The 55,316-nt window shown below is 58.7% G+C and carries 64 protein-coding genes, 9 tRNA genes, 1 rRNA gene and 1 riboswitch (1 of these 75 running past the window's edge); of the genes, 64 read left to right on the forward strand and 10 right to left on the reverse strand.

Features of this window, described 5'->3' with window-relative positions; all coding sequences use genetic code 11:
* From rrf to rpoC, 14 genes are all read left to right on the forward strand, one after another.
* Positions 1-88, forward strand: a 5S ribosomal RNA gene (gene rrf, locus HII33_RS10555); the annotation flags it as partial.
* Positions 89-96: 8 nt separating this feature from the next.
* A tRNA-Val gene (locus HII33_RS10560) sits at positions 97-169 on the forward strand.
* Between the two features lie 2 nt (positions 170-171).
* Positions 172-244 (forward strand) — tRNA-Lys (locus tag HII33_RS10565).
* 26 nt (positions 245-270) lie between these two features.
* Positions 271-352 (forward strand) — tRNA-Leu (locus HII33_RS10570).
* 4 nt (positions 353-356) lie between these two features.
* A tRNA-Thr gene (locus HII33_RS10575) sits at positions 357-429 on the forward strand.
* A gap of 16 nt (positions 430-445) precedes the next feature.
* Positions 446-517: transfer RNA gene (locus HII33_RS10580), tRNA-Gly, on the forward strand.
* 11 nt (positions 518-528) lie between these two features.
* Positions 529-614 (forward strand) — tRNA-Leu (locus HII33_RS10585).
* An 18-nt stretch (positions 615-632) separates the two neighbouring features.
* A tRNA-Arg gene (locus tag HII33_RS10590) sits at positions 633-706 on the forward strand.
* A gap of 35 nt (positions 707-741) precedes the next feature.
* A tRNA-Gly gene (locus HII33_RS10595) sits at positions 742-813 on the forward strand.
* Positions 814-818: 5 nt separating this feature from the next.
* Positions 819-892: transfer RNA gene (locus tag HII33_RS10600), tRNA-Pro, on the forward strand.
* A gap of 142 nt (positions 893-1,034) precedes the next feature.
* Positions 1,035-1,502 carry a CtsR family transcriptional regulator gene (locus HII33_RS10605; protein ID WP_179395791.1) on the forward strand — a complete coding sequence of 156 codons (468 nt, stop codon included), beginning with the start codon at positions 1,035-1,037 and terminating at the stop codon, positions 1,500-1,502.
* Positions 1,503-1,529: 27 nt separating this feature from the next.
* Positions 1,530-4,016 (forward strand): ATP-dependent Clp protease ATP-binding subunit, encoded by a 2,487-nt coding sequence (locus tag HII33_RS10610; RefSeq protein ID WP_179395792.1) that lies wholly within the window; start codon positions 1,530-1,532, stop codon positions 4,014-4,016.
* Positions 4,017-4,380: 364 nt separating this feature from the next.
* The gene (gene rpoB / locus HII33_RS10615) at positions 4,381-7,968 is read left to right on the forward strand and encodes a DNA-directed RNA polymerase subunit beta (protein ID WP_179395793.1); all 3,588 of its coding nucleotides are present in this window, start codon (positions 4,381-4,383) and stop codon (positions 7,966-7,968) included.
* Between the two features lie 12 nt (positions 7,969-7,980).
* Positions 7,981-11,634, forward strand: a complete 3,654-nt coding sequence (rpoC, locus tag HII33_RS10620) for a DNA-directed RNA polymerase subunit beta' (protein WP_179395794.1) — start codon at positions 7,981-7,983, stop codon at positions 11,632-11,634.
* A 59-nt stretch (positions 11,635-11,693) separates the two neighbouring features.
* On the opposite strand, the gene HII33_RS10625 is transcribed toward rpoC, so the two are convergent.
* Positions 11,694-12,158 carry a peptidase gene (locus HII33_RS10625; protein ID WP_179395795.1) on the reverse strand — a complete coding sequence of 155 codons (465 nt, stop codon included), beginning with the start codon at positions 12,156-12,158 and terminating at the stop codon, positions 11,694-11,696.
* Between the two features lie 235 nt (positions 12,159-12,393).
* Between HII33_RS10625 and rpsL the strand changes: the two genes are divergently transcribed.
* The 3 genes from rpsL (at position 12,394) to fusA (ending at position 15,511) form a co-directional block, all read left to right on the forward strand.
* A complete protein-coding gene (gene rpsL / locus HII33_RS10630) occupies positions 12,394-12,813 on the forward strand; it encodes a 30S ribosomal protein S12 (RefSeq protein WP_179395796.1) in 420 nt (139 codons plus the stop codon).
* Between the two features lie 50 nt (positions 12,814-12,863).
* On the forward strand, positions 12,864-13,334 hold the full coding sequence (gene rpsG, locus HII33_RS10635) for a 30S ribosomal protein S7 (protein WP_179395797.1): 471 nt from the start codon (positions 12,864-12,866) through the stop codon (positions 13,332-13,334).
* Between the two features lie 89 nt (positions 13,335-13,423).
* A complete protein-coding gene (fusA, locus tag HII33_RS10640) occupies positions 13,424-15,511 on the forward strand; it encodes an elongation factor G (protein WP_179395798.1) in 2,088 nt (695 codons plus the stop codon).
* 166 nt (positions 15,512-15,677) lie between these two features.
* Here fusA and HII33_RS10645 read toward each other — a convergent pair whose 3' ends face one another.
* A complete protein-coding gene (locus HII33_RS10645; protein ID WP_179395799.1) occupies positions 15,678-16,226 on the reverse strand; it encodes a cysteine hydrolase family protein in 549 nt (182 codons plus the stop codon).
* Between the two features lie 368 nt (positions 16,227-16,594).
* Here HII33_RS10645 and rpsJ point away from each other — a divergent pair, with 368 nt between their 5' ends.
* From rpsJ to HII33_RS10840, 39 genes are all read left to right on the forward strand, one after another.
* Positions 16,595-16,903, forward strand: coding sequence for a 30S ribosomal protein S10 (rpsJ, locus tag HII33_RS10650; RefSeq protein ID WP_125706076.1), 309 nt, complete (start codon positions 16,595-16,597; stop codon positions 16,901-16,903).
* A 23-nt stretch (positions 16,904-16,926) separates the two neighbouring features.
* On the forward strand, positions 16,927-17,562 hold the full coding sequence (gene rplC, locus HII33_RS10655) for a 50S ribosomal protein L3 (protein WP_179395800.1): 636 nt from the start codon (positions 16,927-16,929) through the stop codon (positions 17,560-17,562).
* A gap of 22 nt (positions 17,563-17,584) precedes the next feature.
* Complete coding sequence (gene rplD, locus HII33_RS10660; protein WP_179395801.1) at positions 17,585-18,208, forward strand: 50S ribosomal protein L4; 624 nt, start codon at positions 17,585-17,587, stop codon at positions 18,206-18,208.
* Positions 18,208-18,492, forward strand: a complete 285-nt coding sequence (gene rplW / locus HII33_RS10665) for a 50S ribosomal protein L23 (RefSeq protein WP_179395802.1) — start codon at positions 18,208-18,210, stop codon at positions 18,490-18,492. Before rplD ends, rplW begins: the two co-directional genes overlap by 1 nt.
* A 30-nt stretch (positions 18,493-18,522) precedes the next feature.
* The gene (gene rplB, locus HII33_RS10670) at positions 18,523-19,362 is read left to right on the forward strand and encodes a 50S ribosomal protein L2 (protein ID WP_179395803.1); all 840 of its coding nucleotides are present in this window, start codon (positions 18,523-18,525) and stop codon (positions 19,360-19,362) included.
* Positions 19,363-19,401: 39 nt separating this feature from the next.
* Positions 19,402-19,683 (forward strand): 30S ribosomal protein S19, encoded by a 282-nt coding sequence (gene rpsS, locus HII33_RS10675; protein WP_125706066.1) that lies wholly within the window; start codon positions 19,402-19,404, stop codon positions 19,681-19,683.
* Positions 19,684-19,700: 17 nt separating this feature from the next.
* Positions 19,701-20,054 (forward strand): 50S ribosomal protein L22, encoded by a 354-nt coding sequence (gene rplV, locus HII33_RS10680; RefSeq protein WP_125706064.1) that lies wholly within the window; start codon positions 19,701-19,703, stop codon positions 20,052-20,054.
* A gap of 13 nt (positions 20,055-20,067) precedes the next feature.
* Positions 20,068-20,730: a 30S ribosomal protein S3 gene (gene rpsC / locus HII33_RS10685; RefSeq protein WP_179395804.1), complete on the forward strand. Its 663-nt coding sequence runs from the start codon at positions 20,068-20,070 to the stop codon at positions 20,728-20,730.
* Between the two features lie 3 nt (positions 20,731-20,733).
* Positions 20,734-21,168 (forward strand): 50S ribosomal protein L16, encoded by a 435-nt coding sequence (gene rplP, locus HII33_RS10690; RefSeq protein ID WP_179395805.1) that lies wholly within the window; start codon positions 20,734-20,736, stop codon positions 21,166-21,168.
* Positions 21,158-21,352 (forward strand): 50S ribosomal protein L29, encoded by a 195-nt coding sequence (gene rpmC, locus HII33_RS10695; RefSeq protein WP_005686721.1) that lies wholly within the window; start codon positions 21,158-21,160, stop codon positions 21,350-21,352. Before rplP ends, rpmC begins: the two co-directional genes overlap by 11 nt.
* A gap of 20 nt (positions 21,353-21,372) precedes the next feature.
* A complete protein-coding gene (gene rpsQ / locus HII33_RS10700) occupies positions 21,373-21,636 on the forward strand; it encodes a 30S ribosomal protein S17 (protein WP_179395806.1) in 264 nt (87 codons plus the stop codon).
* A gap of 32 nt (positions 21,637-21,668) precedes the next feature.
* Positions 21,669-22,037, forward strand: a complete 369-nt coding sequence (gene rplN / locus HII33_RS10705; protein WP_125706056.1) for a 50S ribosomal protein L14 — start codon at positions 21,669-21,671, stop codon at positions 22,035-22,037.
* A 24-nt stretch (positions 22,038-22,061) separates the two neighbouring features.
* Positions 22,062-22,373, forward strand: coding sequence for a 50S ribosomal protein L24 (gene rplX, locus HII33_RS10710; RefSeq protein WP_179395807.1), 312 nt, complete (start codon positions 22,062-22,064; stop codon positions 22,371-22,373).
* 23 nt (positions 22,374-22,396) lie between these two features.
* Complete coding sequence (gene rplE / locus HII33_RS10715; RefSeq protein ID WP_179395808.1) at positions 22,397-22,939, forward strand: 50S ribosomal protein L5; 543 nt, start codon at positions 22,397-22,399, stop codon at positions 22,937-22,939.
* Positions 22,940-22,952: 13 nt separating this feature from the next.
* Positions 22,953-23,138 carry a type Z 30S ribosomal protein S14 gene (locus tag HII33_RS10720; RefSeq protein ID WP_054717680.1) on the forward strand — a complete coding sequence of 62 codons (186 nt, stop codon included), beginning with the start codon at positions 22,953-22,955 and terminating at the stop codon, positions 23,136-23,138.
* 30 nt (positions 23,139-23,168) lie between these two features.
* Positions 23,169-23,567, forward strand: coding sequence for a 30S ribosomal protein S8 (gene rpsH, locus HII33_RS10725; protein ID WP_179395809.1), 399 nt, complete (start codon positions 23,169-23,171; stop codon positions 23,565-23,567).
* A gap of 30 nt (positions 23,568-23,597) precedes the next feature.
* Positions 23,598-24,128 carry a 50S ribosomal protein L6 gene (gene rplF, locus HII33_RS10730; protein WP_179395810.1) on the forward strand — a complete coding sequence of 177 codons (531 nt, stop codon included), beginning with the start codon at positions 23,598-23,600 and terminating at the stop codon, positions 24,126-24,128.
* 42 nt (positions 24,129-24,170) lie between these two features.
* Positions 24,171-24,530 carry a 50S ribosomal protein L18 gene (gene rplR / locus HII33_RS10735; RefSeq protein ID WP_179396019.1) on the forward strand — a complete coding sequence of 120 codons (360 nt, stop codon included), beginning with the start codon at positions 24,171-24,173 and terminating at the stop codon, positions 24,528-24,530.
* Positions 24,531-24,551: 21 nt separating this feature from the next.
* Entirely contained in the window at positions 24,552-25,055 is a 504-nt protein-coding gene (rpsE, locus tag HII33_RS10740) for a 30S ribosomal protein S5 (protein ID WP_179395811.1), read from the forward strand.
* Between the two features lie 11 nt (positions 25,056-25,066).
* Positions 25,067-25,252, forward strand: a complete 186-nt coding sequence (rpmD, locus tag HII33_RS10745; protein ID WP_125706045.1) for a 50S ribosomal protein L30 — start codon at positions 25,067-25,069, stop codon at positions 25,250-25,252.
* Positions 25,253-25,284: 32 nt separating this feature from the next.
* Entirely contained in the window at positions 25,285-25,725 is a 441-nt protein-coding gene (rplO, locus tag HII33_RS10750) for a 50S ribosomal protein L15 (protein WP_179395812.1), read from the forward strand.
* The gene (secY, locus tag HII33_RS10755; RefSeq protein ID WP_179395813.1) at positions 25,725-27,038 is read left to right on the forward strand and encodes a preprotein translocase subunit SecY; all 1,314 of its coding nucleotides are present in this window, start codon (positions 25,725-25,727) and stop codon (positions 27,036-27,038) included. Before rplO ends, secY begins: the two co-directional genes overlap by 1 nt.
* A 21-nt stretch (positions 27,039-27,059) precedes the next feature.
* Positions 27,060-27,716, forward strand: coding sequence for an adenylate kinase (locus HII33_RS10760; protein WP_179395814.1), 657 nt, complete (start codon positions 27,060-27,062; stop codon positions 27,714-27,716).
* A 138-nt stretch (positions 27,717-27,854) separates the two neighbouring features.
* On the forward strand, positions 27,855-28,073 hold the full coding sequence (gene infA, locus HII33_RS10765) for a translation initiation factor IF-1 (RefSeq protein WP_054717703.1): 219 nt from the start codon (positions 27,855-27,857) through the stop codon (positions 28,071-28,073).
* A gap of 140 nt (positions 28,074-28,213) precedes the next feature.
* The gene (rpmJ, locus tag HII33_RS10770) at positions 28,214-28,330 is read left to right on the forward strand and encodes a 50S ribosomal protein L36 (RefSeq protein ID WP_125706037.1); all 117 of its coding nucleotides are present in this window, start codon (positions 28,214-28,216) and stop codon (positions 28,328-28,330) included.
* Positions 28,331-28,360: 30 nt separating this feature from the next.
* Entirely contained in the window at positions 28,361-28,726 is a 366-nt protein-coding gene (rpsM, locus tag HII33_RS10775; protein WP_179395815.1) for a 30S ribosomal protein S13, read from the forward strand.
* A gap of 21 nt (positions 28,727-28,747) precedes the next feature.
* Positions 28,748-29,137, forward strand: coding sequence for a 30S ribosomal protein S11 (gene rpsK / locus HII33_RS10780; protein ID WP_125706033.1), 390 nt, complete (start codon positions 28,748-28,750; stop codon positions 29,135-29,137).
* A gap of 66 nt (positions 29,138-29,203) precedes the next feature.
* The gene (locus HII33_RS10785) at positions 29,204-30,142 is read left to right on the forward strand and encodes a DNA-directed RNA polymerase subunit alpha (protein WP_179395816.1); all 939 of its coding nucleotides are present in this window, start codon (positions 29,204-29,206) and stop codon (positions 30,140-30,142) included.
* Positions 30,143-30,163: 21 nt separating this feature from the next.
* Complete coding sequence (gene rplQ, locus HII33_RS10790) at positions 30,164-30,544, forward strand: 50S ribosomal protein L17 (protein ID WP_179395817.1); 381 nt, start codon at positions 30,164-30,166, stop codon at positions 30,542-30,544.
* Positions 30,545-30,910: 366 nt separating this feature from the next.
* Positions 30,911-31,201, forward strand: a complete 291-nt coding sequence (locus tag HII33_RS10795) for a hypothetical protein (protein WP_179395818.1) — start codon at positions 30,911-30,913, stop codon at positions 31,199-31,201.
* 200 nt (positions 31,202-31,401) lie between these two features.
* Positions 31,402-32,238 (forward strand): energy-coupling factor ABC transporter ATP-binding protein, encoded by an 837-nt coding sequence (locus tag HII33_RS10800; protein ID WP_179395819.1) that lies wholly within the window; start codon positions 31,402-31,404, stop codon positions 32,236-32,238.
* Positions 32,214-33,080 carry an energy-coupling factor ABC transporter ATP-binding protein gene (locus tag HII33_RS10805; RefSeq protein WP_179395820.1) on the forward strand — a complete coding sequence of 289 codons (867 nt, stop codon included), beginning with the start codon at positions 32,214-32,216 and terminating at the stop codon, positions 33,078-33,080. Before HII33_RS10800 ends, HII33_RS10805 begins: the two co-directional genes overlap by 25 nt.
* The gene (locus HII33_RS10810; RefSeq protein ID WP_179395821.1) at positions 33,073-33,867 is read left to right on the forward strand and encodes an energy-coupling factor transporter transmembrane component T family protein; all 795 of its coding nucleotides are present in this window, start codon (positions 33,073-33,075) and stop codon (positions 33,865-33,867) included. Before HII33_RS10805 ends, HII33_RS10810 begins: the two co-directional genes overlap by 8 nt.
* Positions 33,868-33,970: 103 nt before the next feature.
* Complete coding sequence (truA, locus tag HII33_RS10815) at positions 33,971-34,726, forward strand: tRNA pseudouridine(38-40) synthase TruA (protein ID WP_179395822.1); 756 nt, start codon at positions 33,971-33,973, stop codon at positions 34,724-34,726.
* Between the two features lie 28 nt (positions 34,727-34,754).
* Positions 34,755-35,924: an MFS transporter gene (locus HII33_RS10820; protein WP_179395823.1), complete on the forward strand. Its 1,170-nt coding sequence runs from the start codon at positions 34,755-34,757 to the stop codon at positions 35,922-35,924.
* A gap of 141 nt (positions 35,925-36,065) precedes the next feature.
* Positions 36,066-36,512 (forward strand): 50S ribosomal protein L13, encoded by a 447-nt coding sequence (gene rplM, locus HII33_RS10825; protein WP_179395824.1) that lies wholly within the window; start codon positions 36,066-36,068, stop codon positions 36,510-36,512.
* A 13-nt stretch (positions 36,513-36,525) separates the two neighbouring features.
* A complete protein-coding gene (gene rpsI, locus HII33_RS10830; protein WP_179395825.1) occupies positions 36,526-36,918 on the forward strand; it encodes a 30S ribosomal protein S9 in 393 nt (130 codons plus the stop codon).
* A gap of 178 nt (positions 36,919-37,096) precedes the next feature.
* Entirely contained in the window at positions 37,097-38,293 is a 1,197-nt protein-coding gene (locus HII33_RS10835; RefSeq protein ID WP_179395826.1) for a hypothetical protein, read from the forward strand.
* Between the two features lie 168 nt (positions 38,294-38,461).
* Entirely contained in the window at positions 38,462-40,300 is a 1,839-nt protein-coding gene (locus tag HII33_RS10840) for a muramidase family protein (RefSeq protein ID WP_179395827.1), read from the forward strand.
* A gap of 61 nt (positions 40,301-40,361) precedes the next feature.
* Here the strand turns inward: HII33_RS10840 and thiE are convergent, their stop codons facing one another.
* From thiE to HII33_RS10865, 5 genes are all read right to left on the reverse strand, one after another.
* Positions 40,362-40,991 (reverse strand): thiamine phosphate synthase, encoded by a 630-nt coding sequence (gene thiE / locus HII33_RS10845; protein ID WP_179395828.1) that lies wholly within the window; start codon positions 40,989-40,991, stop codon positions 40,362-40,364.
* Positions 40,975-42,144, reverse strand: a complete 1,170-nt coding sequence (gene cytX, locus HII33_RS10850; RefSeq protein WP_179395829.1) for a putative hydroxymethylpyrimidine transporter CytX — start codon at positions 42,142-42,144, stop codon at positions 40,975-40,977. The genes thiE and cytX overlap by 17 nt, the downstream gene beginning before the upstream one ends.
* Positions 42,125-42,958, reverse strand: coding sequence for a bifunctional hydroxymethylpyrimidine kinase/phosphomethylpyrimidine kinase (gene thiD / locus HII33_RS10855; RefSeq protein ID WP_179395830.1), 834 nt, complete (start codon positions 42,956-42,958; stop codon positions 42,125-42,127). Before thiD ends, cytX begins: the two co-directional genes overlap by 20 nt.
* Positions 42,951-43,754, reverse strand: coding sequence for a hydroxyethylthiazole kinase (gene thiM / locus HII33_RS10860; protein ID WP_179395831.1), 804 nt, complete (start codon positions 43,752-43,754; stop codon positions 42,951-42,953). The genes thiD and thiM overlap by 8 nt, the downstream gene beginning before the upstream one ends.
* Before the next feature lie 64 nt (positions 43,755-43,818).
* Positions 43,819-43,925: riboswitch (TPP riboswitch) on the reverse strand.
* Positions 43,926-43,991: 66 nt separating this feature from the next.
* On the reverse strand, positions 43,992-47,084 hold the full coding sequence (locus HII33_RS10865; protein ID WP_179395832.1) for an alpha-mannosidase: 3,093 nt from the start codon (positions 47,082-47,084) through the stop codon (positions 43,992-43,994).
* 303 nt (positions 47,085-47,387) lie between these two features.
* On the opposite strand from HII33_RS10865, the gene proB reads away from it, so the two are divergent.
* The 5 genes from proB to HII33_RS10890 all read left to right on the forward strand — a co-directional run bounded on the left by proB (position 47,388) and on the right by HII33_RS10890 (position 50,633).
* Positions 47,388-48,203, forward strand: coding sequence for a glutamate 5-kinase (proB, locus tag HII33_RS10870; protein WP_179395833.1), 816 nt, complete (start codon positions 47,388-47,390; stop codon positions 48,201-48,203).
* A 2-nt stretch (positions 48,204-48,205) separates the two neighbouring features.
* Positions 48,206-49,450: a glutamate-5-semialdehyde dehydrogenase gene (locus tag HII33_RS10875; protein WP_179395834.1), complete on the forward strand. Its 1,245-nt coding sequence runs from the start codon at positions 48,206-48,208 to the stop codon at positions 49,448-49,450.
* A gap of 243 nt (positions 49,451-49,693) precedes the next feature.
* Entirely contained in the window at positions 49,694-49,939 is a 246-nt protein-coding gene (locus tag HII33_RS10880) for a hypothetical protein (RefSeq protein ID WP_179395835.1), read from the forward strand.
* A 76-nt stretch (positions 49,940-50,015) separates the two neighbouring features.
* The gene (locus HII33_RS10885) at positions 50,016-50,258 is read left to right on the forward strand and encodes a hypothetical protein (protein WP_179395836.1); all 243 of its coding nucleotides are present in this window, start codon (positions 50,016-50,018) and stop codon (positions 50,256-50,258) included.
* A 135-nt stretch (positions 50,259-50,393) separates the two neighbouring features.
* Positions 50,394-50,633 (forward strand): CsbD family protein, encoded by a 240-nt coding sequence (locus HII33_RS10890; RefSeq protein ID WP_179395837.1) that lies wholly within the window; start codon positions 50,394-50,396, stop codon positions 50,631-50,633.
* Positions 50,634-50,678: 45 nt separating this feature from the next.
* On the opposite strand, the gene HII33_RS10895 is transcribed toward HII33_RS10890, so the two are convergent.
* The gene (locus HII33_RS10895) at positions 50,679-51,470 is read right to left on the reverse strand and encodes a homoserine kinase (RefSeq protein ID WP_179395838.1); all 792 of its coding nucleotides are present in this window, start codon (positions 51,468-51,470) and stop codon (positions 50,679-50,681) included.
* A 108-nt stretch (positions 51,471-51,578) separates the two neighbouring features.
* Between HII33_RS10895 and HII33_RS10900 the strand changes: the two genes are divergently transcribed.
* On the forward strand, positions 51,579-52,265 hold the full coding sequence (locus HII33_RS10900; RefSeq protein ID WP_179395839.1) for a 2,3-bisphosphoglycerate-dependent phosphoglycerate mutase: 687 nt from the start codon (positions 51,579-51,581) through the stop codon (positions 52,263-52,265).
* Positions 52,266-52,342: 77 nt separating this feature from the next.
* Here HII33_RS10900 and HII33_RS10905 read toward each other — a convergent pair whose 3' ends face one another.
* Both HII33_RS10905 and HII33_RS10910 read right to left on the reverse strand, forming a co-directional pair.
* Positions 52,343-53,683, reverse strand: a complete 1,341-nt coding sequence (locus HII33_RS10905; RefSeq protein WP_179395840.1) for a C1 family peptidase — start codon at positions 53,681-53,683, stop codon at positions 52,343-52,345.
* A 175-nt stretch (positions 53,684-53,858) separates the two neighbouring features.
* Entirely contained in the window at positions 53,859-54,146 is a 288-nt protein-coding gene (locus HII33_RS10910; protein ID WP_179395841.1) for a GNAT family N-acetyltransferase, read from the reverse strand.
* A gap of 123 nt (positions 54,147-54,269) precedes the next feature.
* On the opposite strand from HII33_RS10910, the gene HII33_RS10915 reads away from it, so the two are divergent.
* Complete coding sequence (locus tag HII33_RS10915) at positions 54,270-54,809, forward strand: dCTP deaminase/dUTPase family protein (protein WP_179395842.1); 540 nt, start codon at positions 54,270-54,272, stop codon at positions 54,807-54,809.
* Between the two features lie 18 nt (positions 54,810-54,827).
* Positions 54,828-55,316, forward strand: the 5' portion of a protein-coding gene (gene radA, locus HII33_RS10920; RefSeq protein ID WP_179395843.1) for a DNA repair protein RadA. Its footprint extends 879 nt past the window's final position; the window shows 489 of its 1,368 coding nt (coding positions 1-489); it begins with the start codon at positions 54,828-54,830; the stop codon falls past the right edge of the window.

Below are 55,316 nucleotides of genomic sequence, written 5' to 3' on the forward strand. Positions count from 1 at the left end.
TGTTCCCATGCCGAACACAGAAGTTAAGCTTCTCTACGCCGAGAGTAGTTGGTGGGTGACTGCCTGCGAGGGTAGGAAGCTGCCGCGCTTCATCATGGAGGATTAGCTCAGTTGGGAGAGCGTCTGCCTTACAAGCAGAGGGTCACAGGTTCGAGCCCTGTATCCTCCATTGAGCCGTTAGCTCAGTCGGTAGAGCATCTGACTTTTAATCAGAGGGTCGACAGTTCGAGCCTGTCACGGCTCATTTCATTAGGATCATAAATTTTTTCTGCGGGTGTGGCGGAACTGGCAGACGCGCTAGATTTAGGTTCTAGTGGTTATCACCGTGGGGGTTCGAGTCCCTTCACCCGCATCTTGCCGACTTAGCTCAGCTGGCAGAGCATCTGTCTTGTAAACAGAGGGTCGGAGGTTCGAATCCTCTAGTCGGCAGTAGTTGAATATTCATGCGGAAGTAGTTCAGTGGTAGAACATCACCTTGCCATGGTGGGGGTCGCGGGTTCGAATCCCGTCTTCCGCTTGTCACTTTCCGCCGGGATGGCGAAACTGGTAGACGCACAGGACTTAAAATCCTGCGGTAAGTGATTACCGTGTCGGTTCGAACCCGACTCTCGGCAGTACCAACTTAATATTATGCACCCATAGCGCAACTGGATAGAGTGTCTGACTACGAATCAGAAGGTTGTAGGTTCGACTCCTACTGGGTGCATCACCGGCTTGCCGGTCTAATTGAACAGGATTGTTGCGGAAGTAGTTCAGTGGTAGAACATCACCTTGCCATGGTGGGGGTCGCGGGTTCGAATCCCGTCTTCCGCTTCAATCGGGAAATAGCTCAGCTTGGTAGAGCGCTACGTTCGGGACGTAGAGGTCGTGGGTTCGAATCCCGTTTTCCCGATCACCAAAACTGACGTGTAGACGTCAGTTTTTTTGTGTTCTGTCTTTTTTTCGGTATAATAGAGAAAAGTCAAAATTAGTCAGACTCACCTGGGCGTGCACGCCCGAGGGTCGACCGAGCATAATGGAAGGGAGGCGACCGTATGCAGGCACGGAACATGTCAGATGTGATCGAACACTACCTCAAGGCGATGCTTGAGGCGCAGCGGCAAGTCGAGATCAGCCGAGCGGACGTGGCGGAGCAGTTCAACTGCGTCCCGTCGCAGATCAACTATGTGATCAAGACACGCTTCACCCCAGAGCGCGGGTACGTCGTCGAAAGCAAGCGCGGCGGCGGTGGGTATATTCGGATCCTAAAGGTGAACCTGCGCGATGATCAAGATTTGGTCAGTGCGATGGGCGCGAACTTGCCGACGCAGCTGTCGGCGCGAGATGCGCAGGCACTGATCCAGCAGCTCTACCAAGAAGGCGCGGTGACGCGCCAGACGGGCAACGTGATGCTCAACGTCCTCAGCCATCAGGCCTTGCAGCAGCCGACGCGCGATGCGGAAGAGCAGTTGCGGGCGCGATTGATGCTTGCTTTTCTTGACAGTTTGCGGTATGAAAGATAGAATCCACCAATACTAAGGAGCGTGCTTATGGACAACCTGTTTACCCCAAGTGCTAAGAATGTACTGATGATCGCACAGGAACAAGCCAAGTATTTTCACCACCATGCTGTGGGGACGGAACACTTGTTGATCGCGCTCGTGATCGAGCAAGAGGGGATCGCCGGCAAGACCCTGCGGCAGCTGGCTGTCACCGAGGCGGACGTGCACGATGAGATCGAGCGGTTCACCGGGTATGGCTCGGCCACGCCGGGTACACAGTCCAAGGAGACTTATCTCCCGTACTCGCCGAAGGGCAAGGAGATCCTGAGCTTCGCCGGCGATGAGGCCAAGCGACTCGGCGCCTTGAAGATCGGCACGGAGCATATTCTGCTCGGGTTGCTGCGGGAAGACGACATCCTGGCGGCGCGGATCCTACAGAACCTCGATCTGAGTCTGGCCAAGACCCGCCAATTGGTGCTCAAGAAGATGGGGATCACGGAGTCGGCGGCTAAGCATCGCGGTCCAGCGGCGCGTAACGCGCGACCGGCAAGTGCAGGGACCCCGACGCTGGACGGACTGGCGCGTGACCTGACGCAACTGGCGCGTGAGAACAAGATGGACCCGGTCGTCGGTCGTGACAAAGAAGTCCGCCGTCTGGTCCAGATCCTGGCCCGGCGCACGAAGAACAACCCGGTCTTGATCGGGGAGCCGGGGGTCGGTAAAACTGCGATCGCCGAGGGCTTCGCGGAGAAGATCGTTGCCGGTCAGGTGCCCGAAGAGATGCGCGACAAACGGCTGATGATGCTTGACATGGGCTCACTGGTCGCCGGCACCAAGTACCGGGGTGAGTTCGAGGACCGCCTCAAGAAGGTGATCGATGAGATCTACCAAGATGGACATGTGATCCTCTTCATCGATGAGCTGCACACGCTGATCGGTGCCGGTGGTGCGGAAGGGGCGATCGACGCCTCGAACATCCTGAAGCCGGCGTTGGCCCGCGGGGAATTGCAACTGATCGGGGCCACCACGTTAGATGAGTACCAGAAGTACATCGAAAAAGACGCAGCGCTCGAGCGACGGTTCGCCACCGTGCAGGTCGACGAACCGAGCCCGGCTGAGGCCGAAGCGATCTTGCGCGGGCTACGCGGACGCTATGAGGCCCACCACGGGGTGACGATCACCGACGACGCGTTACAGGCAGCGGTCACGCTGTCTTCGCGCTACATCTCCAGTCGGTTCCTGCCGGATAAGGCGATCGATCTGATCGACGAAAGCGCGGCGAAGGTCCGCCTGGATGAGGCCGACAAACCGACTAAGGTGGACAAGCTGCAGACCCAGCTGCGGGAGAGCGTTCGGGCCAAAGACGAGGCGATCATGCACCAGGACTTCGAGCTGGCCGCCTCGATCCGTGAAAAAGAACAAAAGTTACGGGCCAAGCTGGCTGCCTCACCGGAGCCGGTGAACGAAAGCGGCGTGCGCACGGACGTTCAGGTCACCGCCGAGGATGTCGCCGAAGTCGTCTCGCAGTGGACCGGTGTCCCAGTCACCCAGATGCAAAAGAAAGAAAGCGAGCGACTCGTCAACCTGGAGAAGGTCCTGCACGAGCGAGTGGTCGGCCAGGACGAAGCGGTGTCCGCAGTGGCCCGGGCGATCCGGCGCGCACGGAGCGGGCTGAAAGACCCGACCCGGCCGATCGGCTCCTTCATGTTCCTCGGCCCGACCGGCGTGGGGAAGACCGAGCTGGCTAAGGCGCTGGCCGAGGCGATGTTCGGCACTGAAGACGCGATGATCCGCGTCGACATGTCTGAGTATATGGAGAAGTACAGCACCAGCCGCTTGATCGGCGCAGCACCAGGTTATGTCGGCTATGATGAAGGTGGGCAGTTGACCGAGAAGGTGCGCAATAAGCCGTACTCGGTGGTGCTGCTGGATGAGGTGGAAAAAGCACACCCGGATGTCTTCAATATTCTGTTGCAAGTGCTGGACGACGGATACCTGACCGATTCGAAGGGCCGACGGGTCGATTTTCGTAACACGATCCTGATCATGACCTCTAACATCGGGGCCACGGCGCTACGTGACGACAAATCCGTCGGTTTCGGTGCCAAGGACGCCAGCACAGACTTCAAGGCGATGCAGTCGCGGATGCTGGAGGAGCTGAAGCGTGCCTTCCGGCCAGAGTTCCTGAACCGGATCGATGAGACGGTCGTGTTCCACAGTCTCAATAAGGAAGAATTGCACCAGATCGTTAAGATCATGGCCAAGACAGTCCTGCACCGGCTGAGCGATCAAGACATTACCGTCAAGATCACTCCGGCTGGGATCAACGCTGTTGCCAAGGCCGGCTTCGATCCTGAGTATGGCGCACGGCCGATCCGCCGCGCACTGCAACGTGACGTCGAAGATGAGCTCAGTGAGCTGTTGCTGACCGGGCAGGCGAAGACTGGCGATACGATCACGATCGGGGCCAAGAAGGGCAAGCTGACCTTTACAGTCAAGGCGGCCGAGACCCCGGGTGAGCCGCTGCACGTGTAAGCGGCACTGGCGCACTGAACGCTAGGTCATCCTGAACGACGCGTGTCACGTTAGGGTCCCGGTGGTTGCGGCGTTGCCGCGCCGCGGGGGCCTTTTGTAGCCTTGACTTGAGCGATCACGCCGCAACGGTGGCTGGCCGCTTGACACCGAGATGACCGATGGTGTATCATTAGTGCAATTGCATTTCGGCTAGGATAGGCCGCGGCGATCTATTGTCCGCCGCGGCGCATAAAGAACGCAAAAGTAGCAGCAATTTCGCCTTCTACTTTTCGTTTTTTTTTGCTCAAAACGTCCGCTAGCCAGTAATTGTAACACAATTGTAATAGTTACTGCAGGCCGGAAAATCTTATGAGGGGTGAACAACTTGGTAGGACACTTAGTGAATTACGGTAAACATCGCACACGCCGCTCCTATTCCCGCATCAAAGAAGTACTGGATCTCCCCAATCTGATCGAGATCCAGACTAACTCGTACCAATGGTTCCTTGACGAAGGGTTGAAGGAAATGTTCGACGACATTATGCCGATCGAAGACTTCCAGGGCAACCTGTCGCTTGAATTCGTTGATTACTCGCTGCAAGAACCGAAGTACACGGTCGAAGAGGCGCGCCAGCACGACGCGAACTTCTCTGCACCGCTGCATGTCACCCTGCGCTTGACCAACCACGAGACCGGTGAGATCAAGTCACAGGATGTCTTCTTTGGCGACTTCCCGCTGATGACGAAGCAAGGAACGTTCATTATCAACGGCGCAGAACGAGTTATCGTGTCACAGCTGGTCCGCTCCCCAGGGGTCTATTACAACTCTGAAACGGACAAGAATTCCCGTGTCACGTACGGCACCACCGTGATCCCGAACCGTGGGGCTTGGTTGGAGTACGAGACCGACGCCAAGGACCTCGCGTATGTGCGCATCGACCGCACACGTAAGATCCCGATGACCGAGCTCGTGCGCGCGCTTGGGTTCGGTGCCGACCAAGACATTATCAACATCTTCGGCGATAACGACTCTCTGATGCTGACGCTGGAAAAAGACGTTCACAAGAACACCGACGATTCCCGTACCGACGAAGCGCTGAAGGACATCTACGAACGGCTACGCCCAGGCGAACCGAAGACCGCGGACTCCTCTCGCTCCCTGCTGTACGCACGGTTCTTCGATCCGAAGCGCTATGATTTGGCGAACGTCGGCCGCTACAAGGTCAACAAGAAGCTGAGCCTCAAGACTCGTCTGCTCGGCCAGACGCTGGCGGAAACGCTGGCCGATCCGGACACCGGTGAAGTGCTGGTTCAAAAAGGCGAGAAGATCGACCGTCACGTGATGGATTCTCTCGGTGAGTACCTCGACCGGGATGACTTCAAGACCGTTACCTACCAACCATCCGATCAAGGGGTCGTTACCGAACCGATGACGATCCAGGTGATCAAGGTCTACTCTCAGGTCAACCCGGAGAAGGAGATCAACCTGATCGGCAACGGCCACATCGACAAGAAGGCCAAGCACCTCACCCCGGCTGACATCATCGCGTCCATGAACTACTTCTTGAACCTGCAGGAGGGCCTGGGCTCGACGGATGATATCGACCACTTGGGCAACCGGCGCATCCGCAGTGTCGGCGAACTGCTGCAGAACCAGTTCCGCATTGGGTTGTCGCGCATGGAGCGTGTCGTTCGCGAACGTATGTCCATCCAAGACACCGCCACGGTCACCCCCCAGCAGCTGATCAACATCCGGCCAGTGGTCGCCTCGATCAAGGAATTCTTCGGGTCCTCCCAGCTGTCCCAGTTCATGGACCAGACCAACCCGCTCGGTGAGCTGACGCACAAACGCCGCCTCTCCGCCCTTGGCCCTGGTGGGTTGACGCGTGACCGTGCGGGTTACGAAGTGCGAGACGTGCACTATACCCACTACGGGCGCATGTGTCCGATCGAAACCCCTGAAGGGCCTAACATCGGGCTGATCAACAGTCTGGCGTCTTACGCGGTCGTGAATCCGTACGGGTTCATCGAGACCCCGTACCGCCGTGTGTCTTGGACGGATCACAAGGTCACGGACAAGATCGACTACCTGACCGCCGACGAAGAAGATAACTACGTCGTCGCGCAGGCGAACGCCCCGCTGAACGATGACGGCTCCTTTGCCGAAGAGAGCATCCTGGCGCGTAAGAAGGATGAGAACATCGAAACGACTGCCGAGCACATCGACTACATGGACGTTTCGCCTAAGCAGGTAGTCGCGGTGGCGACGGCCTGCATCCCATTCCTTGAAAACGATGACTCCAACCGCGCCCTGATGGGGGCGAACATGCAGCGCCAGGCGGTGCCGCTGATCGACCCACACGCACCGCTGGTTGGGACCGGGATGGAATATAAGGCTGCCCACGACTCCGGGATTGCCGTGCTCGCAGAACACGCCGGGACCGTTGAGTACGTCGACGCCAAGGAGATCCGGGTCCGCCGTGATGACGGTGCGCAGGACAAGTATAAGTTGATGAAGTTCCGCCGCTCTAACGCGGGGAAGAACTACAACCAGCGGCCGATCGTGCGCCTTGGTGACAAGGTCGACGCCGACGAGATCATCGCCGACGGGCCAGCGATGGAGAACGGGGAACTGGCCCTGGGCCAAAACCCGATCATCGCCTTCATGACCTGGAACATGTACAACTACGAAGACGCGATCGTGCTGTCCGAAAAGCTGGTCAAGGAAGACGCGTACACCTCGATCCATATCGAAGAGTACGAATCTGAAGCCCGCGACACCAAGCTTGGCCCTGAAGAGATCACGCGCGAGATCCCGAACGTCGGTGACGACGCGCTGAAGGACCTCGATGAATTCGGGATCATTCGCATCGGGGCCGAAGTCCGCGATGGCGACATCTTGGTCGGCAAGGTGACGCCGAAGGGTGTGACCGAACTGTCCGCAGAAGAGCGCTTGCTGCACGCGATTTTTGGTGAAAAAGCGCGTGAAGTCCGCGACACCTCCCTCCGTGTGCCTCACGGCGGTGGCGGGATCATTCAAGACGTGCGGATCTTCACCCGTGAAGCTGGCGACGAGCTGGCCCCTGGGGTGAACATGATGGTCCGTGTCTACATCACGCAGAAGCGGAAGATCCAAGTCGGCGACAAGATGGCGGGTCGTCACGGGAACAAGGGGACCGTCTCGGTCGTTGTGCCTGAAGAAGACATGCCATTCCTGCCGGACGGCACGCCGGTTGATATCCTGCTGTCGCCAATGGGTGTGCCATCCCGTATGAACATCGGGCAAGTGCTCGACCTTCACTTAGGGATGGCCGCGAAGAAGCTCGGGATCCACGTGGCCACGCCTGTCTTTGACGGGGCGAACGACGAGGACCTCTGGGCGACGGTCAAGGAAGCCGGTATGGCCAGCGACGGCAAGTCCGTCTTGTATGATGGCCGCACGGGGGAACCGTTCGAAAACCGGGTCAGTGTCGGCGTCATGTACTACATGAAGCTTGCACACATGGTCGACGACAAACTCCACGCGCGTTCCATCGGTCCTTACTCCCTTGTCACGCAGCAGCCGCTGGGTGGTAAGGCACAGTTCGGGGGTCAGCGATTCGGGGAAATGGAAGTGTGGGCCCTTGAAGCTTACGGGGCTGCTTACACCCTGCAGGAGATCCTGACCTACAAGTCCGATGACGTCGTCGGGCGGGTGAAGACTTACGAGGCGATCGTCAAGGGTGAACCGATCCCGAAGCCGGGCGTACCGGAATCTTTCCGCGTGCTGGTCAAGGAACTGCAGTCGCTGGGTCTGGATATGAAGGTCTTAGACACCGACAAGAACGAGATCGAACTGCGCGACATGGACGACGAAGACGACGATGTGGTCAACGTTGACGCCTTAGCCAAGTTCGCCGCTCAGCAAGAAGAGAAGAAGGCCCAAGAAGCGGCTGCGGCGGCTTCTACGGCGAACACCGACGATAACGACTAGGAGGTCAGCTCTGTGATTGATGTCAACAAGTTTGAAAGTATGCAGATCGGCCTAGCCTCGCCAGACAAGATCCGCAGCTGGTCCTATGGGGAAGTCAAGAAACCCGAGACCATCAACTATCGGACCTTGAAGCCTGAGCGAGACGGGCTGTTCGATGAGCGCATCTTCGGGCCAACCAAAGACTGGGAGTGTGCTTGCGGGAAGTACAAGCGCATCCGGTACAAGGGGATCGTCTGTGACCGCTGCGGCGTCGAAGTGACGCGCGCAAAGGTCCGCCGTGAGCGGATGGGCCACATTGAGTTGGCCGCGCCGGTCTCCCACATCTGGTACTTCAAGGGGATCCCGAGCCGCATGGGGCTTGTCCTCGATATGTCCCCACGCGCCTTGGAAGAAGTGATCTACTTTGCGTCCTACGTCGTGATCGACGCGGGGGATACCGCCTTAGAGAAGAAGCAGCTGCTGACGGAGCGTGAGTACCGTGAAAAGCGCGACGAGTACGGCGACGGGTTCAATGCTAAGATGGGGGCCGAAGCGATCAAGGAACTCTTGGCGCAAGTCGACCTGGCTAAGGAAGTCGCTGAGCTGAAGGAAGACCTGAAGTCTGCTCAAGGCCAGAAGCGGACCCGTGCGATCCGGCGTCTGGATATCCTTGACGCGTTCCTTGAATCCGGCAACGATCCGGCTTGGATGGTCATGGACACGATCCCGGTCATCCCGCCAGATCTGCGCCCGATGGTCCAGCTCGAAGGTGGGCGCTTTGCCACCTCCGACCTGAACGACCTATACCGCCGGGTGATCAACCGAAACAACCGCTTGAAGCGGCTGCTCGATTTGAACGCCCCGAACATCATTGTTCAAAACGAAAAGCGCATGCTCCAAGAAGCCGTCGACGCCTTGATCGATAACGGGCGCCGGGGCCGGCCAGTCACCGGTCCTGGGAACCGGCCGCTGAAGTCTTTGAGCCACATGCTCAAAGGGAAGCAGGGGCGGTTCCGTCAGAACCTGCTGGGTAAGCGTGTCGACTACTCCGGCCGTTCGGTCATCGACGTCGGCCCGACGCTGAAGTTCTATCAGTGTGGGCTGCCGCGTTCCATGGCGCTTGAACTGTTCAAGCCGTTCGTCATGCGCGAGTTGGTCGCGCGTGATATGGCCAGCAACATCAAGAATGCCAAGCGTAAGATCGACCGCGAAGATGACGATATCTGGGATGTGCTCGAAGAAGTGATCAAGGAGCGGCCAGTTCTGCTGAACCGCGCGCCAACGCTTCACCGTCTGGGGATCCAGGCCTTTGAACCCGTCCTGGTTGATGGGAAGGCGATGCGTCTGCACCCGCTGGTCTGCGAAGCGTACAACGCGGACTTTGACGGGGACCAGATGGCGGTCCACGTCCCACTGTCCGATGAAGCCCAAGCCGAAGCACGCCTGCTGATGCTGGCGGCGCACCACATTCTGGCTCCGAAGGACGGCAAGCCAATCGTGACCCCGTCTCAGGATATCGTGCTGGGGAACTACTACCTGACGATGGAACAAAAAGCGCGTGAAGGCGAAGGGATGATCTTTAAGGACACCAACGAAGTCCTGATGGCCCTTCAAAACGGCTACGTGCACCTGCACAGCCGCATCGGGCTGGCGGTTGCCTCTCTGCCGCAGAAGCCATTCACGGATGAGCAGCGGCGCAAGATCATGGTGACCTCTGTCGGTAAGGTGATCTTCAACGAGATCATGCCGGACGACTTCCCGTACCTGAACGAGCCGACGGGCGACAATATCGTCAACGGCGTGCCGGACAAGTACTTCCTGACTGCCGGTGAAGACATCAACGCGTATCTGACTGATGCGCCGCTGATCCTGCCGTTCAAGAAGGGCTTCCTGTCCGACATCATCGCTGAGGTCTTCAAGACCTACAAGGTGCAGCGGACCTCCGACTTGCTGGATGATATGAAGACCTTGGGTTATACCCAAGCGACGCACTCCGGGCTGACCGTTGGGGTCGCCGACGTGCCGAACCTGGCCGAAAAGCCAGCGATCGTCGCCGAGGCCCACAAGAAGGTTGCGACCGTCTCCAAGCAGTTCCGTCGTGGGCTGATCACCGACCAGGAACGCCATGACCGCGTGATCTCCATCTGGAACGACGCGAAGGACGACATTCAGCAGAAGCTGATCGATTCCTTCGACCCGAACAACCCGATCTCGATGATGAGTGACTCCGGGGCGCGTGGGAACATCTCGAACTTCACTCAGCTCGCCGGGATGCGTGGCCTGATGGCTGCGCCTAACGGGGGGATGATGGAAGTGCCTGTTCTGTCGAACTTCCGTGAAGGCCTGTCCGTTATGGAAATGTTCATGTCCACTCACGGGGCGCGTAAAGGGATGACCGATACCGCGCTGAAGACCGCTGACTCGGGTTACCTGACGCGGCGTCTGGTCGACGTCGCGCAGGATGTCATTGTCCGCGAAGAGGATTGTGGCACCGACCGTGGGCTGCTGGTCACGGCGATCCGCGAAGGCAACGAAATGATCGAACCGCTTTATGACCGTCTGGTTGGGCGTTTCACCCAAAAGACTGTCTACGACCCGCAGACCGGGGCCATCATCGTGCCGCGTGACACGTTGATGGACGAAGACTTGGCGCAAAAAGTCGTGGATGCCGGTGTTGAAGCCGTCACGATTCGCTCCGTCTTCACCTGCGACACCAAGCACGGTGTTTGCCAGAAGTGCTACGGCCGCAACATGGCGACCGGCGAACAGGTCGAAGTCGGCGAAGCCGTCGGGACCGTCGCCGCGCAGTCGATCGGTGAACCTGGGACGCAGCTGACCATGCGTAACTTCCATACGGGTGGGGTTGCTGGTGGTGAAGATATCACCCAAGGGCTGCCACGTATCCAGGAAATCTTCGAAGCCCGCAACCCGAAGGGGCTTGCGGTCATCACAGAAGTGACCGGTGAAGTGACTGCGATCGACGAGAACCCGGCGGAACACACCCGTGAGATCACCGTTCAAGGTGAGACCGATACCCGGACGTACAGCGTGCCTTACGCGTCCTCCGTGGCCGTTGCAGAAGGCGACCATGTCGATCGTGGGGCGCGTCTGACCGGTGGATCGGTCGATCCGAAGCAGTTGATCAAGATCCAAAATGTGATCAACACCGAAAACTACCTGATCTCCGAAGTGCAGAAGGTTTACCGGATGCAAGGGGTTGAGATCGGCGATAAGCACGTCGAGGTCATGGTCCGTCAGATGCTGCGCAAGATCCGCGTTATGGATCCAGGCGACACCGATATCCTGCCAGGGACGCTGTTGGATATTGCCGAGTTCACCGAGCGTAACAAGAAGACGCTGATCGAAGGGGGCATCCCAGCCACCGGCCGTGCCGTCTTGCTCGGGATCACCAAGGCCTCGCTTGAGACCAACTCCTTCCTGTCGGCGGCCTCCTTCCAGGAGACCACGCGCGTCCTCACCGACGCATCGATCCGCGGCAAGAACGATCCGCTGGTCGGCTTGAAGGAAAACGTGATTATCGGGAAGATCATTCCGGCTGGGACCGGGATGGCGACATACCGCCACATGGAACCCAAGACCGTGGGCGCTGTCTCCGACAATGTTTACTCCATCGCTGATATCGAAAAGCAGATGAAGGCCTCTGAAGCGGCCCCAACTGAAGACTGATCCAGCGCTAACAGGCGTCACCGCAACCGCGGTGACGCCTGTTTTTGACTAACACCGATCTAGCCCCACCAACGCATCAGGCCATACGCGATCGCGAGGTGGGCCAGTAGCGGTAGGGTCTGCGGACGCCGCACGAAGTGGTGGATGCCGGCGCTGCCGCAGGCGAGTAGCACCCACCAGAGGCTCCAGTCGAGCGGATGAAGGGCCGCGATCACTGTGATCGCGAGCCAGTCGGCGCTGCCTAATCCATGGGTCACCCCCGCGAGCAAACCGAGCGTGAGGCACCAGAAGCCGGCGCTCGGCCAGTACAGCGGGGTGGTGCGCAAGGCCAACACCACCAGGCACCAAGCATCGAATCGCGCGGCTGGGACGGTCCGGGTGCGCCAATCGCGCACGCCGAAACCGCATAGGCCGACTGCGATGACTGCAGCGTGTAGGCTGGTCGGCGCCAGGACGACGATCCCGACCAGTCGCGTCAAGTCAAACGGTGACTGTTCGGCGGGTTCAGGTAGACGTGGGGACATGAGATCACCTCCAGGCTAGATTTCGCTTTTTGCCAGTCCGCCCCTTGACACGTCGAAGCAGAAGATAGTACACTATCAAAGGTGCTTTTTTCCAGTGTGTTCGGGTGTGCCCCGGGCGCGGACTGGTGAACTGCCACTCCGCGCCCCGGTTGGCCATTTTTTTATTTTTAAAAATGAACCGCCTGGATGTGTGGACTTGAAAAGATACCCATAATCAGGAAGGAGGAACCTTAGAATGCCTACCATTAACCAATTGGTGCGTCAAGGTCGTAAATCTCAGGTAACGAAGTCGGACTCTCCAGCCCTGAACTTCGGTTACAATAGCAAGAAGAAATCTCTTACCAATAACCCTGCTCCTCAAAAGCGTGGGGTTGCCACTCGTGTGGGGACGATGACACCGAAGAAGCCTAACTCTGCGCTTCGTAAGTATGCGCGTGTGCGTCTGTCCAACCTGATCGAAGTGACGGCTTACATCCCAGGTGTCGGCCACAACTTGCAGGAACATAGTGTCGTCTTGATCCGTGGCGGCCGTGTAAAGGACTTGCCAGGGGTACGTTACCACATCATCCGTGGTGCGCTTGATACTGCCGGTGTTGACGGCCGGATGCAGAGCCGTTCCAAGTACGGTGCAAAGCGCCCTAAGGCCAAGAAGTAATCGCTCTAAGCCGCTGAAGCGGTAATTATCCCTATAAGGAGGCAATCAGCATGCCACGTAAAGGCAATGTTTCAAAACGCGACGTTTTACCTGATCCAGTCTACAATTCCAAGCTGGTGACGCGTCTGATCAACCACTTGATGATCGACGGGAAGCTCGGCAAGGCGCAAACCATTCTTTACGATTCTTTCGATATCATCAAGAAGGAAACCGGTAACGAACCGCTTGACGTGTTCGAACAGGCGATGAAGAACGTGATGCCTGTCCTCGAAGTCAAGGCACGCCGTATCGGTGGGTCTAACTACCAGGTGCCGATCGAAGTTCGGCCTGACCGTCGCACGACGTTGGGTCTGCGCTGGATCGTTCAATATTCCCGTGCCCGCGGCGAACACACCATGGACGAGCGTCTTGCACGCGAGATCATGGACGCTGCTAACAACACCGGGGCTGCAGTCAAGAAGCGTGAAGACACGCACAAGATGGCTGACGCTAACCGCGCGTTCGCACACTATCGTTGGTAAGAATCTTGGCTATTATATCCGAATGCTGGCATATAGTAGCCAATTCTTTTACCCATTACAGATCAAATTGAGAGGAGCAATACATTCACATGGCCAACAAGCGTGAATTTCCGTTAGACCGGACCCGCAACATCGGGATCATGGCCCACATCGATGCTGGTAAGACCACGACGACTGAACGGATCCTGTACTATACCGGTAAGATCCACAAGATCGGCGAGACCCACGAAGGGGCCTCCCAGATGGACTGGATGGAGCAGGAACAAGAACGTGGGATCACCATCACCAGTGCGGCGACGACCGCGTTCTGGAAGGACCACCGGATCAACATCATCGACACCCCAGGGCACGTGGACTTCACCATCGAAGTTGAGCGTTCCCTGCGTGTCCTTGATGGCGCTGTAACGGTGCTTGACGCCCAAGCCGGCGTTGAGCCGCAGACCGAAAACGTTTGGCGCCAGGCGACGACGTACTCCGTTCCCCGGCTCGTGTTCGTCAACAAGATGGACAAGATCGGCGCGGACTTCAAGTACTCCGTGCAGACCTTGCATGATCGTCTGGGCGCGAACGCCCACGCCGTTCAGCTGCCGATCGGGGCAGAAGACAACTTCGAAGGGGTCATCGACCTGATCGAAATGAAGGCGGACCTGTACGACGAAGACGAACTGGGTTCCGAATGGGACGTTGTTGACATCCCGGCCGATTACAAGGAAGAAGCCGAAGCGGCACACAACGCGCTGATCGAAGCCGTTGCGGACGTTGATGATGGCATCATGGACAAGTACCTTGAAGGCGAAGAGATCTCTACGGACGAGCTCAAAGCAGCGATCCGTAAGGCGACCTTGGCCCTCGAGTTCTTCCCTGTATTTGCGGGCTCTGCCTTCAAGAACAAAGGGGTCCAGATGATGCTTGATGGGGTCGTGGACTACCTGCCATCCCCACTCGACGTGAAGCCATACAACGCGACCGATCCTGAGACCGGCGAATCCGTTGCGCTGACCGCCGGTGATGACAAGGACTTCGCTGCCTTGGCCTTCAAGATCGCCACCGACCCATTCGTTGGTCGTCTGACCTTCATCCGCGTTTACAGCGGCACGCTGCAGGCGGGTTCTTACGTCCTCAATGCGACCAAGGACACCCGTGAACGTGTCGGCCGTCTGCTCCAGATGCACAGTAACACGCGTCAGGAGATCCCAGAAGTATTCTCCGGGGATATCGCTGCGGCGATCGGCCTGAAGAACACCACGACCGGTGACTCCCTGACGTCCGTCGATCACCCGTTGATCCTCGAATCTCTGGAAGTGCCAGAACCTGTTATCCAGGTCTCCATCGAGCCTAACTCCAAGGAAGACCGGGACAAGCTGGATGTTGCGCTTCAGAAGCTTTCTGAAGAAGACCCAACGTTCCGTGCCGAGACGAACCCTGAGACCGGCGAAACACTGATCGCCGGGATGGGCGAATTGCACTTGGACATCATGGTCGACCGGATGAAGCGTGAGTTCAAGGTCGAAGCCAAGGTCGGCGAACCTCAGGTTGCTTACCGTGAGACCTTCACTAAGACCGCAAGCGCCCAAGGTAAGTTCGTGCGCCAGTCTGGTGGTAAAGGGCAGTATGGTGATGTTTGGGTCGAATTCACACCGAACGAAGAAGGCAAGGGCTTCGAATTCGAAGATGCCATCGTCGGTGGTGTGGTTCCGCGTGAATACATCCCGTCTGTTGAACAAGGCCTGAAGGAATCCATGGAAAATGGGGTCCTAGCTGGCTACCCACTGATCGACGTCAAGGCCAAGCTGTATGATGGGTCTTACCACGAAGTCGATTCCTCCGAAGCGGCCTTCAAGGTTGCGGCTTCTATGGCGTTGAAGAACGCTGCGAAGTCGGCCGGTGCTGTGATCCTGGAACCGATCATGCACGTTGAAGTGGTTGCACCTGAAGCCTACCTCGGCGATATCATGGGTCAAGTGACTGCCCGTCGCGGTCGCGTTGAAGCCATGGAAGCCCGTGGGAACGCGCAGGTCGTCAACGCGATGGTGCCGCTGGCCGAGATGTTCGGTTACGCGACCACCCTGCGTTCTGCGACCCAGGGTCGTGGGACCTTCACGATGACCTTCGATCACTACGAAGCGACGCCAAAGTCGATTCAAGAAGAGATCATCAAGAAGAACGGCGGCCAATAAGCCCTCGTTCGCCACGAAAAAGCCTCCCGCATGCGGGAGGCTTTTTTGGCGTGTCCGTGTCATCGACTGCGAGGCCCCCGGCCGCCGGACTGGGGCGGTCGGGGGGGCTCCCTGGTGCCACACAACGTGTGACGTGAGTGGCGGCAACCGGGCCGGATGTCGTCGATCAGGCCAGGCTAGCGTTGAGAACGGTCTTGAAGTGATCCAGCGCCCAGGCCTGACCGCCAGGTTTGAAGGTCGCCACGGCGTCTTGATGGATGGTCAGCGGGTAACTCAGGTTGTAAGCGTCCACCGCGGTGTGCAGAACGCAGATATCGGTGCACACGCCGACTAAGTGTAAGTCGTCAACGGCGCGCTCGCGCAGCCACAGGTCCAGTGGGGTGCCGGCGAAGCTGGAGTAGCGGGTCTTGTCGAACACGGTGACGGTGCGCGCATCAGCGTGAGCCGCGACCCATGGTGACAGAGGGCCGTAGAACTCGCGCCCCCAGGTCCCACGCACGTTATGCGGCGGGAATAACTTGGTCTCAGGGTGGTAGGGATCCCCGGGCACGTGCACATCCGTAGGCAGAAAGACGAAGTCTCCAGCCGCGCGAAACTGTTCCGCCAGCTCGACGATACGCGACGCGATCGCCTGGGCGGGCGCACCGGCGGACAGTGCCCCCGTCGGCGCGACAAAATCGTTGGTGTAATCGATGATCAACAGGGCTTTAGACATAAGGCCACCTCCTAAGGGGTACTTTAGCGGGTCTGTCAGCAGGTGTCAAGACAACGTGTTGAGCAGGATGTAAACGTGTGGGGCAGCGCGTCGTGAAACGGCGAACAAAAGCCGATGTGACGGCGTTCGGGTGCCTGAAAAACTTTCGGTGATTTGCCGAAAAGCCTTGCCTTTTGCGGCGTGGTTTTATATACTATCAAGAGTGCTGTGTAATCTGAGTGGGTTACTATGCACTTCTGGCTCGTGTTGGGCCACGGTAGCGTGGATGTGAGAGGTTGCGACACGCCCGGCCGCTTTGCCACGGCGGCGTGGCGGAAATTTTCACGGAGCTAGTCTACTAAATGATAATAGACGAAGGAGGTCACACAATGGCAAAACAAAAGATTCGGATCCGGTTGAAGGCTTACGAACACCGCATCCTAGATCAATCCGCAGACAAGATCGTCGAGACTGCTAAGCGCACAGGTGCTGCAATCTCTGGCCCGATCCCTCTGCCAACGGAACGTACACTTTACACGGTGCTTCGTTCCCCGCATAAGTACAAGGATTCTCGGGAACAGTTCGAAATGCGGACGCACAAGCGTCTCATCGACATCGTCAACCCGACGCCTAAAACCGTTGACGCGCTGATGAAGCTCGATCTGCCAAGCGGCGTTGACATCGAAATCAAACTATAATTCATCGTATTGGAGGTGTACCCATGACACGTAAAGGAATCTTAGGTAAGAAAATTGGCATGACGCAAGTCTTCACCGAGAACGGCGAACTCGTTCCCGTGACCGTGATCGACGTAACGCCTAACGTTGTCCTGCAAGTTAAGACCGTTGAATCTGACGGCTACGAAGCAGTTCAGCTGGGCTACGGCGACAAGCGTGAAGTTCTTAGCAACAAGCCAAGCGTCGGTCACGCCAAGAAGGCGGACACGACCCCTAAGCGCTTCATTAAGGAAATCCGTGATGTAGCGCTTAGCGAATACGAAGTAGGCAAGACCATCGCCGCTGATGAGTTTGCTGCTGGCGACATCGTGGATGTCACCGGTACTTCCAAAGGCCACGGTTACCAAGGTAACATCAAGAAGGATGGCCAGTCCCGCGGCCCTATGGCCCACGGTTCTCGTTACCACCGTCGCCCAGGTTCTCTTGGCGCCATCATCAACAAGGTGTTCAAGGGTAAGAAACTGCCTGGCCGGATGGGTAACAACACCCGCACCATGCAAAACCTGACCGTTATCTCGACCGACCTGGACCACAACGTTATCCTGATCAAGGGGAACGTTCCAGGCGCGAACAAGTCGTTCGTAACGATCCGCTCTGCTGTTAAAGCAGCCAACAAGTAATCAGAAGGGAGGACATTAACTAATGGCAAACGTTACTTTATACAAGCAAGATGGTTCAGAAAACGGCACCGTTGAACTGAACGACGCCATCTGGGCGATCGAACCAAACGAAAATGTGATCTTTGACGCAGTTCTGATGCAACGCGCTTCCCTTCGTCAAGGTACATCCAAGGTCAAGAACCGCCACGAAGTTTCCGGTGGTGGCCGCAAGCCATGGCGCCAAAAAGGGACCGGCCGTGCACGTCAGGGTTCCATCCGTAGCCCACAGTGGCGTGGCGGTGGGATCGTCTTCGGCCCTCACCCACGTTCCTACGCTTATCGCATCAACAAGAAGGCATACCGCCTGGCGATCAAGTCCGTTCTGTCCCAGAAGGTCACGGACGAAGGCCTCGTCGTTGTCGACGGCCTGAGCTTCGATGCGCCAAAGACCAAGGACTTCGCCGCAGCCCTTTCCGCCTTGAAGGTGAACGAAAAGGCTCTGGTCGTCCTTGAAGCCGGTAATGACAACGCCGCCCTGGCAGCGCGTAACTTACCGAACGTCAAGGTCATCCCAGCAGACGGTGTCAACGTATTGGATGTTGTCAACTACAACAAGCTGATCGTGACCCAATCTGCGCTCCAAAAGATTGAGGAGGTGCTTGCATAATGGAAGCACGCGACATCATTTTACGCCCGATCGTTACCGAGCAATCCATGGCTGCCATGGACGACAAGAAGTACACCTTCGAAGTTGCCCTGCACGCCGAAAAGACTGCTGTGCGCCGCGCCGTTGAACAGATCTTCGACGTCAAGGTCGCCAGTGTCAACATTGCGAACGTTCGCGGCAAAAAGAAGCGTCAAGGTCGTTTCGAGGGTTACACCCGTCGTCGTCGGAAGGCGATCGTGACCTTGACCGCTGATTCCAAAGAAATCAAGATCTTCGAAGACTAGATCCACTAATAAGCATAGGAGGGAACAAGCGTGGGGATTATTAAGTACAAACCAACCACCAACGGTCGGCGTAACATGTCTGGCTCTGATTTCGCAGAGATCACCAAGACGCGTCCTGAAAAGACGCTGCTTGAAAGCCAGAGCCACACCGCAGGCCGTAACGCGCATGGCCACATCACGGTTCGTCACCGTGGCGGCGGTCACAAGCAATTCTACCGGACCATCGACTTCAAGCGTCAAAAAGACGGCGTCGTTGCGACGGTCAAGGCAATCGAATACGATCCGAACCGGACCGCGAACATCGCATTGCTGCACTATGAAGACGGGGTCAAGACCTACATTCTGGCACCTAAAGGCCTGAACGTCGGCGATAAGATCGTGTCTGGCGAACAAGTCGACATCAAGGTCGGCAACGCGATGCCGCTGAAGAACATCCCAGATGGGACCACCATCCACAACATCGAGCTGAAGCCTGGTAAGGGCGGTCAGATCGCCCGCTCCGCTGGTGCTTCCGCCCAGCTTCTGGGTAAGAACGATGACGGCAAGTACGTCACGGTTCGTCTGGCTTCCGGTGAAGTGCGCATGATCCTGGCTGTGAACCGTGCGACCATCGGCGCTGTCGGTAACGAACAGCACGAACTGATCAGCATCGGTAAGGCCGGCCGCAAGCGCTGGTTGGGCTTCCGTCCGACCGTCCGTGGGTCTGTCATGAACCCTAACGATCACCCTCATGGTGGTGGTGAAGGTAAGGCACCTATCGGCCGTCCATCTCCACTTTCTCCATGGGGCAAGAAGACCCTCGGCAAGAAGACCCGGAGCCACAAGGCCAAGTCCGAGAAGTTCATCGTTCGTCACCGGAAGAACAAGTAATCCATTTTCTGAATTACATCGAATAAAGGAGGTCACACCATGGGTCGCAGTCTTAAAAAAGGACCTTTCGCCGACGCTCATCTGATGAAGAAGATCGAAGCGCAGGCAGATAGCGATAAGAAGACGGTCATCAAGACCTGGTCTCGTCGCTCTACTATTTTCCCAAGTTTCATCGGCTACACCATCGCCGTATACGATGGTCGTAAGCACGTCCCAGTTTACGTTTCCGAAGACATGGTAGGTCACAAGCTGGGCGAATTCGTCCCAACCCGCACCTTCCGTGGTCACATCAAGGACGACAAGAAGACCAAAGGACGCTAGAAAGGAGCACATGATTCATGGCTGAACAAATTACGTCTGCAACCGCTACGGCGAAGACAGTTCGGATTGCTGCTCGCAAAGCGCGCTTGGTAATCGACCTGATCCGTGACCGCGACGTTGCCGAAGCACTGGCAATCTTGGATTTCACGCCTCGCGCGGGTTCTCCAATTATCGCTAAAGTTCTGAAGTCCGCGATCGCGAACGCAGAACATAACTTTGACCTAGATGCTCAGAACTTGTACGTCAAGGAAGCCTACGTGAACGAAGGCCCGACCTTGAAGCGGTTCCGTCCGCGCGCCAAGGGTTCTGCATCACCGATCAACAAGCGCACCAGCCACATCACCGTGGTTGTGGCCGAAAAAGAAGCATAAGGAGGGATAACGCGTGGGTCAGAAAATCAATCCAAAAGGTTTCCGTGTCGGCGTCATTCGTGACTGGGAATCCAAGTGGTACGCAGACAAAGACTTTGCGAACTACCTTCACGAAGATATCAAAATCCGGAAATTCATCAGCGAAAAGCTGGCAGAAGCGTCCGTTTCTACTATTGAAATCGAACGTGCTGCAAACCGTGTGAACATCACTATCCACACCGCCAAGCCTGGTATGGTGATCGGTAAGGGTGGCGCACAGGTCGAAGCACTCCGTAAGGAACTCAACGACCTGACGAACCGCAAAGTTCACATCAACATCGTCGAGATCAAGAAGCCTGATCTTGACGCCAAGCTCGTCGGCGAAAACATCGCAGCGCAGCTCGAACAGCGTGTTGCCTTCCGTCGTGCGATGAAGCAAGCAATGCAGCGCACCATGCGTGCCGGTGCTAAGGGGATCAAGACCCAAGCCGCTGGCCGTCTGAACGGTGCCGATATTGCGCGTCGTGAGCACTACACCGAAGGGACCGTTCCGCTGCACACCCTGCGTGCCGATATCGACTACGCCTGGGAAGAAGCAACGACCACTTACGGTCAGATCGGGATCAAGACTTGGATCAACCGGGGCGAAATCCTCCCGGACAAGCCAAATCGTCCTCAGACGAAAGGAGGGAAATAATTCATGTTAGTACCTAAGCGTGTTAAGCACCGCCGCGAATTCCGTGGCAAGATGCGTGGTGCCGCTAAGGGTGGCAAAGAAGTGAACTTCGGCGAATTCGGCCTGCAGGCTCTGGAATCTCACTGGATCTCCAACCGTCAGATCGAAGCTGCCCGTATCGCGATGACCCGTTACATGAAGCGTGGCGGGAAAGTCTGGATCCGCATTTTCCCTCAAAAGTCCTACACCTCCAAGGGTGTCGGCGTACGTATGGGTAATGGTAAAGGTGCACCATCCGGCTGGGTCGCAGTTGTTAAGCGCGAAAAGATCATGTTCGAAATCGCGGGCGTTCCTGAAGAAGTTGCGCGCGAAGCCCTTCGCTTGGCATCGAACAAACTCCCTGTTCGCACAAAGATCGTGAAACGCGAGGAAGTAGGTGGCGAATCTAATGAAGGCTAAAGAAATCACTGCATTGACCACTGCTGAGATGCTCGACAAGGAAAAGCAGTACAAGGAAGAGCTCTTCAACCTGCGCTTCCAACAGGCAACTGGTCAGCTTGAAAACACCGCTCGCTTGAAGCAGGTTCGGAAGAACATTGCACGGATCAAGACGGTCCTTCGGCAGCAAGAACTCAATAAATAATCGGAAAGGAGACAATCACCTTGGCAGAACGTAATTCTCGTAAGGTTTATCAAGGCCGCGTCGTTTCAGACAAAATGGACAAGACCATTACCGTCGAAGTCAACACGTACAAGACTCACCCGGTATACGGCAAGCGCGTGAAGTACTCCAAGAAGTACTACGCACACGATGAGGAAAACACCGCAAACACCGGCGATCTTGTTCGCATCATGGAAACTCGTCCGATGTCTCGCAACAAGCGTTTCCGTTTATTGAACGTTGTCGAAAAGGCAGTTCGTATCTAATCTCGATATCGTGACGAAAGGAGGACCCATCCGTGATTCAACAAGAAAGTCGTCTTAAAGTGGCGGACAACTCTGGCGCCCGCGAATTACTGGTGATCAAAGTGCTTGGCGGTTCCTACCGCAAGACTGGTAACATCGGTGATATCGTCGTGGCAACTGTAAAACAAGCTACACCAGGTGGCGTTGTCAAGAAGGCTGATGTTGTGAAGGCCGTTATCGTTCGTACCAAGTCTGGTGCGCACCGTGCAGACGGTTCCTACATCAAGTTCGATGAGAACGCGGCTGTCATCATCAACGCCGACAAGAGCCCAAAGGGGACTCGTATCTTTGGACCAGTCGCACGTGAACTGCGTGACGGCGATTTCATGAAGATCGTTTCCTTAGCGCCCGAAGTTCTGTAATCTGACCTATAGGAGGTGCGAAACATGAAAATCAAAACTGGTGATAAAGTGCGTGTCATGCGCGGTAAAGACGCCGGCAAAGAGGGCACAGTGACCAAAGTGTTGCTCAAGGCTGACAAAGTCGTCGTCGAAGGCGTCAACATGATCAAGAAGCACCAAAAGCCAAACAACGCCAACCCACAGGGCGGCATTGTCGATCAGGAAGCGGCGATCCACGTGTCCAACGTGATGCTGCTCGATCCAGAAACCAACAAGCCAAGCCGGATCGCTACGACGATCAAAGACGGCAAGAAAGTGCGGATCGCCAAGAAGTCTGGTTCCGCGCTCGAAAAATAATCAGAAAGGAGGACTAATCTCGTATGACTAACCGTTTACAAGACCGTTTTACCAAAGAAATCGCACCTGCTCTGGTTGAGAAGTTCAGCTACAAGAGCACGATGCAGACCCCGAAGATCGAAAAGATCGTGCTGAACATGGGTGTTGGTGACGCGACCCAGAACGCGAAGAACCTCGACGAAGCCGTTGAGGAGCTGAAGCAGATCTCTGGCCAGCAACCGCTCATCACCAAGGCGAAGAAGTCCATCGCGAACTTCCGCCTGCGTGAAGGCATGCCGATCGGTGCCAAGGTCACGCTGCGTGGCGAACGCATGTATGACTTCCTGGACAAGCTGATCAACGTGTCCCTGCCACGTGTCCGTGACTTCCACGGGATCTCCGCCAAGTCCTTCGACGGGCGTGGGAACTACACCCTGGGTGTCAAGGAACAACTGATCTTCCCTGAAGTGGATTACGACAAAGTGAACCGCGTTCGTGGGTTGGATGTTGTCATCGTCACCACTGCAAACACTGATGAAGAAGCGCTCGAACTGCTGAAGCAATTCGGGATGCCATTCGCTAAATAAGGGAGGGACACACTTGGCTAAGAAGTCCATGATCGTGAAAAACAACCGGCCTGCAAAGTTCGCAGTGCAAGAATACACACGCTGCCAACGTTGTGGCCGCCCACACTCCGTTTACCGGAAGTTCAAGCTCTGCCGGATTTGCCTTCGCGAATTAGCACATGCCGGCCAGATCCCAGGCATGCGCAAAGCTAGCTGGTAAACCACTACTCAGTCAAAGGAGGTTAAATCAATGGTCTTGACCGATCCAATCGCAGATTACTTGACCCGCATTCGTAACGCCAACATGGTTCGTCACGAATCTCTGGTCGTACCTGCATCTAAGATGAAAATCAACATTTCCGAGATCTTAAAGTCCGAAGGCTTCATTCGTGATTATGAAGTCATCGAAGACGACAAGCAGGGCATGATCCGTCTCTTCCTGAAGTATGGGAAGAACAACGAACGGGTCATCTCCGGTTTGAAGCGTATCTCTAAGCCAGGCTTGCGTTCTTACGTGAAGTCTAACGAAGTGCCCAAGGTACTGAACGGCTTAGGCATCGCGATCCTTTCCACTCCAGAAGGCGTGATCACCGACAAAGAAGCCCGCGCGAAGAACGTTGGCGGCGAAGTGCTCGCTTACATCTGGTAATACAACACATTCAAAAGGAGGTGCCCACAAGTGAGTCGTATTGGTAATAAAGCTATCACCGTCCCAGCTGGTGTTGAGATCAAGCTGGACGGCGAAAACATCACCGTTAAAGGGCCTAAAGGCGAACTGACTCGCCATTTCGCCCCTGAAATCGAAATGCACCAGGAAGGCGCTGAGATCACATTCACGCGTCCTGACGATTCTTGGAAGGCGATGCACGGCACGATGCGTGCGAACCTGAACAACATGATCGTTGGTGTGACCGATGGCTTCGTGAAGAAGCTCAAGCTCGTCGGGGTCGGCTACCGTGCCCAGAAGCAAGGCAAGAAGCTTGTTCTGGCCGTCGGTTACTCCCATCCAGTCGAGATGGAAGCCCCTGCAGGCGTTGAATTCGATGTGCCAAGCAACACCGAGATCAACGTGTCCGGGATCTCCAAGCAGGTCGTCGGTCAGTTCGCTGCCGAGATCCGCGCGGTCCGCTCCCCAGAACCTTACAAAGGCAAGGGTATTCGCTACGTTGATGAATACGTTCGTCGTAAGGAAGGTAAGACTGGTAAGTAGTCGTTAGACAATTCCTAAACAAGAAAACAAGAGGTGAACATTGTGATTTCCAAACCAGATAAAAACAAAACTCGGCAACGGCGTCACGCGCGTGTCCGGGGTAAGATTTCTGGTACGAGCGAGCGCCCACGCTTGAACATTTTCCGTTCTAACAAAAACATCTACGCGCAATTAATTGATGACGTAGCGGGTGTGACGCTAGCAAGTGCCTCCACTCTTGATAAAGAAATTGCTGCTTCCGACAGCAAGACTGAAGCGGCCGCTGCCGTTGGTGCCCTTGTGGCGCAACGCGCGGTTGCTGCCGGTCACAAAGTTGTGGTCTTTGACCGTGGTGGTTACCTCTATCATGGTCGCGTGCAGGCGCTCGCTGAAGCTGCACGTGAAAACGGCCTTGAATTCTAATCAAAGGAGGATAACCAACACATGGCATCATACATTGATCCAAACCAACTTGACTTAGAAGACCGCGTCGTTGCGATCAACCGGGTCACCAAAGTTGTCAAAGGTGGTCGTCGGCTGCGTTTCGCAACCATCGCGATCGTCGGCGACAAGCACGGTCACGTCGGCTTCGGGACCGGTAAGGCGCAGGAAGTGCCAGAAGCGATCCGCAAAGCGGTCGAAGACGCCAAGAAGAACCTGATCGAAGTGCCGATCGTTGGGACCACGATCCCTCACGAGGTCATCGGTCACTTCGGCGCTGGTGAAGTGCTGCTGAAGCCAGCCGTTGAAGGTTCCGGGGTTGCCGCTGGGGGCGCCGTTCGTGCCGTCATGGAACTCGCCGGCATCGCAGACGTTACCAGCAAGTCTCTGGGTCGTAACACGCCGATCAACATGATCCGTGCAACCATCGCTGGCCTTGAACAGCTCAAGACCATCCAAGAAGTTGCCGATCTCCGCGGCGTGTCCGTTTCTCACTTACAAGACTAGGAGGGCACATAATGGCTCAATTAAAGATCACGTTGACCCGCAGTGCTGCTCACCGGTTGCCGAAGCAACGTACGATTGTGAAGGAACTCGGTCTTGGTCGGGTGAACAGCTCTGTTGTAAAGCCTGACAACGCAGCCACTCGTGGTGCGATTTTCCAGATTTCCCACTTGGTTTCTGTTGAAGAGATCAAGGACTAAACGACTAATCAGAAACGGAGGTGTCCTAGAGTATGAAGTTGCATGAATTAAAGCCAAGCGAAGGTTCTCGTCACCACGGCAAGCGCCTGGGTCGCGGTACTTCCAGCGGTCAAGGTAAGACGGCGGGTAAAGGCCAAAAGGGTCAACTGGCTCGTCAGGGCGGTAAGACGCGCCTTGGGTTCGAAGGTGGCCAGATGCCACTGTTCCGGCGTATGCCAAAGCGCGGTTTCAAGAACATCAACCGCAAGGAATACGCGATCGTCAACCTGTTGGACCTCAACAAGTTCGAAGATGGGACCGAGATCACGCCAGCACTGCTGGTCGAATCCGGCCTGATCAAGGACGAAAAAGACGGCATCAAGCTGTTGGCGAATGGCCAACTCGACAAGAAGCTGACGGTCAAGGTCAATAAGGCATCTGAAGCTGCTGTTGAAGCAGTGAATGCCGCAGGCGGTTCGATTGAGGTGATCTAATGCTGAAAACCCTCATAAACGCGCTCAAAGTGAAGGAGATCCGTAATAAGATCCTGTTCACCTTAGGCGTTTTACTGGTTTATCGGTTAGGTGCTCAAATCTCGGTTCCAGGGGTCGACGCATCCGCGTTGACTAAAATCAGTGAGACTGGCTTGATCCCACTGCTCGACACCGTCAGCGGTGGTGGCTTAGCGAACTATTCGATTTTCTCCATGGGGGTTTCACCATACATCACGGCTCAGATCGTTGTTCAACTGTTGCAGATGGACATCGTGCCTAAATTCGTTGAATGGAGCAAGCAGGGGGAAGTTGGTCGCCGCAAGCTGAACCAAGTCACGCGTTACCTGACCATCATCCTGGGCTTCTTCCAGGCGGTCGGCATCACCGCTGGGTTCCAGACGTTGTCCGTTTACGGACTGGTCAAGAACCCGACCATTCAGACCTACGTCGTCATCGGGATCATTTTGACCGGTGGGACGATGCTCCTGACTTGGTTGGGTGAGCAGATCACCGACAAAGGGGTCGGCAACGGCGTTTCGATGATCATCTTCGCGGGGATCATCGCCCGGATGCCAAGTGGCCTCTACTCACTGTTCAACGATAACTGGACTAACAATGATCCCGCGGACCGCTGGCAGGGTGTGCTGTTCATGCTCGGGCTTGCGATCATCTTGATCATCGTGATCACGTTCGTCACCTGGGTCCAACAGGCCAACCGGAAGATTCCGATCCAATACACGCGGCGCGTGACCGCGGCGGGGAGCAACAGCTACCTGCCCCTGAAGGTCAACGTTGCGGGGGTTATCCCCGTGATCTTCGCCAGTTCCTTCATCGTGACGCCACAGACCATCTTGATGGCCTTCCAGGCGAAGCACAGCGGTGACGGCTGGTATCAAGTCATGACGAACATCTTCAACATGCAAAAGCCGGCCGGGACGGCGATCTACACCCTCCTGATCGTGCTCTTCACCTTCTTCTACGCGTTCGTTCAAGTCAACCCAGAAAAAGTGGCCGAGAACCTGACCAAGCAGGGGAGTTACATCCCAGGCGTTTGGCCAGGGAAGGAAACTGAGAAGTACCTGTCTGGGGTGCTGATGCGTCTGTCCACCGTGGGCGCCCTGTTCCTGGGTGTCGTCGCCCTGCTGCCGCAGCTGGCGTCGAACATCTGGGGCTTGCCGCAATCCATCGGGCTGGGCGGGACTAGTCTCCTGATCGTCGTCATGACGGCCATCGAGCTGGTGCGTCAGTTGAACGGGTTGCTGATGAAGCGTGAGTACGTCGGCTTCATCCGCGATGATCTCGTCAAAGACTAACAATATTGAGGAGGATGCAACGTGAATCTCATTTTAATGGGACTTCCCGGTGCAGGTAAGGGGACGCAGGCGGAGCGTATCGAAGCCGCGTACCCGATTGCCCACATCAGTACAGGGGATATGTTTCGTGCCGCGATGGCGGCCGGAACTGAGTTGGGACTGAAGGCCAAGTCTTACATGGACGCAGGCGCATTGGTCCCAGACGAAGTGACCAACGGGATCGTGAAGGACCGCTTGGCGGAACCCGACACAGACGCCGGGTACATGCTTGATGGCTTCCCGCGGACGATCGCTCAGGCCGAAGCGCTTGAGCAGATCACGACCGACTTGAACAAGCCGGTCGACGCGGTGATCAACATCGCCGTGGCCCCTGACGTCTTGGTCGATCGCCTGTCCGGCCGCTACATCTGCAAGACCTGTGGGGCAACGTACCACAAGCTCTACAACCCGACCAAGGTCGAGGGGACTTGCGATCGCTGCGGGGGCCACGAATTCTTCCAGCGTGAAGACGACAAGCCTGAAACCGTGAAGAACCGCCTCAAAGTAAACATCGAAATGAACACCCCACTGCTTGACTTCTACCAGCAACGCAAGCTGCTGTTCAACGTCAACGGGGACCAAGACATCGACTTGGTATTTGCAGAGATCCAAAACATCCTGGCCACTGTTGCAAAGTAGAGGACTCGCCTTTGCCGCATTTCCTGACTGTTTTCAAAGTCCAGACTTTATGGTACAATATCGCGGTATGTGCGGTGAGTGCCAGTGGCCTCACCCTTTTCGCGCGTTAGAACCAAACATCTAGGAGGAATAACTTCAGTGGCAAAAGACGATGTAATCGAAATTCAAGGCACCGTGGTCGATACGTTACCGAACGCGATGTTTAAAGTCGAGCTTGAAAACGGCGCGACGATCCTGGCACACGTGTCAGGCAAGATCCGGATGCACTACATCCGCATCCTGCCGGGCGACCGGGTGACCGTGGAGCTGTCGCCGTACGACCTGACCAAGGGCCGCATCACGTACCGTTTCAAGTAGTTTGCCAGAGTGCGAGCTGGGGCGGGTGAGCCGGTCGGCTAGCGGACGACACGCAAGGTAGGCAGCGCCTGCCGCAGTGTGTTGACGCTAGACGCGCGGCTCAGTCCCAGCGAGCACGTTTAAGAGGAGGCTTAAAAATCATGAAAGTACGCCCATCTGTTAAAAAGATGTGTGAGCACTGCAAAGTGATCCGCCGCAAAGGCCGTGTCATGATCATTTGCCCTGCTAACCCGAAGCACAAGCAACGCCAAGGCTAAACCCAATAATATATAGGAGGTGTCACTCGTATGGCTCGTATCGCTGGTGTCGACTTACCACGTGGTAAGCAAATCGTTATTGCCCTGACCTACATTTTTGGGATCGGCAAGACCACCGCTCAAAAGATCCTGAAGGAAGCAGACGTCGCTGAAAACGTCCGCGTTGAAGACCTGACCCCGGACCAGGAAGATAAGATCCGTGCAGCCGTTGACAACGTCAAAGTTGAAGGCGATCTGCGTCGTGAAGTCAGCTTGAACATCAAGCGGCTCCAAGAGATCGGCTCTTACCGTGGGATCCGCCACCGTCGTGGTCTGCCTGTTCGCGGTCAGAACACCAAGAACAACGCACGCACCCGCAAAGGTAAGAAAGTTACCATTGCCGGCAAGAAGAAATAACTAAAAAGGAGGTAAAATTCGATGGCAGCACGTAAAACAACTCGTAAGCGTCGTGTAAAGAAGAACATTGAGTCCGGTGTGGCACACATCCACTCCACGTTCAACAACACGATCGTCATGATCACCGACCCTCGCGGTAACGCGATCGCCTGGTCTTCCGCCGGTTCCCTGGGCTTCAAGGGCTCCCGTAAGTCCACGCCTTTCGCCGCGCAGATGGCCGCTGAAGCAGCCGCAAAGGAATCCATGGAACATGGGATGAAGTCTGTTGAAGTGACCGTTAAAGGCCCTGGTTCTGGCCGTGAAGCTGCGATTCGTTCCCTCCAAGCAACTGGGCTTGAAGTGACTGCGATTCGCGACGTAACACCAGTTCCTCACAACGGTTCCCGTCCTCCAAAGCGTCGTCGTGTGTAATTGTCACCAACGACGAATGTCGAAGGGGCAAGGTTCACTTCTCGTTTTGAAAGGGGTACAGACTAGATGATCGAATTTGAAAAGCCGAACATCACCAAAGTTGACGAAAGCACCAACTACGGCAAGTTTGTGGTCGAACCGCTTGAACGCGGCTACGGCACCACGTTGGGTAACTCGCTGCGTCGCATCCTGTTATCCTCTCTGCCTGGTGCTGCGGTGTCCAACATCCAGATCGATGGTGTGCTCCACGAGTTCTCCACGATCGACGGTGTGCTGGAAGACGTCACCCAGATCATCCTGAACATCAAGAAGCTCGCTTTGAAGATGAACACGGATGAGGACAAAACCGTCGAGATCGACGTCACCGGTCCTGCGACTGTGACTGCCGCCGATATCGTGACCGACAGCGATGTTGAAGTGCTTAATCCTGAACAGTACATCTGTACCGTTGCAGAAGGCGGTCGCTTCCACGTGCGCATGACGGTCCGCACCGGTCGGGGCTACGTGCCAGCAGACCAAAACAAGAGCGACGACATGCCGATTGGGGTATTGCCTGTCGACTCGATTTTCACCCCAATCAGTCGGGTCAACTACCAAGTTGAAAGTGCTCGCGTTGGTCGACGCAACGACTTCGACAAGCTGACTTTGGATGTTTGGACGAACGGTTCGATCTCTCCGCGCGAAGCGATCAGCTTGGCTGCGAAGATCCTGACCGAACATCTCGACATCTTCGTCAACTTGACCGATGAAGCCAAGAACGCCGAGATCATGGTTGAGAAGGAAGAGACACACAAAGAGAAGATGCTCGAGATGACGATCGAAGAGCTCGACTTGAGTGTTCGCTCCTACAACTGCTTGAAGCGTGCTGGGATCAACACGGTTCAGGAGTTAACCAACAAAACAGAAGCCGATATGATGAAGGTGCGCAACTTAGGCCGCAAATCACTTGAAGAAGTGAAGAACAAGTTGTCCGACTTGGGTCTGGGTCTGCGTAAAGAAGATTAATCTCGAAAAGGAGGCCAATCCATGAGTTACCGGAAATTAGGGCGTACGAGCTCTCAACGTAAGGCATTGCTTCGCGATCTCACGACGGATCTGATCATCAACGAACGGATCACGACGACCGAAGCACGCGCCAAGGAGATCCGCTCCACGACGGAAAAGATGATCACCTTGGGTAAGCGCGGCGATCTGCACGCTCGCCGTCAGGCCGCAGCATTCCTGCGCAACGAAATCGCGAGTGTCAAGGAAGAAGGCGACCAGGTCGTCGTTCAGTCCGCACTGCAGAAGCTGTTCGCCGACGTGGCACCACGCTACGCTGAACGCAACGGTGGTTACACTCGCATCATGAAGACGACTGCTCGCCGCGGCGACGCTGCGCAGATGGTCATCATCGAACTCGTCTAATTCAATAGACTGTTCGCTGTTTTCAAAACCGAGCTGACCCCTGTGGCCAGTTCACTTTGATCATTTGATCGATGGAGCGTTACGATGTTGGCTACCTTTTGGTATGGGCGCATGCCCCAGGCTTCGGCCTGCCGAGTCTAGCTTGCGAGCACCGGGCGACCGGTGTCTCCATCTCAAATGATTTTTTACATACTGGGCGAGTCGCATGCGGCTCGCTTTTTTGCTGCCAACGCGGCCCGCCGGCAGGTTGTTACATCTGTGTGAGGCGCTGTCGTTGACCAATCCCTAGGTAAGTTGATACCGTGAAAGTAGGTCTTTATGACCTGTTGTAGGTGGATGTGCGGTTAGCTGAAAGGAAGGATCGAAATGACGGACAAGTCAGTGCCACCGGTCAAGTCGGTGCAGATGCTACAGAACCTTTTTTTGCTGGTCACTTTCGAAGATGGTGAGAAACGGTATGTGCGCAGTCCTGTGAGCGCGCAGATGGTTGCTCGTGGGCGTCAGCGTAAGTGGGGCGAGCTCCTGCAAGTGGGCGCGGCCAACTATGTCGGCGGCAACGCGATCCAGCTCAAAGCTGATAACGTGTTTGCAGTCAACCAGGTCGAGTATGACGGTAATGCGTTGTATCGCGACGGCCGGCGATCCTACATAGTGTGAATTGACGTGGTCGTCCATGAGGTGATTTGGCGAGGTCGGGCCGACGTCCTCGCCTTTTTGGGTTGCCTGCGGTGCCACAGTCTGAAGCATCACCGGCGCGATGGTCCGCGGAGAAGTGATACAGAGACGGTTTCTGCGGCAAGACAGGGGCAAATATGCTATCATGATTCTGTCATGCATTTACGGAAAAGAGGGACTTTATGCTACCGGCGATCGCTGTTTCGCATCTGAATTATCAGTATCCAGACGCCGAGCGTCTGGCACTTCACGACGTCTCATTCACGGTCGCGCCCGGGGAATGGGTCGCGATCATTGGCCATAACGGCAGCGGCAAATCGACGCTGGCCAAAAATCTCAACGGACTGCTGGCGCCGGCGGCCGGGACAGTGGTCGTCGGCGGACTGACACTCAGCGAGTCGACGGTGTGGGACATTCGCGCCAAGGTCGGTATCGTGTTCCAGAACCCGGATAATCAGTTCGTCGGGGCAACGGTCGCCGATGATGTGGCGTTCGGACTCGAGAATCGCGGGGTGCCACGTGAAGAGATGCTGGTCCGCGTGGCGGACGCATTGGACGCCGTTGGCATGCGCGACTTTGCGACGCGGGAGCCGGCGCGGCTCTCTGGGGGCCAGAAGCAACGGGTCGCGATCGCAGGGATCATCGCCCAGCGCCCGGACATCATCATTCTCGATGAGGCGACGTCGATGCTGGATCCGGCCGGGCGCACCGAGATCGTGCAGCTGATCCAGCGCTTGCGCGCGACGACCCAGCTGACGGTGCTGTCGATCACCCATGACATCGATGAGGCGGCCAGTGCTGACCGGGTGATCTTGCTCAACGACGGCGAGATTCGCACGGTCGGCACGCCGGCCGAGATCTTCGCTTTTGGCCCCGAGCTGTTGAAGCTTGGGCTGGACGTGCCTTATCCGGAGAAACTCAAGGCCGCACTGGCGGCCCGCGGGGTGGCGATGCCGGCCCACTATCTTGATGCGGAAGGCTTGGGAGACTACCTATGGACATTACATTCGACCATGTGAGCTTCACCTACCAGGCCGGGACCCCGTTTGCCGGTGATGGGCTCAAGGACGTCACGACGACGATCCGGGACCATAGCTACACGGCGATCATCGGGCACACCGGCAGTGGCAAGTCCACTTTGCTCCAGCACCTCAACGCGCTGCTCAAGCCGACCCAAGGCACCGTGACGATCGGGGATCTCACCATCACCCCAGAGACCAATAATAAGCACCTGCGACCACTGCGGCAGAAGGTCGGCATGGTCTTCCAGTTCGCCGAAAACCAGCTGTTCGAACAGACGGTCGCCAAGGACATCGCCTTTGGTCCGAAGAATTTCGGGGTGCCGGAGGCAGAGGCATTGGCGCTAGCCGAACGGATGGTCCAGCTGGTCGGGTTGCCTGAGGAGGTGCTGGCGCAGTCGCCGTTCGACTTGTCCGGTGGGCAGATGCGCCGCGTGGCGATCGCCGGGGTCTTGGCGATGCAGCCAGAGGTCTTGGTGCTCGACGAACCGACGGCAGGGCTCGACCCAGCCGGGCGCGCCGAGATGATGACGATGTTTGCCGAGCTGCACCGCACGCAGGGGCTGACGATCGTCTTGGTCACTCACCAGATGGATGACGTCGCCGACTACGCTGATTCGGTGTTGGTGATGGACCGCGGTCAGCTGGTGCGCCAAGGCACGCCCCGTGAGGTGTTCGCCGAGACCGAATGGCTACGGGCGCACTCGCTGGGGTTGCCGAAGACGGCCGTGATGGCCGAACAGCTCGCTGCGCGCGGTTTCCAGTTCGACCCGCTACCGCTGACGGCCGACCAGCTTGCGGACCAACTTCTGCCGCAGATCGGGGGTGCCGCGCATGAATAAGCTCCTGTTGGGCCGCTACCTGCCCGGCGACTCCTGGCTGCACCGGTTGGATCCGCGGACGAAACTGATGGCGAGCTTCTACTACATCGCGATCATTTTTCTCGCCAATAACTGGCAATCTTACCTGATGATGTTCGCGGCCACGATGGTGATGATCGCTGCCTCGAAGCTCAACTTGGGCTTCTTCCTGCGCGGGGTGCGGCCGATGATCTGGCTGATCCTCTTCACCGTTGCGCTGCAGATCTTCTTCACTAAAGGCGGGCCGGTCTACTGGTCATGGGGATGGTTGGCGGTCACCCAGTTCGGGTTGACAAACGGGGCCTTCATCTTCCTGCGCTTCGTGCTGATCATCTTCGTCTCCACCCTGTTGACGCTGACGACACCGCCTTTGGCCTTAGCCGATGCGGTCGAATCACTGCTGCGGCCGCTGCGCAAGATCGGCGTGCCCGTCACTGAGCTCGCCTTGGTTCTGCAGATCGCGCTGCGCTTCGTGCCGACGCTGATGGATCAGACCACCAAGATCATGAACGCGCAACGTGCGCGGGGGGTGGATTTTGGGACCGGCAACCTGTTTCAGCAGATGAAGGCCGTCGTGCCGCTACTGATCCCGCTGTTCGTGGACTCCTTCGGCATCGCCGAAGATCTCGCCACGGCGATGGACGCGCGCGGCTATCAAGGCGGCGACAACCGCACTAAGTACCGCATCTTGCAGTACCATCCACGTGATGGCTACGCGGGGCTGGCGATGGTGGTGCTGACCGTAGCCTTAGTCTTCCTGCGTGCCTAGTCGCGTTCAAGCCAACGAGCGCCAAGCCGGCGAGGTGAGGGAACTTCGCCGCTTGGCGCTATTTGGTCGTTACCACTCAGACTCCGATGAAAGAGGCCTCACGATGCATTACAAACTGACACTCGCATACGATGGCACGAATTTTGCTGGCTATCAGATCCAGCCGCATCAGCGGACCGTGCAAGGCGTGCTTCAAAAGGCACTGGGAAAGATGGCCAAGGTCGAATCGATCCATGTCGATGGCTCCGGGCGCACGGACTCCGGGGTGCACGCACTGGGCCAAGTTGTCTCCTTCGACTACCCCGGGGCGCTGCCTGCGCAGTCGATGCTGCGCGCGATGAACTCGCTGATGCCGCTGGACATCGAGATCCTGAAGGCCGAGATCGTGTCCGCGAGTTTTCACGCCCGCTACTCGGCGCAGGGCAAGCGCTACCTGTACCGGGTGGCGCGCGGGCGCTTCACTGATCCGTTCAACCGGTTGTACACCGGCCATTACCCGTACCCGCTGGACTTGAGTCGGATCGAACTCGCCCTGCAGGACGTCGTGGGGACGCACGACTTCACGAGCTTTGCGGCCAGCGGTGGCGTGATCGAGGACAAGGTGCGGACAATCTATTCGGCGACGGTGCGTGAAGACACGGCTCACCACGAGGTGATCTTCGAATTCTACGGGAACGGCTTCTTGTACAACATGGTGCGCATCCTGGTCGCGACGCTGCTGGAGATCGGCAATGGCCGGCGACCGGTCCACGACTTCGAGCGGCTGTACGCCGTGCGTGACCGCCAGCAGGCCCGGGGAACGGCGCCAGCGTCGGGGTTGTACCTCAAGGAAGTGATCTATCCCACTGATACGCCGTGACGCGGCGCAGGGGGTGAAAGGCGGACGAATGCAAAAAGATAAGACCGGTTGGTTGATGCTGGGGGTGGTGTTGATCGGGGCCAATCTGAGGCTTCCGATCACGATGATGCCACCGCTGTTAGGCCGGCTTGAGGCGAGCGGGGCGCTGCCGCCGGCGCTGGCCGGGCTGGTGACCACGCTCCCTTTATTGGCTTTTGCGCTCGCTTCTGCGGGCTTGGGCCGCTTGGGAGCGCGTTGGGGTCAGGGCCAGGTCTTGCTCGGCGCGGCGGCCTTGCTAGTGGTCGGCAACTACCTGCGCGTGCTGCCGCACCCGCTCGCCCTGCTCGGCGGGACGGTGCTGGTGGGGTTGGCGATCACCGGCGGCAACGTGTTGTTACCGGGGTTGATCAAATCAGCCTTCCCGCACCGCATTGCGCTGATGACGACACTGTACACGACCGCGATGGGGTTGGTCGCCAGCTTGGGGACCGGCACCGCCGGCGTGTTGGCCCAACGGCTCGGTGCAGCCGGCACCATCGCCGTGCTGAGTACAGTCAGTGTCTTGGCTCTGGGCGTCTGGTTGCTGGCCTGGCCACGCGACCACGGCCAGGCCGTGACGCACCAGGCGCTGCCGCGGGTCACCCGCTCGCGGAGCGCGTGGCTTGTCGCCGGGTTCTTTGGCTTGCAGTCACTACTGTATTACTCGTTGCTGACCTGGTTGCCGACCATCTGGCAGCAAAGCGGCTTCTCGGCCGTCGCCGCCGGTAACCTCGCGACGCTGTTTCAGCTTGCCGGGTTGCCGATGACGGTGCTGACCCCGAGTTTGGCAGAGCGCCGACACGGGGTCGCGACCTTAGTCGGGCTGATCGCTGGCGGGTTTGGGCTCGGGTTGCTCGGTGTGGCGCTGATGCCGGCCGTCTTTGCCTGGCATGCTGCCTTGGCGCTGGTGATGGGGGCGGCAAGCGGCGCGGCCTTCTCGATGTGCATCGTGTTTTTTCAGCAAAAGACGACGGCGCCGGCGGTCACAGCCGCCTTGTCGGGGATGGCGCAGGCCGGCGGGTACCTGCTCGCGGCGCTGGGGCCGGTCGGTTTCTCGGCCTTGGCGACGGCCTTCGGCTGGACCGCAGTGCTATGGGTCTGCCTCGCCTTGAGCGTCCTGCTCGGGGGCTGTGGCTGGGCCGTCATGCGCAGTCCCCAAGTCGATTCCCCGGTGGACTGAAAATTTTGACGAAACGCCTTGGGTCAGATTGACTTATTGCCTCGTTTTTGGTAAGTTAGTATCTGGTATTGTTTGCCCCACGATAAGCCCCGGAAACTTATTACGTGTCAAACAAGCACAGAACATTGGAGGAAACAAATCGTGCGTACAACATTTATGGCTAAGCCAGGCGAAATTGAACGTAAATGGTATGTTATCGACGCAACGGACATCAGCCTCGGCCGATTGGCATCCGTCGTTGCGACCATCCTGCGCGGCAAGAACAAGCCGACCTACACCCCACACGTTGATACCGGTGACAACGTCATCGTCATCAACGCTGCTAACTTGAAATTAACCGGTAACAAGGCAAGCGACAAGATCTACTACCGTCACAGCCAACATCCAGGTGGTTTGAAGCATGAAGTAGCTGGCGATCTGCTGAAGAATGACCCAGCTCGCTTGGTCGAATACGCTGTCAAGAAGATGCTGCCTACCAAGAACACGCTTGGTCACCAGCAATTCATGAAGCTGCACGTTTATGCGGGTGAAGAACACCCACACGAAGCGCAGAAGCCAGAAGTACTCGACATCACCAACCTAATCTAAGGAGGATACAACTGTGGCTCAAGTATCTTACAGCGGCACTGGTCGCCGCAAAAACTCCGTTGCCCGTGTGCGTTTGGTTCCTGGTAACGGCAAAATCACGATGAACGGCAAGGACGTCCACGACTACCTGCCATATGAAAACCTGATCCTCGACCTGACCCAGCCGTTCGGCATCACCGAAACGACCGGCCAGTACGACGTTCTCGTTAACGTTAATGGCGGCGGCTTCTCCGGCCAAGCCGGCGCGACCCGTCACGGGATTTCCCGTGCGCTGCTCACCGTTGACCCAGACTTCCGTGGCCCGCTGAAGCGTGCCGGTATGCTGACGCGTGACCCTCGTATGAAGGAACGTAAGAAGCCAGGTCTGAAGAAGGCCCGTAAGGCTAGCCAGTTCTCCAAGCGTTAATTCGCGGAGAGTGCGACTGCAAGTAAGCATCCACATTTGGTGGGTGCTTTTTTGTTGGGGTCAGTTGGGGCGTCAGGGCAGCTGACCGGGGATCAAACTTATCGATCGCATTCGCGCTAGCCGACCGTGTATGCTTATAAAAGGAGCGTTGCCCAAGCCCAAAATGAGGTGTGAAGCATTGTGTGAGTCGACCCATGTATCAACGCCGTTAGACCCGAAGCTGGCCGATCAGGTCAAGGTCGGAGTCGAGATCGAGCGGCTGCGTGTCGATCCGAGTGATCGGCTGAGTGACAAGCCGTTTCCAACGCGGCTGGCTGCTTGGCTGCAGCCGTTCGTCAGCCGCGAGTATTTCAATGCTCAGATCGAATTCGCGCTACCGCCGCAGGCTGATGCGGCGGCTAATGTTGCCCAGATCAATACCGTCATTGCGGCGACCGCTGCGGCGCTGGCGCCAGATGAGCGATTGTGGACGTACAGTTGCCCGCCACCCCTGCCACGGGACTTGTCTGCGGACTTGATCTCGGTCGAGCCGCGTACCAGTTACCCCTACCGCCAGGCGTTGCGTCAACGTTACGACCTGCGGCGGCTGATGAACAGCGGGGTGCACCTCAACATCAGCTTCGGCGAGCCAGCACTCGCGGCACTGCAGGCGCGGACCGGTCTGCGGTCACCTGACGCGTTGTACCTGCATGTCGCCCAGCAATTCATGGTGTCCCGCTGGTTGTTGATCTATCTGTTTGGCGCGACGCCGATCAGCTTCGCGGGTTACTTGAAGGACCCGATGATCGCGCTGCCGGTCCGCAGTTTACGCAACAGCGCGTTAGGGTTCCCGACCAGCATCCGGGGGAACTACCACAGCCTGGCGGGCTATGTCACCAGGATCGAGACAGCGGTCGCGGCGGGGACGCTATTGCAGCCGGGGCAGTACTACGAGTCAGTTCGGCTCAAGAGTGAGACGGGTAAGGCCCCCAAGCGGCTTTTGACAGACGGGATCTCCCACCTCGAGTTGCGCACCTTCGACTTGAACCCGATGACGATCGGTGGTGTGACGGTCGACCAGTTGCGACTGATCCAGCTCTTGGCCGTCTACCTGGCAGCACGCCCACCCCTGACCGAAGCCGCCTTCGATCAGGCGCTCGAGGTGAGCCGCCAGTTGAGCGAAGCGGTCGCATGTGAAGACCCGCGGGGGCCGTCTGTCTGTCAGGCACAAGGACTTGCCCTGGTAGATGATTGGGCGGCTTGGTCGCGATGTAACAGCTTTGCAGCGGCGGACCAGGCGCGGATCGCGCGCGTGCGGTCCGCGTTGACTGATAACCGCCAGACGCTGGCCTATCAGGTCTTTGCCCGATGCCAAGCCTCACACGCCGGGCAATGACATCAAGGGTGGGCAAGTCGGCATATTGCCCGGGCAATAATGGGTGGGGCGAGGCGCGGTTGCGCAGCAGGCGATTTTTTCGATCGCTGTAATGGTTTTGTCACAAAATCAGATTGTCCACCATGTTAAACTGGAAATAGTTAAAAAAACCTTAACAGGAGGTACGACATGCAGAAGACGAAGACGCCGGTGATGCTGGCAGGGAAGGTCCTGCAATCGAGTAAGACATGGTGTCTCGCCACGGTGGCGCTGACGGCTTTTTCCGTTCAGACGAAACTCAACCAAGGCAAGACTGTCCACGCGGCTGGGACCAAGGCCGTGCAAGGCCAGGCAGCGCCGCAGACGCAGGCGACCAGCGTGCCGCTGACGACTTCGGCGACCAATAGTGCGTTGACGCAGGCGATCGCCCAGATGCAAGCCAGTAGTACGGCCACATACAGTGCGAAGGTCTCGACCTTCTTGAACCGAATCATGGTGGGGAGCATCAACGGCTGGGGTACTTGCCGCGTGCTACCATCATTGACGGCTGCCCAGGCGATCCTCGAAAGTGGCTGGGGTACCTCCAAGCTTGCGACACAGGCGCATAACCTGTTCGGGATCAAGGGCAGCTATAACGGACAGAGTGTCACGATGCCAACGCAGGAGTTTTATGGTGGGGCGTACCACACGATCAATGCGGCGTTTCGGGCGTATGGGTCCGAGGCGGAAAGCGTCATCGACCATGCGCAGTTCTTGATGGCAAATAGCCGGTACGCAGCAGTGCTTGGGCAGACCGATGCGGTCGTCGCGACTCGTGCGATCTACGCCGCGGGCTATGCGACAGATCCGAGCTACCCGACGAAGCTCCAGAAGCTGATCAGTAGCTACAATCTGACCGCGTGGGATCGGTTGGCGTTCACCTTTGGCGGCCAGCAGGCGGCGAATCCGCCGGCCTCTGGTAGCGCGGGCAGCAGTGCGACCACCAGCACCGTGTATGTGGTCAAAGCGGGCGACACGCTGACGGCAATCGCGGTCCGCTTCGGCACGACGGTCAGCGCGATCGTCAGTGCGAACGGCCTGAGCAACCCGAACAAGCTGAGCGTTGGCCAGAAGCTGACGATCGGCACCAAACCGACGAACACGACCACCGGGGGCGCCTCGAGTAGCACGGGAAGCAGCAGTGCCAGCACCGTGACCCCACCGACGCCGAGCACGACTGCCGTGACCTACGTCGTCAGAGCCGGTGACACGCTGTACGCGATCGCGACCAAGAACAAGACGACCGTTGCGGCCCTGGTCAGTCTGAACGGGTTGAAGGATCCCAACAAGTTGCGCGTCGGCCAAAAGCTCACGCTTCGCCGAACGGCGACCACGACCCCAACGGTGACCACGCCGAGCAAGACACCGGCCAAGCCGACGACGCCAACGAGCACGGCGGCGACCTACACAGTCAAGCGCGGGGACACGCTGTACGCGATCGCGCTGAAGTACAAGACGACGGTCGCGGCGTTGGTCAGCGCTAACGGGTTGAAGGATCCGAACAAGTTGAGTGTGGGGCAGAAGCTCAAGGTCAACTCGACGAGCACGAGCACCGTGAAGGCGGTCGCTCAACCGGCGACACCAGCCAAGGTAACGCCGGTTAAGCCAGCGGTCCCAGCGAAGACGACGAGTTCGACGGCCAAGGTCAGCCTTTACACCGTTCAGCGCGGGGATACGCTTTCGGCAATCGCACGCAAGTTCAAGACGACTGTGGCGGCGTTGGTCAAGGCCAACAATATCAAGAACCCGAGCTATATTTATGTGGGTGAGCAGCTTAAGCTGACGACGACAGTCACGGCGCCGGTCGTCACGGCCAGTGGCACGAAGCAGGTCACGACGACGAAACAAGTCACCTACACGGTCAAACGCGGGGATACGCTGTATGCGATCGCGGCCAAGCATGGCACGACCGTGGCGGCGATCACGAAGGCGAACAACATCAAGAACGCTAGCTACATCTACATCGGCGAACAGCTGAAGATCGGCTGAGGCGTCAGCACACGACAACAAAGGACCGGCCAAGGCCGGTCCTTTGTTGTGCAATTGAGCGTCACAGGGCGCCGAGCTGGCGGCGCAGCGCCTGGGCGCTGGCGGTGATGTCTGGCGCCGCGAACAGGGCGGACACCACGGCGACCCCAGCGAGCCCGCTGCCGGTGAGCTGGGGTAAGGTCAGCGCGTCGATCCCCCCGATCGCAACGACCGGGATGTGGACTGCCTGGGTGATCGCCCGCAACGTGGCGAGTGGGACGTCGACGGCGTCGGCTTTGGTGCTGGTCGGGAACACGGCGCCGACGCCGAGGTAATCCGCACCGGCCGCCTCCGCGGCCAACGCGGTCTCAACGGTTTGCGCCGAGACGCCCAGAAGCTTGCCGGGCTGCCATTGTGCCCGGACAGTGCCAGCGGCCAGGTCGCTTTGGCCGACGTGGAGCCCGTCTGCGTCCACGGCTTGGGCCACAGTCAGGTCGTCGTTGATCAAAAGCGGGACGGCGTAGCGCGCGCACAAGGATTTGAGCGCCCTGGCTTCTGCGATAAAGGTGGCGCGATCGAGGTGTTTTTCCCGCAGCTGGACCATGGTCACCCCGCCTTGTAGCGCAGCTTCGACGCAGTCCACCAGTCGGCGGCCATTCAGCCACGCACGGTCAGTGACGGCATACAGGGTCAGGTCATCGCGAAGGGTCATGCAGAGGCTCCTTTCTGAACCGGGTGCAGAGCCCGGTCGCGGCGGCAACGATCAAGACCACCGGCAAGGTACTACCAAGCGGTGTGGCGATCGTTAGCAGGTAGCGGTAGACGGCGACGCCCACGCCCCACAGCAGCAGGTTCGGCCAGTCCCAGGCCTGATGTGTCTCGCGGTGGCCGATCAGGGTGTCCACGATCTGGATCACGGCCATCGGGACGAACACGGCGGAGATCCAGTAAAGGAAGTCTTCATAAGCGCTCAGCGGCACGAAGCAGGCAATCAGGGTGCCGAGTACGGTCACAGTGAGGGCTTGGATACGCGGGGACCAGCGTGCCCACAAGGTGTGCCCGCTGACGCCAGCGGAGTAGACGTCAAGGAAGGTGGTCGTGATCGTCGCGAGGATCACGACGATCAAAGCAGCGACCCCGAGCCCAAAGTGATGCATCAGTGCGGCGATATTGGCCTGACCCGTCAGGACAGCGCCGAACAGGCCGATCGCATACATCCAGCAGCTGGTCAGATTGTAGACGAGCACGCTCCAACCGGTCGTGGCGACTGGGTGCTGGGCAGTGCTGGTGTAGTCGCTGATCAGGGGGAGCCAGGACAGTGGCATGGCGATCGCGAGCTCTAAGGCGGCGCCGAAGCTCAGCGTGCCACTGACTGTGACCGTGGGATCAGACGCCATCAGGATCCGCACGCTGAGGAACACACAGGCGACCAACAGCGCCAGCATCGCGACTTGATTGAGCGGCCCGAGGTCTTTGAGCCCGATCGCAAGCCAGATCACGGTGATCCCGCCGATCACCACGGCCCATAGTTGCAGGGACAGTGGCCAGAAGAGCTGACAGGCTTGGGCGCCGGTGATCACCATGACGGCGGTCCAGCCCAGCAGTTGCAGGACGTTCAACCCGGCGAACCAGTTGCCACCGCGGCGGCCGAAGGTCAGGCGCGCAGCCGCCATGGCGGGTTGGCGCGTCCGGGCGCCGATCAGCCCGCAACCGAGCATCAGGAGCCCGCCGATCAGGTGGCCCAGGCCGATCGCCAGGAGCCCCTTTGTGAGGCCGAGCGGGGCGAACAAGGTGCCCGAAAGCATTTCGGCCAAGGAGATCGCGGCTCCGAACCAGAGCAGCAGATTATCGCGCAGACGTGTCATCGTGCGCCTCCCCGTAGGCCCAGTGATTCAGCGGGCCGTGCCCGTGGCCGACGACGATCCCGTCGCGGATCGCGGCTTCGACGTACGCTTTGCCGGTCCGGATCGCGTCGGCCATCCCGGCGCCTTTGGCGAGTTCGGCCGTGATGCAGGCGGAGAGCGTGTCGCCGGTCCCGTGCGTGCGCACGGTGTCGACGCGAGGCGCGCGCAGCCAGAAGTGCTCGCCATTGGCTAGGAGGACAAAATCACTGGCTTCCGGCTGGTCACTCAGGTGTCCACCCTTGATGATCACGTTTTGCGCACCGAGCTGTTGAAAGAAGCCGGCGGCCTCGCGCATGTCCGCAGCAGTCGTGATCGCCTGGCCGGTGAGTTTTTCGGCTTCTGGCAGGTTCGGGGTCACGAGTGCCGCCAGCGGGATCAGCTCCTGGGCGACGACCGTGACCGCGGCTTCACTGAGGAGCGCCGCCCCACCCTTAGCCACCATCACGGGGTCGACGGTCAGTGGGCCGAAATCGTAACGCTTCAAGTTGCGCACCACGGCGTGTACGGTCGGGACATCCGCCAGCATCCCCGTTTTGCAGGCGCGGATCGCCAGATCCTGGGCCAGTGACGCGAACTGGGCGTCGATCATGGCCGGTGGCAGCGCCATCGCGTCTTGCACCCCGAGGGTGTTCTGCGCTGTGATCGCGACCAAGACGGTGGCGGCAAAGACGTGGCGCGCCGTGATCGTCTTCAGGTCCGCCTGCATCCCGGCGCCGCCACCGCTATCGGAGCCGGCGATGGACAGTGCTTGAGGGTACTGTTGCAGCTCAGGCATGGCGCGCCTCCTCGTAGCGCGTGCTGGTGTGTAGGTCGATCGGGTCAAGCTGCGCCAGCCCATCGAGTAAGCGCGTTGCGAATGTGCCGGGCTGCAGTGGGGTCAGGTCGCTGGCTGCCCGTTCGCCGGTCACGCCGAGTGTGGCACAGGCCGTCACGGCTGCATCAAAAGGATCGGTCGTCGTGCCCAGGTAGGCGCCGATCAGACTGGAGAGCAGGTCGCCGGAACCGACGACGGCGGGGAGCAACGGCGTCTCGTTGTAGACGGCCGCACTGGCCGAGCCGTCGCTGATGTGATCCACCGCGCCGCTGATCACCGTGACGCAGTGGTACTGGGCCGCGCAAGTCGCGGCCAGTGCGGCGGGCTCGTCGCTCAACGTGCCGGCGTCGATCCCCTTAGCTGTCGCGGCGGCCCCGATCAGAGCCGCGACCTCACTGGCGTTGCCGCGGATCACTGTGATCGGAAAATCGGCCAAAAGGCGCTTGGCCGACCCCAGACGGTAAGCCGTTGCCCCGGCGGCGACGGGGTCGAGGACGATCGGCCGGTGGTGCGCAGCCGCGGCAGTCGCCAGGGCGGTGACAAGTGGCTGGTCCGCCGCGTTGATCGTCCCAAGGTTGATCACTAGGGCATCCGCAACGCGCATCAGCGCGTCTGCTTCCTCGGGGGCACTGGTCATGATCGGCGACGCCCCGAGCGCGTTCAAGCCGTTGGCGACGAATCCCGGCGTGACGAAGTTCGCGTAGTTGACGACCAGCGGCCGCTTGGTCCGTAGGGTGGCAAGCAATTCTGGTTCCATGTGAGAAGACCTCTTTTCTTGAGTGTGCGGGACAAAAAAGGTGCCCGCAAAAAAGCCTCGGGCACCATGGTGGACGACACTTTCCTGCGCAAGTCTGAACTTACAGGTTCAAAGGGATCGCGATGATCGATCGCATCTCAGCCGCTGATGGCGACACCCCTAGTGTAGACGTATTCAGTTAAGACCCCATCATCATACCACATGCCGCTTGCGGGTGGGGGCGCAACGTGTTGGCACCTACAGCGTGAAGGCGACCGTCACGATCTGGTAAGGGGCAACGGTGAGCGATACTTGGCTGGGGTCAGGGAGCGCGGTGAGCGGCGTCTCATCGAGGCGGACTAGCGAAGCGGCGGTCGGGCCAAACTGCGGGGTGACCGTGACGGTCTGCGTGGCCCCGGTGAAGTCGTGCAGGCGTAAGATCACCGCCCGCTGGTCTTTGCTCAGCTTGATCGCGTCGACCGTAACGCCGGTCGCGTCGCGTAGCTTGAACAACGCCGGAAGCGGATCGGCAGTGCGGGTGACCGTCAGCGGCGCGTTCAGCTGTAGGGCGGCCTGCTCGACTCCGCCGGTCTGGGCGGTGCCGGCGTGCGGGAACAGACTGTAAGTGAAGGCGTGTACCCCTTGATCCGCGTCAGGATCAGGGTAGACACCGGCTTTGATCAGTGAGAGCGACAGACTGTGATCGCTGGCCGCGTAACCGTACTTGCAATCATTCAGCAGCGCGACGCCGTAGTCAGGCTGAGAGAGGTCGGCCCACTTATGGCCGACGACCTCGAACTTCGCGGTATCCCAGGAGGTGTTGCGGGCAAGCGTGCGCCGCACATTGCCGTACTGGATATCGTAAGTCGCGTAGTCCGTCTGCACATCGAGGTCAAAGGCGGTCCGGAGCAACAGCTCGTGCTCGTGCCAGTCGGCCTCGGTGACGAAGTTGAGGCGCCGCGAGTCATCCGCCACGACGAGCCGCTGGGTGATCGTGGACTGGTGGAAGTGGTAATCGCTGGTGATGATGGTCGTTGGGCCTTGGCGCGTTGCGGTCACACGGGTCGCCGTCAGCGGGCGTGACTTGGCCACATAGTCCTCGTCGAGGTTCCAGTTGTCAAAATTCATCGGGCGATCTTCGTAGATCGTCAGACGATTGCCAAGCCCGCCCGGCGTCAGGACCTCGCGCTGATGGTCACGGTCGAAGAGTCGGGTGAGCTGGCCGGCGTCGTTCCAGGTCAACGCGTAGTGCGGCGTGGTCAGCTGGTGGGTCGTGAGCGCGACCGGCGTTGGTTCGGTGGCTGGCGTGAAGGTCAGCTGGGTGCTGGCCAGCGGGGCCAGCGGCAGGCGCAAGTGGACCTGCTCGCCCACGCGCCAAGTGGTCGCTGCGGTCCCGTCGGGCAGGGTGTACGTGCCCGGTCGCGGGGCCGTCAGCGTCAGCTCGCCTTGAGCCAGCGTGGCGTTCGGGTTCGTCACGGTCAGCGGCGCGTCAGGCTGGTCAGCGCGCAGCGCGGCGATCCCGGCGTGCATCGTCTGGAGGTCTGCGTGGACATCCGTGTAGACTTCACCGATCGATGATCCCGGTAAGACGTCGTGGAACTGCGTTTTGAGCAGAGTCTGCCACAGCTGGTTCACCGCGGCCTGGGGGTACGGCTGATGGGCGAAGACGTGGCGAGTGGTCAACAGGAGCTCCAAGCTGGCTAAGGCGAATTCGAGCTGGCGGTTCGCCCGCTTAACGAAGGCCTGCGAGGTGTAGGTCCCGCGGTGGTACTCGAGGTATAATTCGCCGGTCCAAGTCGGGTACGCTTCGCCAGTCGCCGCGACTTGGTGCCGCAGCGCAGTGAAAAAATCATCGACGCGCGTGTTGGCGATGTGCGGCATCCCGGGTAGCTCATCGATCACCGCGATGTTTTGGATCATCTCGCGGGTCGGGCCGCCCCCGCCGTCGCCGAACCCATACGGCATCAGCAGGTGGTTGTTGAGCTGCTTGTCACGATAGGCCCGGTAGGTCTGTAACACGACGCGCGGGGTGATCTCACCGTTATAGGTGTACTTGAACATCTCGGCCTTGCTGTAGTCGTAGACGACCTCGGTGGTGGTCAGGAAGTAGGTGAGCACCTCAGATCCATCCAGCCCGCGCCAGACGAAGGTGTCGTGCGGTGCGCGGTTGGTGTCGTTCCAGGAGATCTTCGAGGTGACGAAGTCGTGGATCCCGAACCCTTGCATGATCTGGGGCAAGGCGGCAGAGTAGCCGAAGACATCGGGGAGCCACAGCACGGTCTGCTTGGCGTTGAAGTGCGCCTTGAAGTAGGCGGTGCCCAGCAGGAACTGACGCGTCAGGGATTCCCCGCTGGGCAAGTTGGTGTCCGGCTCGACCCACGTCGCCCCATCGGCTTCCCACCGTCCGGCCGCAGCCTGGGCCTTGATCTCGGCGAACATCTCAGGCTCGCGTTGCGCGATGAACTGGTGAACCTGCGGGGTGGAGTAGAAGAACTTGAAGGCGGGAAACTCCCGCATCAGTTGAAGTGCCGTGGCAAAGGAGCGCGTGGCTTTTTCGGCCGTGTGACGATAGCGCCATAACCACGCGACGTCGATGTGCGTCTGACCGATCGCGGCAACGTCGAAGCCCAGCTTCTGGCCGGCGTGGGCGGCGCTGAAGGCGTGAATATCAGCCAAGGCTGCGTCGGCGTGGGCGGTCAGTGCCAATAGGTCATCAGTCGCCCAGAAGAAGCGCGCGAAGCAGTTACGGACCAAGCGCACGTAGTCGTACTTGAGCGGATCGTTGTCTGAGAGTTCGGGGATCAAGTCAATGATGTTCCAGAGGTAGGTGTACGCCGTGCGCAATGAGGCGTGCTCGGGGCCGATCGTGGCGCGCTTGAGCTGGAAGTGCTGCGTGCGTTTCGGGCACCCGCCTTCGAGCCCGGACCACATGCAGATGCTGACGGTCAACGGGGCGGGGACGTCTTGGGGGGTCAAAAACAGCGACTCGTGGTTCGAGTCCACCGCCTGTCGTGGCCGGTCGCCAAAGTAGACCAGCCCTTCGAACCCATCGTTGTTGCCGTCACCGGTGCGCCCGAGGTCCAGCGTGACCACTGTGTTCGCCTGAAGCGCGGGCAGGTCGAATTGTAGCCAGTAGTAAGCGTCACGGCCGTGCCAGCGCGTGCCGATCGTCGCTGGCTGCCAGTCGGCGTCGCGGGGGACACCGCGGTGATCGTCGCGGGGGTCAGGCGCCAGCCGCAGGCCAGATAAGGGGTGGTGGTCTTGAGTGATCGCCGCGTGAAGCAACGCGAGCTGTTGGTTGGCCTTGCGGACGTTGAAGACCGTGCTAGAATCGTTTCCCTGGTAAGGCATGAAGTCCTCCTAAAGGTGGTTTTCACCAAATTATAGGCGTCTTCTCATCCTGGTACAATGACAGGTCTTGACAAATTGTGCAACGTTCCCTATACTGCAATCAATTACCTATGGTCATAGTAGCGCCTGACAGAGAGCGGCAAGCATGCTGAGATTGCCGTCACGTGCGCGAATCCGAGCCACAGTAGAACCCAGTTGAATCTCAGCACACAAAAGCGTGAAGCGTTGCTTCAAACGAGGATGGTACCGCCCGGATCGGGTGTCTCGGTTGAAGTGGCGCTTTTTGGCTTCAAAGGAGCAACTATGCAACGGATCATCACCCCTTGCCGCCGGATCGTGGTCAAGATCGGGACGAGCAGTCTTATTCATGCGAACGGGAAGGTCAACCTGCAGACGATCGACCGCCTCGCCTATGTGCTGGCGGCGCTGACGAATCAGGGCCAAGAGGTCGTGCTGGTCACCAGCGGCGCGATCGGTGTCGGGCTCGACCGGATGAAGTTGACCACCCGACCGCAGGCGATCGCCCAGCAACAGGCATTGGCGGCGATCGGCCAAAGCGAGCTGATGCGGCTGTACGCGCAGCGCTTCGCGGATTACGACGCGCAGGCCGCCCAGCTGCTCCTGACGCACGACGTCTTCGAGTTCCCGGGGAGCCGGCAGCACGTGCTGGACACCATCGATGCGTTGCTGGCGGCCAAAGTGATCCCGGTGATCAACGAGAACGACTCGGTCGCGACCGATGAGCTCGACCACCGGACGACCTTTGGTGACAACGACCAGCTGTCAGCGCTGGTCGCCACACGGATCGATGCGGACTTGCTGATCGTGCTGTCGGACATCGATGGGCTGTACTCGGCGGACCCGCGCAAGGATCCCAGCGCGCACCTGATCCCGGTACTGACGCAATTGTCAGATCAAGTGCTGGCCGGGGCCAGCGGGACTGGCAGCCGGTTCGGGACCGGCGGGATGGTGACGAAGCTCAAGGCTGCGGCGACGATGATGGCGGCCGGTAAGCAGATGGTCCTGTGCAGCGGGGCGGACCCGCGCGTGCTCCTGAAGGTCGTCGCCGGCGCACCGATCGGAACATGGTTCGGCCCAGAACGGGCCAAGGAGGGATAACGATGATCGATCTCAATCAGATGGGTGCAGCCGCTAAGACGGCCGCCAAGCAACTGGCCGGGCTCTCCACTGCGGCCAAAGATCAGGCACTGGACGCGATCGCGACGGCGCTAGAAGCCAACGTCGAGGCGCTACTGGCCGCCAATGCGGCGGATCTGGCCGGGGCCGCCGCCAGCCCGGCCAAGTTTCGCGACCGACTGCGGTTGACGCCGGCGCGCATTGCCGACATGGCCGCCGGCGTCCGGGCCGTGGCGGCGCTGCCGGACCCGACCGCGGTGACCGAGGCTGGCTGGCGGAATCACGCGGGCTTGTGGATCGAGCCGCGCCGGGTCCCGCTCGGCGTGATCGGGATCATCTACGAGGCGCGGCCGAATGTGACCGTTGACGCGGCCGCGCTCACGCTCAAGAGTGGCAATGCTGTGATCCTGCGTGGTGGCAAGGAGGCGCTGCACAGCAATCAGGCACTGGCGGCGGTGATCCAGGCCGCGCTTGCGGCCACCGGGGTCGACGCGGCCGCCGTGCAGCTCGTGGCGGATCCGAGTCACGCACTGGCCAATGAGATGATGCACCTCAATCGCTACATTGACGTGTTGATCCCGCGTGGTGGAGCGAAGCTGATCCAAACGGTCGTCCAGACGGCGACGGTGCCGGTGATCGAGACTGGCGCGGGCAACTGTCACGTCTACGTCGACGCGACTGCGGACCTCGAGATGGCGACCCGGATCGTTGTCAACGCCAAGGTCCAGCGGCCCAGTGTCTGCAACGCAGCGGAAAAGCTACTGGTCCATGCCGCGGTCGCCGAGCAGGCCGTACCGGCCTTAGCGGCGGCCCTCACCGCACACGGCGTTGAACTACGTGGGGATGCGCGCGCCTGCGCACTGGTGCCAAGTCTGCACCCTGCAACGGCAGAAGACTGGGACACGGAGTACAACGACTTGATCATGGCCGTCAAGGTCGTCGATTCGCTGGACGACGCAATCACCCACATCAACGCGCACAACACGCAACACTCCGAGTCAATCGTGACCAACGACTACGCGGCCAGCGAGCAGTTCCTGCAGCAGATCGACGCGGCCTGTGTCTATGTCAATGCGTCGACACGCTTCACCGATGGCAACGAGTTTGGGTTCGGCGCTGAGATCGGCATCAGCACCCAGAAGCTCCACGCACGTGGGCCGATGGGCCTTGCGCAGCTGACGACGATCAAGTACGCGATCCGCGGTGACGGCCAGATCCGCGAAGCATAAGACTGGGGGTGGATGACCGTAAGGTCGTTCACCCCCTTTTGGGTCTGGCCATGACGCACTGGTCTAGGTGCTGGCATCGACGGGCCGGACCTTGTCGCCACCGCGGCTGAACGACTGATCTCTGAACGAACGCCCGGACTGGATTCGATAACGGGCGTTTTTGATATATTAATTTTTAATTATATACACAATAATAATCAGTCTGGTATACTGGAGAAAATATCAATTTGGGAGGGCTTTCACATGAGCGAGATCAGACCAGGAGCAGTCGTGAAGTGTCGGCCGAACGGCAACATGGAACACCCCTTCATCGGGGTCATCGAGAAGTGTTACGAGAATTCGGCGCTGGTGACCATCGATGAGTTCGACCCAGCGGACCGGATGAACGCGCGCGAGTTGTTGTACCGAACGATCATCAGTAACCGGGCGATCAAGGTCTTGACACCAAGTCAGACGACGGTCGTCGATGCGATGTCGGACGTCGGGTGAGCGGCGCCTTCGCGTTTTTGTGGTATAATGGCCTGTACTGACGAAGCCACTTGGCAGAACGAAGGAGGGACCCTGTATGGCCCAAGAGATCACGATCGGCAGTCAGGTCGACGTCAAGAAGAATGCGAACGTGCCGCTGTCGTTCACGGGGACGATCGAGAAGCTCTACGCGAACGCCGCGTTGCTGTCGATCGACACCTACGACACCGCCGATGCAGAGATCGTCGAGGATCTGAAGCATAAGACGGTCATCAACTACAAGAACATGAAGCAAAACGGGAAAGCGGTCCAGCCGCCGAAGCCTGAAGACACGAAATAGACCGGTGCGCCGGTCTTTTTTGATCGCCAGCGCTATGCAGACCGTGTCCGCGTTGCGCCGCACGGCGAGCACATTGCTGGTCTCGTCGCGTGCCGTTCCGGTAGACTGAAAGTAGACCGGAAAGGAGGGAACCCGATGGCAGACTTTGACGCAATGAAGGACAAGGTGATCGGCAAGGTGAAAGAGACCGCCGGCAAACTGACCGATAACGAACAGCTTGAAGCCAAAGGCAAGGCGGAACAGTTGAAGGGCGAGGCGAAGGATAAAGCAGCGGACCTGAAGAAGAAGGCCGAAAAGAAAGTCGAGCACGCGACCGACGATATGGCCAAGCGCTTCAACAACGCCGTGGACGCTAAGCGCGACGACGAGGTGTGAGTCGTTGACCACGAAAAAAGACCGCAGAGCGGTCTTTTTTCGTGGTCAACGGGCGATGTGTACGGCGCGATCGCTCAAAGCCAGTGGCGTGACCCGGCCAGCTTTGAGCCGGTCGCGGAGCTTGGGGATGAAATCGCGCAGTGTGGCCGGGGCGAGGCAAATCAGCGCAGGCCCGTTGCCTGACGCAAAACAGGTGATCCCACCCGTCGCCTGAACGCCCCGGGCGATCATCTCGGCGTGCGGGTAGTAGCTGGCGCTGACTTGTGCGCTGAGCGGGAAGTGGGTCCGCAACCAGGCGCTGTCATGCGCGTGCAACGCGCCGACTAACGCGGCCAGGTCTGGCGGCGTCGCGGTCAGGTCGGTCGGGACCGCGGGCGCGACGAGCTGATCGGGTAAGTAGACGGCCCCTTGCAGGTCGCTGGGGCCGTGAAGCAAGGCGGTCGTGCGGTTGTGGCCTGTCAACACGACCGCGATCGCGTGGCGATTCGGCTCGAAGAACGCGACGCGGTCCATCCGAGCCGCCAGCGACAGGGGCTGGGCGCCAAGCGTCTCCGCCAGCGTCACCCCTGCGACGGTGGCCGCAAGCGAACTCCCGAGGCCCTGACCGCATGGTAATGTGCTGTGGACCGCTAAGCGGTGGGGCATCAGGGCTGGCGCGACGGACTGGGCGACCGCCACGATCAGGTTGCTCTGGTCGTGGGGCAACGTCGGATCATCGTGCGTGACCGTCCACTCGAAGGACTCCGGGCCAACGGTGACGGTCAGCCCGCGGTCGATCGTCAAGGCGAGTTGTGGTTGCAGTTTTGATGTGACGGTCCCAGGCACCCAGATCTTCATCGCGCGTTCCTCCATAAGATGAGATGTTACCTAGTATATCTAATCATCCTCTCATTTTCAACATTTTCGTGAAAATGGTATACTGACAGGGAGATACAGGAGGTCACGATGGTCAAATTAGTTCTGTTGCGGCACGGGCAAAGTGCGGCGAACTTCTCGAATACCTATACGGGCTGGTCGGATGTCGAGCTGACCGCCACTGGCGTTGCACAGGCGGAAGCTGCGGGTGCGGCGCTGCGGACAGCGGGCCTGACGTTCGGTCACGTCCACACGTCGGTGCTACAGCGCGCGATCAAGACCGCTTACATCGTGCAGGACGCACTGGGCCAGAACTGGCTACCGATCACCAAGAGCTGGCGGCTGAACGAGCGGCACTACGGCGCGCTACGGGGGCTGAACAAGGCGCTGACGCGTGAGCTGTTCGGTGTGGCACAGGTCGCCCAGTGGCGGCGCAGCTACACCGCGCATCCGCCATTGCTGGTGCGACCGAGCCGCTCTCGGCGGTACCACGCCTTTCCGGCCAGCATCGTCCCGCGGGGTGAAAGCCTAGCCGAGGCGACGGTGCGGTTGATCCCGTACTGGACGGACGACTTAGCGCCGCGGCTGCTGGCCGGGGCCGATCAGCTGGTCGTGGCGCACGGGTCGACGTTGCGTGCACTGATCAAGTACTTGGAGGCGATCCCGGACGACCAGATCGATGCCGTCGAGGTCGCCAACGCCCAGCCGATCGTCTATACGCTGGATGACCAGTTGCGTATTCTGGACAAGCAGGTCTTGGCATCCGGCGACGCATGAGAGCACCAAAAAAAGACCGCTCAGCGGTCTTTTTTTGGTGCTCTCAACGCAGGAGCTAAGCCCCCGTGTGCAGCAGATTAAGCCAGTGCGCCCATCGGATCCCATGGATTCAGGACTGTCGGGTTGTCGGTCTCGGCTTTGATCACGTCCTGCAGGTCTTGTGGCAGGTACTTCTTGTTGATCACGACCTGGTAGACGAAGTTGTCGAACCAGTCGTCGGACGCAACGAAGTAGCCTTTTTCGCCGACCTTATCGCCCCAGGAGTTCTCGACCTTCCACTTCGTCGGCTTGCCGTCGACGAGGTCGACACCGGTCAGGACCATCGCGTGGGTCATCAGGGATTCGCCGTAATCGAGGCGATCCGCCTTGGTCATGTCGAAGCTAGTGTTGAACAGCGCGTTCTTATCGTAGATCTTGGTGTCCATGATCCCGATCTGGCGGTCAGAGGACTGGCCGACATCGGAGCCGAACCAGACGCTTTCGCCAGCGGCGAGCTGCTTGATCGCCAACTGCTTGAAGGTGTCGATGTCGAGGTTCAGGTGGCGCACTTCGCGACCGCCGATGACGTTGCCGAGCATCTCCACGGTGTACAGGTGGTTGTATGGCTTGTCTGCAGTCGGGGCGTTGATGATGGACTGCGTGGCCGCCAGATCCCAGCCGATGTACTTGTCGTAGAAGGTTTTCGGCGTTAGATCGCGGTCGATGTGGTAGTTCTTGTCATCGTCGCGGTATTCGAAGTCGAACTTGGTCGGCGGGTTGCCCAGTGTGTAGGCGAGGATCCGGTAGTCTTCAGACAGGAACTGGTCCTTGGCCGCCTGGAGGTCTTCAGCGGAGGCCCCGTCTGCGACGAGCTTGCGCAGTGAGACGGCGTCCTTGCGCAGCTTGAGGTTCAAGACGGTGTTCATCTCGCTGGACTTGCTGGAGCTGTAGGTTTCTGGCATGACGGACTTCGGCACGATGCCGTACTTATCGATCAACGCCGTCAGCATGTCCCACTGACCGCCATCGCCCTGGGGGTTGGCCATCAGCCAAGCCACCTTGCGGGAGTCGATGGCTTCCGTGGCCGTCTTGATGACGTTTTCGTAGAAGTAGTTAGACTTTTCGAACTTATCCCAGAAGAAGGTGTAGTTCTGGGACAGCTCGAAGTCCTTGAGCTTGAACTGGTGTTGAATGCTGTGGCGCATGGTGTTCAGCGCGGCGAACATCCAGCAACGGCCGGATTGCTTCTGGTTGGCGACTGAGCCGGTCTCCAAGTCGATGGAGAAGGTCTGGGTCATCGCTACCTTGCTGTCTTGGTTCTCGCTGGCGGCGAGCACGCCAGTGTTCATGACCGCCTTTTGGATCACGGCACTGGCTGGGGTGTTCTCCAGGTCAGCTTGGAACTGGGACAGGTCAGCAGCTGTAATTGCTTGAGACATCGCGTTCACTCCTTTGATTAAAAAACGATGATATCTTTTCAGACTTCCACATTCTAGCATACTTGGCCACGACAAAAAAGCCGCGGTGCGCAATTGCACCGCACCTGCTGGCCGCTTTTGACCGCAAGTGCCAGGCGTGGCCCCGCGACCCAGTTAGCCCCGTCAGAAGGGGGCGTCAGTCCTTGGTCGGGCGCAACACGTCGGCGTATTCCGGCTTGGTGTCGAACTCGTGGCGCGCGAAGCTGCACAGCGGTTCGATGGTCCAGCCGTTGGCGCGCGCCTCGTCGACGACTGCCCGTACGAGCTTGCCGGCAATGCCTTGGCCGCGCAGCACTGGATCGACGAAGGTGTGGTCGATGACGACGGCTGCCCCGTCGTCGATCGGTTGGTAGGTGACCTCGGCGATCAGCTTGCCGGTGTCGTCTTGCATGAAGTAGCGTCCTGTCTCGTGTTCAAATGCCATCGTGAAGCCCTCCCGTGTGCGTGTTAACTAAATAGTAACAATATAATTTAGTTCGTGCAAGAAACCGCTTGCAGTCGGCACGGCGTGGTATCATTGACTGCAAACTGATACTGGAGGAACACTATGCCAACCCGAGGATTCGAGATCGTCTCTGCGTACCGTGACCAGGGGCTGCACCTGCCGGAACGCCAGACCAAAAACGCGGCGGGATACGATTTTTTTGCCCGCGAGGATTTTGTCCTGAAGAGCATCTGGCGCTATGACTTCATCCGCCTGTTCCGGCTGATCAAAAACGAGCATCCGTTGACAGAGCAGGACTTCAAGCGCGCGACGAAGAGCCTGAAGCCCCTGCTGGTTCCGACCGGGATCAAAGCGTACATGCAACCCAACGAGGTCTTGATCCTGGCCAACCGCTCTAGCAACCCGCTGAAGCGCGGACTGGTGATCCCCAACGGTATCGGGGTGATCGATGCGGACTACTACGACAATCCGGCCAACGAAGGCGAAATCTTCATTCAGATGGTGAACTGGAGCCCCCGCGACGTCGTGATCACCAAGGGTGAGCGCATCGGTCAGGGCATCTTCATGCCGTACCTGCTGGCCGACGGTGATGCTAGCCGCGGGGCGACGCGCACCGGCGGCTTCGGCTCCACGCAATATTAGACGGAAAGGCGGCGCATCATGGCCAAACCCAAAACACAATATGTCTGCCAAAATTGCGGCTACATCTCCGCTGGCTACCTCGGCCGGTGTCCGAACTGCGGGACGTGGAACTCGCTTGTCGAAGAGACGGTCGCGACTGGCCCGAAGCCGGCGCCGCGCACCACGACCGCCGGAACGAAGATCCAGCCGCAGCGGCTCGATCAGGTCAGCATCACCAAGGAGGAACGGGTGACGACCGAGCTCGGGGAGCTCAACCGGGTGCTGGGCGGTGGGGTCGTGCCCGGCTCGCTGATCCTGATCGGTGGGGACCCTGGGATCGGGAAGTCGACGCTGTTGCTGCAAGTCTCTGGCTACCTCGCCCGCACGGGGGGTAAGGTGCTCTACGTATCGGGGGAAGAAAGCGCCAGTCAGATCAAGATGCGTGCTAGCCGCCTGGGTGTCGAGGATTCGGGGATGTACCTGTACCCGGAGACAGATATGCCGAGCATCAAGCAGGCGATCAGCGAC

This window comes from Lacticaseibacillus absianus (assembly GCF_013407595.1).
Lineage (GTDB): Bacteria > Bacillota > Bacilli > Lactobacillales > Lactobacillaceae > Lacticaseibacillus > Lacticaseibacillus absianus.

Excerpts from the sequence above, each read along its gene's own strand:
- HII33_RS10605 (WP_179395791.1), top strand. The coding sequence starts at position 1,035 with ATGCAGGCACGGAACATGTCAGATGTGATCGAACACTACCTCAAGGCG.
- HII33_RS10610 (WP_179395792.1), top strand. The coding sequence starts at position 1,530 with ATGGACAACCTGTTTACCCCAAGTGCTAAGAATGTACTGATGATCGCA.
- HII33_RS10625 (WP_179395795.1), bottom strand. The coding sequence starts at position 12,158 with ATGTCCCCACGTCTACCTGAACCCGCCGAACAGTCACCGTTTGACTTG.
- rpsL (WP_179395796.1), top strand. The coding sequence starts at position 12,394 with ATGCCTACCATTAACCAATTGGTGCGTCAAGGTCGTAAATCTCAGGTA.
- rpsG (WP_179395797.1), top strand. The coding sequence starts at position 12,864 with ATGCCACGTAAAGGCAATGTTTCAAAACGCGACGTTTTACCTGATCCA.
- fusA (WP_179395798.1), top strand. The coding sequence starts at position 13,424 with ATGGCCAACAAGCGTGAATTTCCGTTAGACCGGACCCGCAACATCGGG.
- HII33_RS10645 (WP_179395799.1), bottom strand. The coding sequence starts at position 16,226 with ATGTCTAAAGCCCTGTTGATCATCGATTACACCAACGATTTTGTCGCG.
- rpsJ (WP_125706076.1), top strand. The coding sequence starts at position 16,595 with ATGGCAAAACAAAAGATTCGGATCCGGTTGAAGGCTTACGAACACCGC.
- rplC (WP_179395800.1), top strand. The coding sequence starts at position 16,927 with ATGACACGTAAAGGAATCTTAGGTAAGAAAATTGGCATGACGCAAGTC.
- rplD (WP_179395801.1), top strand. The coding sequence starts at position 17,585 with ATGGCAAACGTTACTTTATACAAGCAAGATGGTTCAGAAAACGGCACC.
- rplW (WP_179395802.1), top strand. The coding sequence starts at position 18,208 with ATGGAAGCACGCGACATCATTTTACGCCCGATCGTTACCGAGCAATCC.
- rpsS (WP_125706066.1), top strand. The coding sequence starts at position 19,402 with ATGGGTCGCAGTCTTAAAAAAGGACCTTTCGCCGACGCTCATCTGATG.
- rplV (WP_125706064.1), top strand. The coding sequence starts at position 19,701 with ATGGCTGAACAAATTACGTCTGCAACCGCTACGGCGAAGACAGTTCGG.
- rplP (WP_179395805.1), top strand. The coding sequence starts at position 20,734 with ATGTTAGTACCTAAGCGTGTTAAGCACCGCCGCGAATTCCGTGGCAAG.
- rpmC (WP_005686721.1), top strand. The coding sequence starts at position 21,158 with ATGAAGGCTAAAGAAATCACTGCATTGACCACTGCTGAGATGCTCGAC.
- rplX (WP_179395807.1), top strand. The coding sequence starts at position 22,062 with ATGAAAATCAAAACTGGTGATAAAGTGCGTGTCATGCGCGGTAAAGAC.
- rplE (WP_179395808.1), top strand. The coding sequence starts at position 22,397 with ATGACTAACCGTTTACAAGACCGTTTTACCAAAGAAATCGCACCTGCT.
- rpsH (WP_179395809.1), top strand. The coding sequence starts at position 23,169 with ATGGTCTTGACCGATCCAATCGCAGATTACTTGACCCGCATTCGTAAC.
- rpsE (WP_179395811.1), top strand. The coding sequence starts at position 24,552 with ATGGCATCATACATTGATCCAAACCAACTTGACTTAGAAGACCGCGTC.
- rpmD (WP_125706045.1), top strand. The coding sequence starts at position 25,067 with ATGGCTCAATTAAAGATCACGTTGACCCGCAGTGCTGCTCACCGGTTG.
- rplO (WP_179395812.1), top strand. The coding sequence starts at position 25,285 with ATGAAGTTGCATGAATTAAAGCCAAGCGAAGGTTCTCGTCACCACGGC.
- secY (WP_179395813.1), top strand. The coding sequence starts at position 25,725 with ATGCTGAAAACCCTCATAAACGCGCTCAAAGTGAAGGAGATCCGTAAT.
- rpmJ (WP_125706037.1), top strand. The coding sequence starts at position 28,214 with ATGAAAGTACGCCCATCTGTTAAAAAGATGTGTGAGCACTGCAAAGTG.
- rpsM (WP_179395815.1), top strand. The coding sequence starts at position 28,361 with ATGGCTCGTATCGCTGGTGTCGACTTACCACGTGGTAAGCAAATCGTT.
- rpsK (WP_125706033.1), top strand. The coding sequence starts at position 28,748 with ATGGCAGCACGTAAAACAACTCGTAAGCGTCGTGTAAAGAAGAACATT.
- HII33_RS10785 (WP_179395816.1), top strand. The coding sequence starts at position 29,204 with ATGATCGAATTTGAAAAGCCGAACATCACCAAAGTTGACGAAAGCACC.
- rplQ (WP_179395817.1), top strand. The coding sequence starts at position 30,164 with ATGAGTTACCGGAAATTAGGGCGTACGAGCTCTCAACGTAAGGCATTG.
- HII33_RS10795 (WP_179395818.1), top strand. The coding sequence starts at position 30,911 with ATGACGGACAAGTCAGTGCCACCGGTCAAGTCGGTGCAGATGCTACAG.
- HII33_RS10800 (WP_179395819.1), top strand. The coding sequence starts at position 31,402 with ATGCTACCGGCGATCGCTGTTTCGCATCTGAATTATCAGTATCCAGAC.
- HII33_RS10805 (WP_179395820.1), top strand. The coding sequence starts at position 32,214 with ATGGACATTACATTCGACCATGTGAGCTTCACCTACCAGGCCGGGACC.
- HII33_RS10810 (WP_179395821.1), top strand. The coding sequence starts at position 33,073 with ATGAATAAGCTCCTGTTGGGCCGCTACCTGCCCGGCGACTCCTGGCTG.
- truA (WP_179395822.1), top strand. The coding sequence starts at position 33,971 with ATGCATTACAAACTGACACTCGCATACGATGGCACGAATTTTGCTGGC.
- HII33_RS10820 (WP_179395823.1), top strand. The coding sequence starts at position 34,755 with ATGCAAAAAGATAAGACCGGTTGGTTGATGCTGGGGGTGGTGTTGATC.
- HII33_RS10840 (WP_179395827.1), top strand. The coding sequence starts at position 38,462 with ATGCAGAAGACGAAGACGCCGGTGATGCTGGCAGGGAAGGTCCTGCAA.
- thiE (WP_179395828.1), bottom strand. The coding sequence starts at position 40,991 with ATGACCCTTCGCGATGACCTGACCCTGTATGCCGTCACTGACCGTGCG.
- cytX (WP_179395829.1), bottom strand. The coding sequence starts at position 42,144 with ATGACACGTCTGCGCGATAATCTGCTGCTCTGGTTCGGAGCCGCGATC.
- thiD (WP_179395830.1), bottom strand. The coding sequence starts at position 42,958 with ATGCCTGAGCTGCAACAGTACCCTCAAGCACTGTCCATCGCCGGCTCC.
- thiM (WP_179395831.1), bottom strand. The coding sequence starts at position 43,754 with ATGGAACCAGAATTGCTTGCCACCCTACGGACCAAGCGGCCGCTGGTC.
- HII33_RS10865 (WP_179395832.1), bottom strand. The coding sequence starts at position 47,084 with ATGCCTTACCAGGGAAACGATTCTAGCACGGTCTTCAACGTCCGCAAG.
- proB (WP_179395833.1), top strand. The coding sequence starts at position 47,388 with ATGCAACGGATCATCACCCCTTGCCGCCGGATCGTGGTCAAGATCGGG.
- HII33_RS10875 (WP_179395834.1), top strand. The coding sequence starts at position 48,206 with ATGATCGATCTCAATCAGATGGGTGCAGCCGCTAAGACGGCCGCCAAG.
- HII33_RS10880 (WP_179395835.1), top strand. The coding sequence starts at position 49,694 with ATGAGCGAGATCAGACCAGGAGCAGTCGTGAAGTGTCGGCCGAACGGC.
- HII33_RS10885 (WP_179395836.1), top strand. The coding sequence starts at position 50,016 with ATGGCCCAAGAGATCACGATCGGCAGTCAGGTCGACGTCAAGAAGAAT.
- HII33_RS10890 (WP_179395837.1), top strand. The coding sequence starts at position 50,394 with ATGGCAGACTTTGACGCAATGAAGGACAAGGTGATCGGCAAGGTGAAA.
- HII33_RS10895 (WP_179395838.1), bottom strand. The coding sequence starts at position 51,470 with ATGAAGATCTGGGTGCCTGGGACCGTCACATCAAAACTGCAACCACAA.
- HII33_RS10900 (WP_179395839.1), top strand. The coding sequence starts at position 51,579 with ATGGTCAAATTAGTTCTGTTGCGGCACGGGCAAAGTGCGGCGAACTTC.
- HII33_RS10905 (WP_179395840.1), bottom strand. The coding sequence starts at position 53,683 with ATGTCTCAAGCAATTACAGCTGCTGACCTGTCCCAGTTCCAAGCTGAC.
- HII33_RS10910 (WP_179395841.1), bottom strand. The coding sequence starts at position 54,146 with ATGGCATTTGAACACGAGACAGGACGCTACTTCATGCAAGACGACACC.
- HII33_RS10915 (WP_179395842.1), top strand. The coding sequence starts at position 54,270 with ATGCCAACCCGAGGATTCGAGATCGTCTCTGCGTACCGTGACCAGGGG.